Source organism: Kribbella sp. NPDC006257 (assembly GCF_040613535.1).
Lineage (GTDB): Bacteria > Actinomycetota > Actinomycetes > Propionibacteriales > Kribbellaceae > Kribbella.
Genome location: NZ_JBEXSJ010000050.1, coordinates 1 through 52,636, shown reverse-complemented (window position 1 = coordinate 52,636; position 52,636 = coordinate 1). Strand labels below are relative to the sequence as shown.

53 protein-coding genes and 1 pseudogene are annotated in these 52,636 nt (G+C 67.8%); 29 read left to right on the top strand and 25 right to left on the bottom strand.

Annotated elements, in window-relative coordinates:
* Positions 1-155 precede the first annotated feature (155 nt).
* A complete protein-coding gene (locus ABZ004_RS37400) occupies positions 156-515 on the bottom strand; it encodes a DUF6504 family protein (protein ID WP_355686571.1) in 360 nt (119 codons plus the stop codon).
* 331 nt (positions 516-846) lie between these two features.
* Between ABZ004_RS37400 and ABZ004_RS37395 the strand changes: the two genes are divergently transcribed.
* The 3 genes from ABZ004_RS37395 to ABZ004_RS37385 are packed head-to-tail and all read left to right on the top strand — an operon-like array spanning position 847 to position 3,006.
* A complete protein-coding gene (locus ABZ004_RS37395) occupies positions 847-1,443 on the top strand; it encodes a DM13 domain-containing protein (protein ID WP_355686569.1) in 597 nt (198 codons plus the stop codon).
* Positions 1,444-1,496: 53 nt separating this feature from the next.
* Positions 1,497-2,525, top strand: a complete 1,029-nt coding sequence (locus tag ABZ004_RS37390) for a DUF4037 domain-containing protein (RefSeq protein ID WP_355686567.1) — start codon at positions 1,497-1,499, stop codon at positions 2,523-2,525.
* A 10-nt stretch (positions 2,526-2,535) separates the two neighbouring features.
* Positions 2,536-3,006, top strand: coding sequence for a YbaK/EbsC family protein (locus ABZ004_RS37385; protein WP_355686565.1), 471 nt, complete (start codon positions 2,536-2,538; stop codon positions 3,004-3,006).
* A gap of 73 nt (positions 3,007-3,079) precedes the next feature.
* Here the strand turns inward: ABZ004_RS37385 and ABZ004_RS37380 are convergent, their stop codons facing one another.
* Complete coding sequence (locus ABZ004_RS37380; protein WP_355686564.1) at positions 3,080-3,616, bottom strand: dihydrofolate reductase family protein; 537 nt, start codon at positions 3,614-3,616, stop codon at positions 3,080-3,082.
* 126 nt (positions 3,617-3,742) lie between these two features.
* Positions 3,743-5,668, bottom strand: coding sequence for a peptidoglycan recognition family protein (locus ABZ004_RS37375; RefSeq protein ID WP_355686563.1), 1,926 nt, complete (start codon positions 5,666-5,668; stop codon positions 3,743-3,745).
* A 182-nt stretch (positions 5,669-5,850) separates the two neighbouring features.
* On the opposite strand from ABZ004_RS37375, the gene ABZ004_RS37370 reads away from it, so the two are divergent.
* The 3 genes from ABZ004_RS37370 to ABZ004_RS37360 all read left to right on the top strand — a co-directional run bounded on the left by ABZ004_RS37370 (position 5,851) and on the right by ABZ004_RS37360 (position 10,117).
* Positions 5,851-6,462, top strand: coding sequence for a DUF4126 domain-containing protein (locus tag ABZ004_RS37370; protein ID WP_355686561.1), 612 nt, complete (start codon positions 5,851-5,853; stop codon positions 6,460-6,462).
* The gene (locus ABZ004_RS37365; RefSeq protein ID WP_355686559.1) at positions 6,462-7,769 is read left to right on the top strand and encodes an NAD(P)/FAD-dependent oxidoreductase; all 1,308 of its coding nucleotides are present in this window, start codon (positions 6,462-6,464) and stop codon (positions 7,767-7,769) included. The genes ABZ004_RS37370 and ABZ004_RS37365 overlap by 1 nt, the downstream gene beginning before the upstream one ends.
* A gap of 140 nt (positions 7,770-7,909) precedes the next feature.
* Entirely contained in the window at positions 7,910-10,117 is a 2,208-nt protein-coding gene (locus ABZ004_RS37360) for a UvrD-helicase domain-containing protein (RefSeq protein WP_355686557.1), read from the top strand.
* Positions 10,118-10,122: 5 nt separating this feature from the next.
* Here the strand turns inward: ABZ004_RS37360 and ABZ004_RS37355 are convergent, their stop codons facing one another.
* Both ABZ004_RS37355 and metF read right to left on the bottom strand, forming a co-directional pair.
* The gene (locus ABZ004_RS37355) at positions 10,123-10,653 is read right to left on the bottom strand and encodes a histidine phosphatase family protein (protein ID WP_355686555.1); all 531 of its coding nucleotides are present in this window, start codon (positions 10,651-10,653) and stop codon (positions 10,123-10,125) included.
* A gap of 23 nt (positions 10,654-10,676) precedes the next feature.
* Positions 10,677-11,591 carry a methylenetetrahydrofolate reductase [NAD(P)H] gene (metF, locus tag ABZ004_RS37350; protein ID WP_355686553.1) on the bottom strand — a complete coding sequence of 305 codons (915 nt, stop codon included), beginning with the start codon at positions 11,589-11,591 and terminating at the stop codon, positions 10,677-10,679.
* Positions 11,592-11,646: 55 nt separating this feature from the next.
* Between metF and ABZ004_RS37345 the strand changes: the two genes are divergently transcribed.
* Together ABZ004_RS37345 and ABZ004_RS37340 are read left to right on the top strand one after the other, a co-directional pair.
* A complete protein-coding gene (locus ABZ004_RS37345) occupies positions 11,647-12,717 on the top strand; it encodes a polyprenyl synthetase family protein (RefSeq protein ID WP_355686552.1) in 1,071 nt (356 codons plus the stop codon).
* 32 nt (positions 12,718-12,749) lie between these two features.
* Entirely contained in the window at positions 12,750-13,505 is a 756-nt protein-coding gene (locus tag ABZ004_RS37340; protein WP_355686550.1) for a DUF2071 domain-containing protein, read from the top strand.
* Here the strand turns inward: ABZ004_RS37340 and ABZ004_RS37335 are convergent.
* From ABZ004_RS37335 to thiE, 3 genes are read right to left on the bottom strand one after another with little or no spacing between them, the layout of a single operon-like run.
* Positions 13,483-13,914, bottom strand: a complete 432-nt coding sequence (locus ABZ004_RS37335; RefSeq protein ID WP_355686548.1) for a barstar family protein — start codon at positions 13,912-13,914, stop codon at positions 13,483-13,485. The two genes, ABZ004_RS37340 and ABZ004_RS37335, sit on opposite strands and share 23 nt — an antisense overlap.
* Positions 13,911-14,336: a ribonuclease gene (locus tag ABZ004_RS37330; protein ID WP_355686546.1), complete on the bottom strand. Its 426-nt coding sequence runs from the start codon at positions 14,334-14,336 to the stop codon at positions 13,911-13,913. The genes ABZ004_RS37335 and ABZ004_RS37330 overlap by 4 nt, the downstream gene beginning before the upstream one ends.
* Positions 14,333-14,989, bottom strand: coding sequence for a thiamine phosphate synthase (gene thiE / locus ABZ004_RS37325; protein ID WP_355686544.1), 657 nt, complete (start codon positions 14,987-14,989; stop codon positions 14,333-14,335). Before thiE ends, ABZ004_RS37330 begins: the two co-directional genes overlap by 4 nt.
* Before the next feature lie 43 nt (positions 14,990-15,032).
* On the opposite strand from thiE, the gene thiO reads away from it, so the two are divergent.
* The 10 genes from thiO (at position 15,033) to ABZ004_RS37275 (ending at position 25,361) form a co-directional block, all read left to right on the top strand.
* Entirely contained in the window at positions 15,033-16,187 is a 1,155-nt protein-coding gene (thiO, locus tag ABZ004_RS37320) for a glycine oxidase ThiO (RefSeq protein ID WP_355686543.1), read from the top strand.
* The gene (gene thiS, locus ABZ004_RS37315) at positions 16,184-16,396 is read left to right on the top strand and encodes a sulfur carrier protein ThiS (RefSeq protein WP_355686541.1); all 213 of its coding nucleotides are present in this window, start codon (positions 16,184-16,186) and stop codon (positions 16,394-16,396) included. Before thiO ends, thiS begins: the two co-directional genes overlap by 4 nt.
* Positions 16,397-16,405: 9 nt before the next feature.
* Positions 16,406-17,182: a thiazole synthase gene (locus tag ABZ004_RS37310; RefSeq protein WP_355686539.1), complete on the top strand. Its 777-nt coding sequence runs from the start codon at positions 16,406-16,408 to the stop codon at positions 17,180-17,182.
* A gap of 197 nt (positions 17,183-17,379) precedes the next feature.
* The gene (locus ABZ004_RS37305; protein ID WP_355686537.1) at positions 17,380-18,333 is read left to right on the top strand and encodes a LysM peptidoglycan-binding domain-containing protein; all 954 of its coding nucleotides are present in this window, start codon (positions 17,380-17,382) and stop codon (positions 18,331-18,333) included.
* A 113-nt stretch (positions 18,334-18,446) separates the two neighbouring features.
* Positions 18,447-20,420: a Stk1 family PASTA domain-containing Ser/Thr kinase gene (gene pknB / locus ABZ004_RS37300; protein WP_355686535.1), complete on the top strand. Its 1,974-nt coding sequence runs from the start codon at positions 18,447-18,449 to the stop codon at positions 20,418-20,420.
* A gap of 48 nt (positions 20,421-20,468) precedes the next feature.
* Positions 20,469-21,350 carry a DMT family transporter gene (locus tag ABZ004_RS37295; protein ID WP_355686534.1) on the top strand — a complete coding sequence of 294 codons (882 nt, stop codon included), beginning with the start codon at positions 20,469-20,471 and terminating at the stop codon, positions 21,348-21,350.
* 11 nt (positions 21,351-21,361) lie between these two features.
* Positions 21,362-22,531, top strand: coding sequence for a glucoamylase (locus ABZ004_RS37290; RefSeq protein WP_355686532.1), 1,170 nt, complete (start codon positions 21,362-21,364; stop codon positions 22,529-22,531).
* 553 nt (positions 22,532-23,084) lie between these two features.
* Positions 23,085-24,497, top strand: a complete 1,413-nt coding sequence (locus ABZ004_RS37285) for an FAD-dependent monooxygenase (RefSeq protein ID WP_355686530.1) — start codon at positions 23,085-23,087, stop codon at positions 24,495-24,497.
* Between the two features lie 46 nt (positions 24,498-24,543).
* Positions 24,544-24,885 (top strand): transcriptional regulator, encoded by a 342-nt coding sequence (locus tag ABZ004_RS37280; protein ID WP_355686528.1) that lies wholly within the window; start codon positions 24,544-24,546, stop codon positions 24,883-24,885.
* Positions 24,882-25,361 (top strand): SRPBCC domain-containing protein, encoded by a 480-nt coding sequence (locus tag ABZ004_RS37275; protein WP_355686527.1) that lies wholly within the window; start codon positions 24,882-24,884, stop codon positions 25,359-25,361. The genes ABZ004_RS37280 and ABZ004_RS37275 overlap by 4 nt, the downstream gene beginning before the upstream one ends.
* A gap of 22 nt (positions 25,362-25,383) precedes the next feature.
* Here the strand turns inward: ABZ004_RS37275 and ABZ004_RS37270 are convergent, their stop codons facing one another.
* The gene (locus tag ABZ004_RS37270) at positions 25,384-26,457 is read right to left on the bottom strand and encodes a glycoside hydrolase family 172 protein (protein WP_355686525.1); all 1,074 of its coding nucleotides are present in this window, start codon (positions 26,455-26,457) and stop codon (positions 25,384-25,386) included.
* Positions 26,458-26,544: 87 nt separating this feature from the next.
* Positions 26,545-27,069: a hypothetical protein gene (locus ABZ004_RS37265; protein ID WP_355686523.1), complete on the bottom strand. Its 525-nt coding sequence runs from the start codon at positions 27,067-27,069 to the stop codon at positions 26,545-26,547.
* A gap of 137 nt (positions 27,070-27,206) precedes the next feature.
* Between ABZ004_RS37265 and ABZ004_RS37260 the strand changes: the two genes are divergently transcribed.
* Positions 27,207-30,344, top strand: a complete 3,138-nt coding sequence (locus ABZ004_RS37260; protein WP_355686522.1) for a DPP IV N-terminal domain-containing protein — start codon at positions 27,207-27,209, stop codon at positions 30,342-30,344.
* A 28-nt stretch (positions 30,345-30,372) separates the two neighbouring features.
* On the top strand, positions 30,373-31,203 hold the full coding sequence (locus tag ABZ004_RS37255) for a GNAT family N-acetyltransferase (RefSeq protein ID WP_355686520.1): 831 nt from the start codon (positions 30,373-30,375) through the stop codon (positions 31,201-31,203).
* On the opposite strand, the gene ABZ004_RS37250 is transcribed toward ABZ004_RS37255, so the two are convergent.
* The 5 genes from ABZ004_RS37250 to ABZ004_RS37230 all read right to left on the bottom strand — a co-directional run bounded on the left by ABZ004_RS37250 (position 31,204) and on the right by ABZ004_RS37230 (position 35,876).
* On the bottom strand, positions 31,204-32,181 hold the full coding sequence (locus ABZ004_RS37250) for a ribose-phosphate pyrophosphokinase (RefSeq protein WP_355686518.1): 978 nt from the start codon (positions 32,179-32,181) through the stop codon (positions 31,204-31,206).
* Between the two features lie 81 nt (positions 32,182-32,262).
* Positions 32,263-33,291 (bottom strand): GntG family PLP-dependent aldolase, encoded by a 1,029-nt coding sequence (locus ABZ004_RS37245; protein WP_355686516.1) that lies wholly within the window; start codon positions 33,289-33,291, stop codon positions 32,263-32,265.
* Positions 33,288-34,661 carry a class II 3-deoxy-7-phosphoheptulonate synthase gene (locus ABZ004_RS37240; RefSeq protein ID WP_355686514.1) on the bottom strand — a complete coding sequence of 458 codons (1,374 nt, stop codon included), beginning with the start codon at positions 34,659-34,661 and terminating at the stop codon, positions 33,288-33,290. Before ABZ004_RS37240 ends, ABZ004_RS37245 begins: the two co-directional genes overlap by 4 nt.
* Positions 34,662-34,704: 43 nt before the next feature.
* Complete coding sequence (locus tag ABZ004_RS37235; protein ID WP_355686512.1) at positions 34,705-35,097, bottom strand: DUF2237 domain-containing protein; 393 nt, start codon at positions 35,095-35,097, stop codon at positions 34,705-34,707.
* Positions 35,098-35,105: 8 nt separating this feature from the next.
* Positions 35,106-35,876 carry a lysophospholipid acyltransferase family protein gene (locus tag ABZ004_RS37230; protein ID WP_355686510.1) on the bottom strand — a complete coding sequence of 257 codons (771 nt, stop codon included), beginning with the start codon at positions 35,874-35,876 and terminating at the stop codon, positions 35,106-35,108.
* Between the two features lie 224 nt (positions 35,877-36,100).
* Here ABZ004_RS37230 and ABZ004_RS37225 point away from each other — a divergent pair, with 224 nt between their 5' ends.
* From ABZ004_RS37225 to ABZ004_RS37200, 6 genes are all read left to right on the top strand, one after another.
* Positions 36,101-36,865, top strand: a complete 765-nt coding sequence (locus ABZ004_RS37225) for an alpha/beta fold hydrolase (protein WP_355686508.1) — start codon at positions 36,101-36,103, stop codon at positions 36,863-36,865.
* Positions 36,858-37,655 (top strand): hypothetical protein, encoded by a 798-nt coding sequence (locus tag ABZ004_RS37220; RefSeq protein ID WP_355686506.1) that lies wholly within the window; start codon positions 36,858-36,860, stop codon positions 37,653-37,655. The genes ABZ004_RS37225 and ABZ004_RS37220 overlap by 8 nt, the downstream gene beginning before the upstream one ends.
* A 58-nt stretch (positions 37,656-37,713) precedes the next feature.
* Entirely contained in the window at positions 37,714-38,943 is a 1,230-nt protein-coding gene (locus ABZ004_RS37215) for a TIGR00300 family protein (RefSeq protein WP_355686504.1), read from the top strand.
* 55 nt (positions 38,944-38,998) lie between these two features.
* The gene (locus ABZ004_RS37210) at positions 38,999-39,394 is read left to right on the top strand and encodes a VOC family protein (protein ID WP_355686503.1); all 396 of its coding nucleotides are present in this window, start codon (positions 38,999-39,001) and stop codon (positions 39,392-39,394) included.
* Between the two features lie 50 nt (positions 39,395-39,444).
* Positions 39,445-40,194 (top strand): enoyl-CoA hydratase-related protein, encoded by a 750-nt coding sequence (locus ABZ004_RS37205; RefSeq protein WP_355686501.1) that lies wholly within the window; start codon positions 39,445-39,447, stop codon positions 40,192-40,194.
* Between the two features lie 65 nt (positions 40,195-40,259).
* Complete coding sequence (locus ABZ004_RS37200) at positions 40,260-41,003, top strand: phytanoyl-CoA dioxygenase family protein (protein ID WP_355686500.1); 744 nt, start codon at positions 40,260-40,262, stop codon at positions 41,001-41,003.
* Here ABZ004_RS37200 and ABZ004_RS37195 read toward each other — a convergent pair.
* Genes ABZ004_RS37195 through ABZ004_RS37170 form a run of 6 tightly spaced genes read right to left on the bottom strand, consistent with a single transcriptional unit; the run spans position 40,969 to position 46,470 of the window.
* Positions 40,969-41,691 carry an endonuclease/exonuclease/phosphatase family protein gene (locus ABZ004_RS37195; RefSeq protein ID WP_355686498.1) on the bottom strand — a complete coding sequence of 241 codons (723 nt, stop codon included), beginning with the start codon at positions 41,689-41,691 and terminating at the stop codon, positions 40,969-40,971. The genes ABZ004_RS37200 and ABZ004_RS37195 overlap by 35 nt on opposite strands.
* Complete coding sequence (locus tag ABZ004_RS37190; protein ID WP_355686497.1) at positions 41,688-42,830, bottom strand: ROK family glucokinase; 1,143 nt, start codon at positions 42,828-42,830, stop codon at positions 41,688-41,690. Before ABZ004_RS37190 ends, ABZ004_RS37195 begins: the two co-directional genes overlap by 4 nt.
* 58 nt (positions 42,831-42,888) lie before the next feature.
* Positions 42,889-43,860 carry an ROK family glucokinase gene (locus ABZ004_RS37185; RefSeq protein ID WP_355686495.1) on the bottom strand — a complete coding sequence of 324 codons (972 nt, stop codon included), beginning with the start codon at positions 43,858-43,860 and terminating at the stop codon, positions 42,889-42,891.
* Positions 43,851-44,285 carry a hypothetical protein gene (locus tag ABZ004_RS37180; protein WP_355686493.1) on the bottom strand — a complete coding sequence of 145 codons (435 nt, stop codon included), beginning with the start codon at positions 44,283-44,285 and terminating at the stop codon, positions 43,851-43,853. The genes ABZ004_RS37185 and ABZ004_RS37180 overlap by 10 nt, the downstream gene beginning before the upstream one ends.
* The gene (locus ABZ004_RS37175; RefSeq protein ID WP_355686492.1) at positions 44,282-45,559 is read right to left on the bottom strand and encodes an ArsA family ATPase; all 1,278 of its coding nucleotides are present in this window, start codon (positions 45,557-45,559) and stop codon (positions 44,282-44,284) included. Before ABZ004_RS37175 ends, ABZ004_RS37180 begins: the two co-directional genes overlap by 4 nt.
* A 5-nt stretch (positions 45,560-45,564) precedes the next feature.
* Complete coding sequence (locus ABZ004_RS37170; RefSeq protein WP_355686490.1) at positions 45,565-46,470, bottom strand: SRPBCC family protein; 906 nt, start codon at positions 46,468-46,470, stop codon at positions 45,565-45,567.
* A gap of 102 nt (positions 46,471-46,572) precedes the next feature.
* On the opposite strand from ABZ004_RS37170, the gene ABZ004_RS37165 reads away from it, so the two are divergent.
* Positions 46,573-48,351, top strand: coding sequence for an AMP-dependent synthetase/ligase (locus ABZ004_RS37165; RefSeq protein WP_355686489.1), 1,779 nt, complete (start codon positions 46,573-46,575; stop codon positions 48,349-48,351).
* 465 nt (positions 48,352-48,816) lie between these two features.
* Here ABZ004_RS37165 and ABZ004_RS37160 read toward each other — a convergent pair whose 3' ends face one another.
* The 3 genes from ABZ004_RS37160 to ABZ004_RS37150 all read right to left on the bottom strand — a co-directional run bounded on the left by ABZ004_RS37160 (position 48,817) and on the right by ABZ004_RS37150 (position 51,289).
* Positions 48,817-49,512, bottom strand: a complete 696-nt coding sequence (locus tag ABZ004_RS37160) for a hypothetical protein (protein ID WP_355686487.1) — start codon at positions 49,510-49,512, stop codon at positions 48,817-48,819.
* A 288-nt stretch (positions 49,513-49,800) separates the two neighbouring features.
* On the bottom strand, positions 49,801-50,382 hold the full coding sequence (locus tag ABZ004_RS37155; RefSeq protein ID WP_355686485.1) for a dihydrofolate reductase family protein: 582 nt from the start codon (positions 50,380-50,382) through the stop codon (positions 49,801-49,803).
* A gap of 67 nt (positions 50,383-50,449) precedes the next feature.
* Positions 50,450-51,289 (bottom strand): helix-turn-helix domain-containing protein, encoded by an 840-nt coding sequence (locus ABZ004_RS37150; RefSeq protein ID WP_355686483.1) that lies wholly within the window; start codon positions 51,287-51,289, stop codon positions 50,450-50,452.
* Positions 51,290-51,598: 309 nt separating this feature from the next.
* On the opposite strand from ABZ004_RS37150, the gene ABZ004_RS37145 reads away from it, so the two are divergent.
* Both ABZ004_RS37145 and ABZ004_RS37140 read left to right on the top strand, forming a co-directional pair.
* Entirely contained in the window at positions 51,599-51,970 is a 372-nt protein-coding gene (locus ABZ004_RS37145; protein ID WP_355686481.1) for a hypothetical protein, read from the top strand.
* Between the two features lie 49 nt (positions 51,971-52,019).
* Positions 52,020-52,202: a hypothetical protein gene (locus ABZ004_RS37140; RefSeq protein WP_355686479.1), complete on the top strand. Its 183-nt coding sequence runs from the start codon at positions 52,020-52,022 to the stop codon at positions 52,200-52,202.
* A gap of 180 nt (positions 52,203-52,382) precedes the next feature.
* On the opposite strand, the pseudogene ABZ004_RS37135 reads toward ABZ004_RS37140, so the two are convergent.
* Positions 52,383-52,636: pseudogene (locus ABZ004_RS37135) on the bottom strand (hypothetical protein); the annotation flags it as partial.

Sequence of the window (52,636 nt, the reverse complement as noted above, 5' to 3'; positions counted from 1 at the left end):
GAGGACCGCGGCGGCGACCCGGAGCGCTGCCACGTGAGCGCTCGAGTACTTCAGCAGGTGGTCGGCTGACTCGCGGGCCTCGGCCAGCGCGGTCCGTGCGCGGGCCAGGTCGCGGCTTGCCGAACCAGCGGCTGCCGGGGATACCGGTGAAACTGTCATCGGTCCGTCACCCTCTCCAGTTGCCAGCGGCCGGAATCCGGGTCGTGGGCGAGATCGAACATCTCCCGTCGCCCGTGCCGGCCACACCCCGCCTCTACTCGGTAGACCGCCCGTTGCGGTCCCCAATCTGCGTCCAACACCCCGACGGCCGCGGATGATCCCGCCACTGCCGTCGCGGTCGCCACACCGACCCCCGAGCCGATCACGCCGCGCTCCCACCAGGCGGCGGTCTCCACCCACTGGGCCTCGACGGCACAGACCCGCCAGAGCCGACCGCGCCACAGGAACTGCTCCGGAGTCTCGATGCCGTCCACGAACACCGAACGCACCTCAACGGCCTCGTCGAACTCCCACATGCTCCATCGCCTCCTGTGCGCGAACTTCCCCTGGGCAGCGGCCCGGTGGGTGGGCGCCAGGTGGGGGTCGAGGTCCACCACGGCGCCCGGCCCACCGGGACCACCGGTTACCGATGCGGCCGCAACTCCGCACCGGAGTCGTCCAGCTGATCCGATCGGCCCCCGCCGGTCTCCCGACGAGCCGGTGGGGCCAATCGAACATCTGTTCGAACACTGAAAGAGTAGCGGTGCCCGCCGACAATCGTCAACGGGCCGTAAGGCCGGCGTGGCGGCCGGGCGGGCCGTGGCGGGCCAGACTGGAACTCCAGCCCGCACCGAGCCGAGGATTCCGATGCCGACACCGAGCCGCCGCGTCGTCGCCGGCACCGCGCTCGCCGCGGCAGCCGTCGTCGCAGCGGTCGCGTTGCCGCTGTTCCAGCCCTGGCGGCTCTTCACCGACAAGGTTGTCGACGAAGCGCTCCCGGGCACCGGCCCGATCTCCATGACCACATCCTCACCGGCGCCACCGACAATTTCCGGCGGACCGGTTCCGGCACCGTCGAAGACACCGCCGGAACCCACGTCCGAGCCGGCACCGGTAGTAGAGAGGTCCGGCACCTTCATCTCGCACGAACACCACACGGAAGGAAATGTCGCGATCGTCCGGCTGCCTGACGGCACGAAGATCCTGAGGCTGACCGGACTCGACACCTCCGACGGCCCCGATCTGGAGGTCTGGCTGAGTGACGCCGAGGTGATCGAGGGCAAAGCCGGCTGGCACGTCTTCGACGACGGCCACTACCGGAGCCTCGGCCAGCTCAAGGGCAACAAAGGCAATCAGAACTACGCGATCCCCGCGAACGTCGAACCGGCCGACTTCACAAGCGTTTCCATCTGGTGCAACCGCTTCAACGTCTCGTTCGGAGCCGCCGAGCTCGGCCGAGGCTGACCCCTGTGGAAAACCGCGGGCAGGCGATTGCCTGGTCGGGTTAAAGTCGCTGCATGGCAAGGGGATTTGTTTCGGCGAGGACGCTGAGCGCTGGGTTCCACGACGACGTGGTCCGGCGGGTGCTTGGCGGAATCCCTTATGCAGCAGGGCTTCTGGGCTGGGGCTCGGACGTGCTCGGGTACGACACCGAGCGCTCGACCGACCACGGCTGGGGTCCGCGGCTGCACGTGCTCGTCGATGAGGACCAGGTCAGCGACGTCACCAAGCTGATCGAGGCGCACCTGCCCACGCAGTACGAGGGGTACGACGTCAGGTTCGGTTGGGACACTCAGGAGCCGGTGCACCACATCACCGTGAAGACGGTCGGCGGCTGGCTCGAGGATCAGGTCGGGCGCGATGTGAGCGACGGGATGTCGACCGAGGACTGGCTCATCACGCCGCAGCAGCAACTGCTCGGGGTCGTGGCCGGTCCGGTGTACGCCGACGACGGGCGGCTCGCGAAGATCCGCGACGCCCTCGCCTGGTATCCGGACGACGTGTGGCACTGGTTGCTCGCCTGCCAGTGGAAACGGATCGCCGAGGAAGAATCGTTCGTGCAGCGCACCTCGGAGGTCGGCGACGAGCTCGGCTCGAGAATCGTGGCGGCCCGGCTCGCTCGCGACCTGATCCGGTTGGCCTTGTTGATGGCGCGCACCTATGCGCCGTACACGAAATGGCTCGGTACGGCGTTCGCCCGGCTCCCCCATCACGACGGGCTCCACAATGACCTGAGCGACGCGACAAGCGCGCAGACGCACGAGCAACGGGAGAAGGCGTTGACCGCGGCGTACGAGAAGGTGGCGCGGCGGCACAACGAGCTCGGGATCACGGAGTACGTCGATCCGGCGCCGAGGCAGTATCACGATCGACCGGCGATGGTGCTGCAGGCCGGTCGGTTCGCCGAGGCCTGCCTGACGAAGGTCGGCGATCCCTGGCTGCGTGGGCTCGAGCTGGTCGGCAGCATCGACCAGTTCGCCGACAACACCGACCTGCTCGGAGACGGCACTGTCTACCGGCGACTCACCGCTATCTATGAGAAGTAGGTTCTGAACTGTGAGCACTCATCCCAATGTCCAGTTGGTTGCCGACGCCTTGGAGGCGGCCGGCGCGACCGGTGTGATCCGGATCCTCGACGACGCGGTCCCGACCGCGGCCGCGGCGGCCGCCGAGCTCGGCTGCGACGTCGGCGCGATCGCGAACAGCCTGATCTTCGACGGCGACGGGTCGCCGGTGCTGATCCTCACCTCGGGCGCGCACCGGGTCGACACCGCGAAGATCGCCGCCGAACTCGGGATCGCGAAGCTGCGCCGGGCCACGCCGGAGTTCGTCAAGGAGCACACCGGCCAGGCGATCGGTGGCGTCGCGCCGGTCGGGCACCCGGCGCCGATCCGGACGCTGGTCGACACCAGCCTCGAGGACTACTCCGAGGTCTGGGCCGCGGCCGGCATCCCGCACTCGGTCTTCCCCACCTCGTACGCCGAACTCCTCAACCTCACCAACGGCACCCCGGTCACCGTCAACTGAGACGCCGTACGCCGGGAGCCTCAGCCGAACCCGGTCACGGTCAACCAGGGTGGGGCGGCGTACGTCGGGAGGCTCAGGGGGCGGGGGTGTAGGTGAGGGTGATGGCGCCGGTGGGGTGGGGGGTCGTGGTGGTGAGGGACCAAGCGGAGGGTGGCGCTGTGTCGAAGAGGCGGGTGCCTTCGGCAACGATGATGGGGTCGACGATCAGACGGAGTTCGTCGAGCAGGCCGGCGGTGAGCAGGGACTTGACCAGGGCCACGCTGCCGGTGATCAGGATGTCGCCGCCGGGCTGCTCCTTGAGGTCGCGGATCGAGGTCTCCACGTCGCCGGAGAGCTGACTGGAGTTCGACCACTCCAGCGGCTCGGTGCGGCTCGTCACGACCAGCTTGGCGATGCCGTTCATCAGGTCCGCCATCCGGCCCTCGGCCGTCGGCCAGTAGCCCGCGTGTTCGTCGTAGGTGTTCCCGCCGAGCAGCATCAGGTCCGACGTCGCGAGCGATTCCTCGGTCTGCCGGGCGGCTTCTTCGGTGAAGTACGGCCCGTGCCAATGCTGCGGTCCGGACACGATCCCGTCGAGCGTCGAGAAGAGTTCGGCAGTGAGCTTCCTCATGGTGTGTCTCCTTCGATCTGGTTGCTGTCACCCCTGCGTCGGGCGGCAACTCCACAGATCGACATTCGGCTGAAAACAAAGCGAGGCCGCCCAGCAGGTGCTGGACGGCCTCGCCTCTGACACAACCTAGAAGGCCGGCTTCAGGTCGACGTCGGCTGCGCGGACGTAGACCATCCGGTGGCCGAACCAGATCTGGTAGTAGCGGTCCTTGCCGAGCACCTGCACGTGGTCCGTCGGCGGCTGACCCGCGAACGTGACGGCCCGGTAGTAGTCGGTCTCGATGTTCGCGTCACCGACCGGATAGGCCTGACCGGCGCCGATCGTGTACTGCAGCGGCGTGACCGTCTGGTACGGAATCCCGGCCGGGTACGCCGCCTGCTCCGGATACGCCCGCCCGTACACCGGCACGGTCGCCTTGCCGGCCTTCGGCTTCACCACGAGCCCCGGCTTCGCAAAGGCATCAGGCGCCGACGCGGGACTCTTGAACCAAGCCTTGGCACCGAGGTACCAGATGGCTACCCAGTCCCCCGACCGCTCAGCAACCACGTACTGCGAACCCGCCGCAGCCCGTGCACCGATGTCGGAGACCTGCGTGGTGCTGTCAGCGCCGTTCGGCCGGTTGCCCAAGTCCTTGACCAGCGGAGCCGCGTCGTCCGGCGCCTGCCGGAGGTAGACGAAGTTGGTGCCCTGCGGCGCGCAGGTCCCGTCGGCGTTGCAACCGGTGACGACCTGCTGGTTGTCGGCGAAGCCAGGCTTCACGGTGACGATCGTGCCGGCCTTGACCGGGAAGATGCTGTGCCCGTAGATCGGTGCGCCGAGCAGGTCGAAGTAGTGCTCCCAGTCCCAGTACGGTCCCGGATCCCAGTGCATGCCGGCCACGTTCGCCGGGACCGTGCCGGGCACCTGGTCGTGGCCGATGATGTGCGCGCGGTCCAGCGGGATGTTGTTCTTCTGGGCCAGGTAGCGCACCAGCTTGGCCGAGTTGCGGTAGAGCACATCGGTGTACCAGGTGGCGCCCTGAGCGGCGAAGCCTTCGTGCTCGATGCCGATGGCATGCATGTTCACGTACCAGTTGCCGGCGTGCCACGCGACGTCCTTGGCATCCACGTGCTGCCAGACGTGCCCGTCGGAGGACCGCATCGTGTACTGCCAGCTCACGTACGTCGGGTCCTGGATCAGGTTGAGCGTGCCCTGCCAGCTGCCCTCGGTGTCGTGGATGACGATGTAGTCGATCTTGCCGGTCTTCGGCCGATCGGCCAGGTCATGGTTGCCGTAGTCACCGGCACCCGGCCCGTACTGCGAGTAGGGCGCCGGTAGCGACTCGCAACCCAGCTGAGCCGGGCACTCGGTCGCAGCAGCAGCAGCCTTAGGAGCCGCACGCAGACCGACACGCGCCAGCTGCGACTTGGCCGGCGTGACCTTCACAGCCGGCATGACGATCTGCTGCCCGGTGTTGGTCGTACGGGCGGCACCGCGAGCCAGGATGGAGTAGACGTCGTCTGCATAGGCAGAGGCAGTCGCCTGGTCGGCAGCACCGGAGTACGAGCTGATGGCGCCGTACCAGTCGGCAGCGGAAGTCTGTGCTCCGACCGGAAGCTTCAGAGAACGCTGGTAGTCAGCAAGGAGTGCAGCACCACCAGCGATGTTTGCGGCAGCGTCGTTGCGCAGTGCAACCGGGTCCAGGCCAGTCAGCGTGGACGCCTTGTAGAGCGTGCGCAGCGAGGGAGCCTGCGCGATCTCAGCACCGCCGGACCGCTCCTCGCGCTCACCGGGGTCGACGGCGGTGAGGTGCATCGGGCCGTAGCCACCGGACGTCGACGGCTTGCCCGCGTGGTCGTCCCACCGCGTCTCGGCGTACGACACAGCCAGCAACACCGACTCCGGTACGCCGTACTTCTGCGAGGCAGCCTGGAACGCTGACGCAGCAGCCTGGGCGGACGGCCCGGGCGAAGCGGCCGAGGCCGTCGGTGGACCCCCTGACGACACGCCGATCACGGATATGGGCAGCGCTACGACTGCCAGTGCGGCGAGAATCTTCGGACGACGAAGCATGATTGATCTCCCTGACCCATCTGGGGTGGCCGGGCTGATGGTGACACAGACCGGCGGCGTGTTCACTTTGGGTCGCAAACAGGCCGATGTCAACGGTTAACCAAAATCCGGATCGATAGGTTCGATACTGACCACGAGTAGCGTTCCGACGGGTTGCAACTGAGGGTTACGGAGTACCGATCATGGAAGCGTTGCCGCTGGCGTTCACGACGGGCTGGGCGAGCGGGATCAACGCCTACGCGTGCGTCCTCATCCTCGGCCTGCTCGGCCGGTTCGCCGAGGTCGACAGCGTCCCGAAGGGCCTGACCGGCAACGGTGTGCTCATCGCTGCCGCCGCGCTGTTCCTGTTCGAGTTCGTCGCCGACAAGATCCCGTACATCGACTCGGCCTGGGACGCCATCTCGACGGTGATCCGGCCGACCATCGGCGCGATCGTCGCCGCCCTGGTGGCCGGCCAGGCCAGCGACCTGCACCAGGCGATCATCGCGACCACCGGCGGGGTCACCGCGCTGCTGTCGCACTTCGTGAAGTCGAGCCTTCGGCTGGCGATCAACACCTCCCCCGAGCCGGTCACCAACATCGCGGCCTCGTCGGGCGAGGACGTCGCGGTCGCCGGTGTGGTCTCGCTGGCCGCATTCCATCCGACCGCTGCCCTGATCATCGCCGGCATCCTGCTGCTGATCGGGCTCGTCTCGGTGTACTTCGCGTTCCGGGCGATCCGCCGGGGCCTGGCCAGATTCCGGGCCTGGCGAGAGAAACGCAGCAATCCAGCAACGGGGAGCAGTGCAGTCTGATGGCTCGTGTGATCGTCATCGGGGCCGGCCTCGCCGGTCTCGCCGCTGCCGTACGGCTGGCCAAGCTCGGCCACCAGGTCACCATCTGTGAGCAGGACGAACGTCTCGGTGGCGCACTCGGTCGCGTCGACGCGGACGGCTTCAGCTGGGACGCCGGAGCAGCCAGTACTACGTTGCCCGCTGCCCTGCGTGACCTGTTCCGCAAGTCGGGCCGGCCGATCGAGAGCCTCGTCCAGCTGGATCCGATCACCGAGCCACGTCGCCACCTCTTCGGCGACGGCTCGGTGCTCGACCTGCCTGTCGGTGACCGGGCCGGTCAGCTCGAAGCATGGACCAACCTGGCCGGAGAGAAGACTGCGCAGCGCTGGACGGACCTGGTCGACAGCTACGGCGAGACCTGGCAGGTACTGCGGAAGACCTCGCTCGAACCGCCCTTGATGAACCGCCTTCCCTGGAACGCGATCCGCACCTTGAAGCCCTGGCAGTCACTTAACCGGGTAGCAGACCGACGACTCGACGACGACCGAGCCCGTGCAGTACTGCGGTACTACGCAACCCAGCACGGCTCTGACCCGAAGCAAACGCCCGGCTACGTCGGCGTCTGGTCCTACCTCGAGCGCACCTTCGGCCGCTGGACTGTCGAAGGCGGCTTCGGCGCAGTAGCCGACGCACTGGCCCAGCGGACCACAGAGCGCAAGGTCGACGTCCGGACCCACGCTGAGGTGGTCGCCGTCATCACCAAGAACGGTGTAGTCACTGGAGTCCGGCTAGCTGATGGCACTGAGTTACCAGCCGACATCGTGGTCAGTGATGTCGACCCACGCGAGCTCTACAGCCGGCTGGTCGACGACAAGGCCGCCAAGAAGGTCAAGCGCCAGGTGATGTCTACGCACCAGGCGCAGGCGGCGTACGTCGTACACCTCGGTCTGCGTGAGCCTGTGCCGGACCTGCCGTTCGAAACGGTCCTGCATGGCAGCCCGACGGTAGTAGTCCGCACTGGTGGAGTAGCACCCGCTGGGCACCAGGCCTGGTCCGTGTTGGTCCACGGCTACCCGACAGACGACGTACTGGACCTCCTGGTCGCCCGCGGCCTGCATATCCGGGACAAGGTCGTTTCCCGCCAGGCCTCTTCCTCCTGGCTCGCCGGAGTCGCCTGGGAGGGCTTCCGGACAGCCCGCAAACGCGCCGCGAACGTCTCGCCCGTCAAGGGCCTGTACTGCGTGGGCGCAGGCGCTCACCCCGGGACCGGAGTCCCGGCGACGACCCTCGGCGCCGCGATCGTGGCAGACGCGATCGGCAAAGCCTGACACTGCCTGATCGGCGAGGCCGGACACCGCCTGATGGGCAAAGCCTGATACCGGCCTGGGGACGCCGGGAAGGTCGCACTAAGATTGATCGTTCATGTGTTCCGTGTCGGGTAAAGCGCCCGGCAATAGAGAGGACCCCGGTGGATCAATCCCCCACATCGACCGATCTGGACAACGTCGAACGGGCTGAGCTGGACGCAGAGCAGGCACACGTCGACCGGGTGTACACCCGGGTCGACGAGGCCGCCAAGTCCGCTTCCCGGATTGCGGTCGAAGGGCACGAACGCGGTCAGGCGCAGAACGTCGGGCGGGTCCGCGACGAGGAGCAGACCGGCCTCTACGAGCGGGACGTGCTGGTGTTCGCGGCCGCCCGCCGGATCGCCGAGCTGGACGCGGAGCACGAGGGGCTGGTGTTCGGCCGGCTCGACTCCGACACCGGCGACGGCACCGAGCCCGTCGCGACCGCAGCCGAGCTGGAGAAGCTGTACGTCGGCCGGATCGGCGTCCGCGACGCGGAGTACGAGCCGCTGGTGATCGACTGGCGCGCGCCCGCGGCCGAGCCGTTCTACCGGGCGACGTCGACCGACCGGCTGCGGGTGGTACGGCGTCGTGTACTGCGGAACAAGGGTCCGCGGATCGTCGGGCTCGAGGACGACCTGCTGGCACCCGACCGGTCGCCGGAGGACCTGCCGGTACTTGGAGAAGGCGCGCTGATGGCGTCGTTGTCGCGTGCTCGCGGGCACACGATGCGGGACATCGTCGCGACCATCCAGGCCGAGCAGGACGAGGCGATCCGGGCACCTGCTCGCGGTGTCACCGTGATCGGCGGCGGACCTGGTACCGGCAAGACCGTGGTGGCCCTGCACCGTGCTGCTTACCTGCTGTACTCCGACCGTCGCCGGTTCGAGCGTGGCGGCGTACTGGTCGTCGGGCCGTCTTCTGCATTCATGGCATACATCGAGCGAGTACTGCCCAGCCTCGGCGAGAACACCGTGTCGCTGCGAGCAGTCGGTGAGCTAGTGGACGGCGTACGGGCTACTGCTGTCGACGAGGCGGCCGCTGCTGCGGTCAAGGGATCACTGCGGATGCGTGGGCTGCTCTCCCGAGCTGCGCGCGACCGGGTGCCCGATGCACCGACGTCTCTGCGCGTGTTCATCGGCGGAGCCACTGTCGAGCTGGACGCCAACCAGTTGGACAACGTACGCCGTAACGCCCTCCGGCGTACGCCGCGTAACCGTGCCGCCTCCGAAGCCCGCAAGGGTCTGGTGGCAGCGCTGTGGAACAGGTTCCCCGAGGACCTGCGCACGGGGGTGTACGCAGACCGTGAGGCCTTCGGCGACCGGGTGACCGACACACCGGCGTACAAGGCGTTCTTCTCCGCCTGGTGGCCAGTGCTGACGCCTGGTGCCGTACTGCGGTGGCTCGGCGACTCGCGTCGGGTGTCCCGGTGGGCACGTGGTGAGTTCAGTGCGGACGAGATCGAGGCGCTGGCGACGGCGATCCGTAGTACGGACGAATTCACCATCGCCGACGTGGCGTTGCTCGACGAGCTCGGGACGCTGCTCGGCAAGCCGCCGATCCAGGAAGCCGGGCGGGACGAGGAGTTCGACTGGCTCGAGGGGCTCTCGGACGGCGTGAACGAGGTGCTCACCACGTCGGAGCGGCGGGCGCGGAGCATCGCGGCCGCCGAGGCCGACGAGCCGGAGGAGTACGCGCATGTGCTGGTCGACGAGGCGCAGGACCTTTCGCCGATGCAGTGGCGGATGGTGACGCGCCGTGGTCCACAGGCCAGCTGGACGGTTGTCGGCGACACGGCTCAGAGCTCGTGGCCGGATCCGGCCGAGGCGCGGGCGGCGATGGACTCGATGCTGTCGCACTTGCAGCGGCACACGTTCCGGTTGTCGACCAACTACCGGAACTCGGCGGAGATCTACTCGTTCGCCGGCGAGGTCATCCGGCAGCAGATCCCGGACGCCGACCTGCCGGACGCGGTACGCCGTACCGGGGTGGAACCGGAACACCGGATCTTCGACGCCAGCAAGGTCGCCGAAGCAGCCGGGGACGCCGCGGTCGAGCTGCTTCAGCTCGTCGAGGGCACGGTCGGGGTCATCGTGCCGCCCGTACTCCGGCCCGCCATCGACGCCGTGGTCGCCGAGGTCGGCGACCCGCGCGTGGTGGCGCTGAGTCCGCTGGACTCCAAGGGCCTCGAGTACGACGCGGTCATCGTGGTCGAACCGGACCGGATCATCACCGACACCCTCGGCGGCATCCGGGCCCTGTACGTCGTACTCACCCGAGCCACCCAGCGGATGATCACCATCAACAGCACCACCCGCTGGTTGCCGTAAAGCCTCTAGCCGCGTGGAATGACGTAGTCGACCAGGTCGGCGTCGTCGGCGGCCAGGTCGGACCAGCGGGTGGTCAGGTGGAGGACCGTCAGGCCGCTGGTGGGGTACTTCTGGGTGAGTTCGAGGCGGGACGGACTGGTGCCATCGAGGGCCAGTTCGTCCGCCAGCCAAGGGATTCCCGGGGCATGGCCGACCAGGATGACCGTCCGGGTGTCGGCAGGGACGTCGTGCAGGACGTCCAGGAGTTCTTCGGTGCCGGCGCTGTAGACGCGGCGGTCGTACCAGACGTCGGTCGCGGTCGCGCCGGCCTCGGCGGCGTACTGCCAGGTCTCCCGGGTGCGGATCGACGGTGAGCAGACGACCAGGTCCGCATCGATGCCTTGGGCAACGAGATAGCGGCCGGCCGCGGCCGCGTCGGCCCGGCCCCGGTCGGCGAGCGGGCGCTCCAGGTCGGGCATCGACTCGGGCGGCACCGCCTTGGCATGCCGGAGCAGCACGAGGGTGCGGTCGATCAACAGGTCGGACGGGTCAGCCATCGAGCCAGGATAAGGCGCACGGCTCAGACCGGGGTGGACTGGAGGTTCTGGAACACCTGCCGCGTGGCGGTGGAGCGGTTGAGGGTGATGAAGTGGATCCCGGGCGCGCCGCCGGCGAGCAGCGCGTCGCACAGCTCGCTGGCGATCTCGATGCCCACCGCCCGCACCGCCGCCGGGTCGTCCTCGACCGCGTGCAGCCGGTCGGTGACCGCGACCGGCAGCGCCATCCCGGTCAGCTCGGCCATCCGGTGGATCTGTTTGATGTTCGTCACCGGCATGATGCCGGGCAGGATCGGGATGTCGCAGCCGTACGCCGCCGCCCGGTCGACCAGCCGGAAGTAGTCGTCCGCGCCGAAGAACATCTGGGTGATCGCGTAGTCCGCCCCCGCCGCCGCCTTCGCCGCGAGCACCCGGGCATCGTCCTCCAGCGAAGCCGCCTCGGGATGCTTGTCCGGGAAAGCAGCGACCCCCACGCAGAAATCACCCAGCTCGCGCACCAGTTCGACCAGCTCGATCGCGTGGTTCATCCCCTCGGGATGCGCGACCCACGGCTGCGAAGGCCCACCCGGCGGGTCGCCACGCAGCGCGAGAACGTTGCGGACCCCCGATCCGGCGTACGCGCCGATCACCGAGCGCAGCTCGTCCTTGGAGTGCGCGACGCAGGTCAGGTGCCCGAGCGGCGTCAGCGAGGTGTCCTGGGCGACCCGCTCGGTGACCCGGATCGTGCCGTCGCGGGTCGTCCCGCCGGCGCCGTACGTGATCGAGACGAAGGTCGGCCGGAGTTGCTCGATCTCGCGGATGGACCGCCAGAGCACCTCCTCGGCCTCCGGCGTCTTCGGTGGGAAGAACTCGAACGAGAAGGACCGTTCGCCGGTCGCCAGCAGCTCGCGGATCGTCGGCGTGTTGCCGGGAAGCTTCGAGGGGAGACCGTTTGCCATTGTCCAAGGCTACCGGGCGTGGGCTCGCGCGCGCGGACGGACTACCCTCCGAGAGGTGTATGCCGATGCAGACATCCCGACCGAGATCCAGCAGACCCTGACCAGCTTCCTGGACATCCAGCACGAACGCCTCGCCGCGATCGGGCCGGAACTCACCGAGGTGGTCCAGGCAGCACGGGACGCGACCAGTGGTGGCAAGCGGCTCCGGCCCTCCTTCTGCTACTGGGGTTTCCGTGCCGCCGGGGGCGATCCGAAGCAGCCGATCCTGAAGGCCGCGGCGAGCCTCGAGATGCTGCACGTCAGCGCGCTCGTGCACGACGACGTGATGGATTCCTCCGACGTACGCCGGGGCGCGCCGGCCGCGCATCGCCGGTTCGAGGCGCTCCAGCGGGCTCGTTCCGAGACCTCGGGTCGCGGCGGTGACCCGGTCGGCTTCGGGATCGGCGCGGCCATCCTGCTCGGCGATCTCTGCCTGATCTGGGCCGACGAGATGCTGCACACCTCCGGCTTCGACGCGGCCGCGCTGGCCCGGGCCTCCAAGTTCTTCGACGCGGTCCGGGTGGAGGTCACCGCCGGTCAGTACCTCGACCTCGTCGCCCAGGCCAGCGGCGAAGCGGACATGGACCGAGCTCTGCGCGTACTGCGGTACAAGGCCGCCACCTACACGGTCGAGCGTCCCCTGCACATCGGCGCGGCACTGGGTGGAGCCGACCAGTCTCTGATCGACGCGCTCTCGACGTACGGGCTGCCGCTCGGCGAGGCGTTCCAGTTGCGCGACGACCTGCTCGGCGTCTTCGGCGACCCGACGGTGACCGGGAAGCCGGCCGGCGACGACCTGCGCGAGGGCAAGCGAACCGTCCTCACCGCGTACGCCGTCGAGCACGCCTCCGAGGTCCAGCTGGCCGAATTCGACCGGCTCTTCGGGCGGCCGGATCTGGACGACGACGAGATCCAGCTGCTGCGCGAGATCCTCCAGGACAGCCGCGCGGTCCAGGCGTGTGAGGAACTGATCACCGACAAGACCGAGGACGCCCTCGACGCGCTGGACCGGTCCCCCATCGACGACGAGACCGCCCGCAAGGCCCTCGCCGACCTGGCCGTCGCTGCCACTTCACGTCATCTCTAGATTTCCCTAGAACCCACTAGAACTCCCAATAGATGATCGAGCCAGTGCAGCCGGAGGCGCCACCGCTCCCCCGCCCGCGGATCCTCCGGCAGAACTGGCTCGACCTGACCTTCCTCCACTGGGCAGTGGAGCCCGAGAGTCTGCAGCGCTTCTACCCGAAGGGCACTGAACCGGACACGTTCGACGGCAAGAGCTATGTCGGCCTGGTCCCGTTCCGGATGACAGCGACCGGCCTGCCACATGGGCCTGCCGTGCCCTGGTTCGGCAGCTTCCTGGAGACCAACATCAGGCTGTACTCCGTGGATGCCACCGGACGACGCGGCGTCGTCTTCCTCAGCCTCGACGCGGACCGTGCGGCAGTAGTCGCCACCGCACGCACAGTCTTCGGTATCCCCTACCGCTGGGCACGGATGCGTCACCAGGTCGAAGGCGACACCCACACCTACACGTCACGCCTGCGTTGGCCGGGCACCAAGGCCAGCAGCCTTGTCCAGGTCCAAGTAGGTGAGCAGCGGACTTCCACAGCGCTGGACGAGTTCCTGACCGCGCGCTGGGGACTACACGTCGCCAGAGCAGGCCGCACATTTCACCTGCCCAACGAGCACCCGACCTGGGTACTACGGAACGCCGAGCTCACCGCCTTCGAAGAACACGGCCTACTCGCGTCTGTAGGGCTCCAGGACCTCGCGGGTCGTCAGCCCGACCACGTCGCCTTCAGCTACGGCGTACCGGCGCAGTTCGCGCTACCGACGCTGGCGACTACCCCTAGAGCTCGGGCAGGTCGTTGACGAGATCCGGTACGTCGTGAGCTTCGCGCAGGAGCACCCGGAGCTGACCGGACTCCTTCGCGTCCTCACCGAAGATCTGCAGCGCCACATCGACCGTGTCGTGGTCATGGTCGAGCAGCTCGCGCCAGCCCTCCCAGAGCACCACCTCGGGCTCACCGGTCGACCTGTCACTCAGCGAGTCGGCCAGTGCGTCCCAGTTCCGCCCGAACCAGCGCGGTAGGTCGAACGCGGTCGCGCAGACGTCCAGGAAGCCGGCCTTGTCGGGCACTTGGGTCGTGTCCAGCAGGACGAAGTTCCAGCCGGCCGCGCCGACAGTACGGCGTACGGCGTCGGTTGAGGTCTTGTGCGCGTGCCAGCGGTACACGCCCGGCCGCAGCCCGTTGGCCAGCAGCGTGTGCAGGTCGGTCATCCGTCGGTCCCCCCGTCCGCCTTGATCCGGCGGAACGACTGGTAGTGATCGTCGGTGTAATAACGCTCGCTGTTCTTCCCGGTCACGATCCGGCGGGCACCACGGTCCTTCTCGCCCGGCGTCTTCACCGTGTACTCGTGGTAGTACCCGCTCGCTTCCTTCGGGAGGATCTTCTCGAAGTTGCTGTAGACCACACCGTCGCGGCTGTACGGATACGGGCCGCCCTGGTGGATCAGCTTCAGCGTCTGCTGCGCCTCCTTGGGCAGGTCCGCGACAGCGACGAAGGTCAGACCGCTGTCGGGGTCCTTCTGCGCGGTGTTCTTGTCCGAGCTGCACCCGATCAGCGACGCCGCCAGCGTGATCACCAGCATGGCGATCACCACTGCCGCGATGATCCGCGCCGTCTTCGGGTTGTTGATCACCTGAGCCGCCTACTGAACTCGGCAGCCGCGGCAGCCGGGTCGTCGGCCTCAGTGATCGCCCGTACGACGACCACTCGCTCGGCGCCGGCCTCGACGACCTCGTCCAGCCGGGCGAGGTCGATGCCGCCGATGGCGAACCAGGGCTTCGTGGGCTGCCTACTGGCGGCGTACGAGACCAGCTCGAGTCCCGCGGCGCTCCGGCCGGGCTTGGTCGGAGTTGCCCAGACAGGGCCGACGCAGAAGTAGTCCGAGCCCTGCTCGGTAACCGCTGCATTCACCTGGCTGAAGGTATGAGTGGAGCGGCCTATCACCGGCTCGTGTCCAGTGATGGCGCGCGCTGCGTGCACAGGCAGGTCTCGCTGCCCCAGGTGGAGCACGTCGGCCCCTGCGGCGAAGGCGATGTCTGCCCGGTCGTTAACCGCCAACAGCTTGCCGTGGCGCTTGCAGGCATCAGCAAACACCTCTAGAGCAACCAGCTCGTCGGCAGCTTCAAGGTCCTTCTGACGCAGCTGCACGATGTCGACGCCACCGGAGAGTGCGGCGCCCAGGAACTGCGGCAGGTCACCCTGCTTCTCTCGCGCATCCGTGCAGAGATAGAGGCGGGCGTCCGCAAGTCGTTCGCGCAATCCATCGGTACCGGTGGGCTCAGTCACAAGCCCAAGCCTGCCATGCATCCGCCGCCGTACTCTTAGCCGCATGGCTGAACGAAGCTCGGAAGTCGTCGTGATCGGCGGCGGACTGATCGGCCTGGCGACCGCTTGGCGGCTCGCGGCAGACGGTATCCAGGTGACGGTATGTGATCCGACACCCGGCAGCCGGACCTCTGCCGTGGCGGCCGGCATGCTCGCCCCGGTGACCGAGGTCGAGTACGGCGAGGACGAACTGCTCGCGCTCAACCTGGCCAGCGTCGCCGCCTGGCCGGACTTCGCCGAAGAACTCGAGACCCTCACCGGACTCTCGGCCGGCCTCAACCGCACTGGAACTCTCTCCGTCGCGTACGACGTGGACGACGCCGCCGCCCTCCGTCGCCTGGCCGACTATCAGCGCCGCCTCGGACTCGACGTCGAGGAACTCACCGGCCGCGAGGCACGCAAGCGCGAACCACTCCTCGCAGCAGGCGTCTCCGGCGGCGTCTGGGTGCCCGGCGACCACTCGGTCGACAACCGTCAAGCAGTAGCAGCCTTGCTCCGCGCGACGGAACTCACCGGCGTACAGCTCGAACGACAGCAAGTAGCGCGAGTCCTCACCACCGGTACTACGGCCGTCGGTGTGGAGCTGGAAGACCGCAGCACCATCCGGTCCACCCAGATCGTCGCAGCGACCGGCCCGTGGTCAGCACAGCTCCAGGGGATCCCTGCTGAACTGGTGCCGCCGGTCCGGCCAGTCAAGGGCGAGATCCTGCGACTGCGAGTCCCAGAGGCTTACCGACCGGCGCTGCACCACACAGTGCGGGCTACTGCGCGAGGCTTCTCGGTCTACCTGGTCCCCCGGCCTGGTGGCGAACTCGTAGTGGGCGCCACGACGACAGAGCTCGGATACGACATTCGCGTGCTCGCAGGCGGTGTCTTCTCCCTGCTGCGCGACGCACGGATGGTCCTGCCGATCACCGATGAGCTGGAGCTCGTCGAGACGATCGCCGGACTCAGGCCTGCTACCCCGGACAACGCGCCGATCCTGGGGCCGTCCGGGCTCGAGGGATTGCTCTGGGCCACCGGGCACTACCGCAACGGCGTACTGCTGACTCCGATCACCGCACAGCTCATTGCGGACACCGTCCGGACCGGCCAGATTCCGGACCTGGCAGCACCTTTCACCATCGGGAGATTCGCCATGCCTAAGGTAGCCAGGTGAGTGAGGCAATGAAGGTGCTCGTGAACGGCAGCACCGAGGAGATCGCAGCAGGAACCACTGTCGCCGAGGTGGTCGACCGATGGGCGCGCAGCCCGATCGGGGTGGCCGTCGCGGTGAACGAGGCCGTGGTGACCCGGGCCGAGTGGGCCGGAACGACACTGGCCGAGGGCGACCGGGTGGAGATCCTCACCGCGGTCCAGGGCGGTTGAGGAGGAACCATGAGTGATGACAGCCTGACGATCGCCGGGCAGGAACTGACCTCGCGACTGATCATGGGGACCGGCGGCGCGCCGAGCCTCGAAGTACTGGAAGAGGCGCTGGTCGCGTCCGGAACAGAGCTCACGACGGTGGCGCTGCGGCGACTCGACCCGAGTCAGCAGGGCTCAGTGCTCGACGTACTGCGTAAGCACGGCATCGCCGTCCTCCCGAACACCGCCGGCTGCTTCACCGCCGGTGAGGCCGTGCTGACGGCCCGGCTGGCCCGGGAGGCGCTGGAGACCAACCTGGTCAAGCTGGAGGTCGTTGCCGACGACCACACCCTGCTGCCCGATCCGGTGGAACTGCTCGACGCCGCTGAAACGCTGGCCGCGGACGGGTTCTCGGTATTCGCCTACACGAACGACGATCCGATCCTGGCTCGGCGGCTCGAGCAGGCCGGCTGCGTCGCGATCATGCCGCTGGGTTCGCCGATCGGCTCGGGGCTGGGCATCCGGAACCCGCACAACATCAGCATGATCGTCGAGGCCGCCAAGGTTCCCGTCGTACTGGATGCCGGGATCGGTACGGCGAGTGATGCCGCGCTGGCGATGGAGCTGGGTTGTGATGCGGTGCTGCTCGCTACTGCTGTCACCCGGGCGGAGCGGCCCGCGCTGATGGCAGCCGCGATGCGTGACGCCGTGACTGCGGGGCGCAACGCCCTGCTGGCCGGACGCATCCCCCGGCGGTGGCACTCCGCGCAAGCCAGCTCCCCAACAGATGGACGCCTGTCCTTTTAAGGCCCCACCCGTCTTTTCCTTCTTCCCTTGCCTTGGGCACCTGTTGCCGACAGCAAACGCTTGTGAACCACATTGATGTAGTTCAGGCATAAACTGTAAACATTGCGTAACAGCCGTAACAAGTGACCCATTCGTACCTGTTGTCACATCCGTACCACCACTTACCGTCAAGGAACGTTGACACGGGGAGACGGATGATGCGGCACAAGATCGTGCGGATACTGACCGGGATCGCGGTCCCGGTGCTGGCCGCCGGAGTGATCACTGCGGGTTCACCTGGTTTCGGGCAGTACAAGGTGAAGAACGGCGACACCCTCAGCCGGATCGCGAGCCGGTACGGGACCACGGTCCGGACATTGGTTGCCCTCAACAACCTTCCCGGCAACGGCAACACGATCTACGCCGGCGACGTCCTCAACCTCCCCGGCAAGAAGCCGGCCCCACCGCGCCAGGCGCAACCGAAGGCCGGCCAGATCATCTACGTCGTCAAGCCGGGCGACACGATCGGCAAGATCGCCAAGCGGTACGGCGTATCCCAGGGCTACCTGTTGTCGGTGAACGGCCTGAAGCGGACCTCCCGGATCTACAGCGGCAAGCCGCTCCGTGTGCCCGTCCCGATCCCCAAGGCCAAGGCGAAGCCGGTCGTCAAGAAGAAGAACAACACCTTCGCCGGCCGCACCTACGCCGACCACATCGTCGCCGCGGCGGACAGGAACCGCGCCACCCTGGCCACCCGCAAGCTGCCGAACCGCGCCCAGATGCGGTCGCTGATCAGCTCCACCGCTCGCAAGTACGGCGTCGATCCCGAACTCGCGCTCGCCGTCGCCTGGCAGGAGTCCGGCTGGAAGCAGCGGGTCGTCTCCCCCGCCAACGCGATCGGCGCGATGCAGGTGATCCCGTCGACCGGGCGGTTCGCCTCCAGCATCGTCGGCCGCGACCTGGACCTGCTCAAGCCGCTCGACAACGTCATCGCAGGGGTCGTCCTGCTGGACCGGCTGACCGGCGCGGCCAGGCTCGACCTCGCGGTGGCCGGCTACTACCAGGGCCTCGGCGGCGTCCGGAAGAACGGGATGTACCCGGACACGAAGCTCTACGTGAAGAACGTGCTGCGGATCAAGGCGCAGCTGGAACGCGGCTGGAATCCACGCTGAAACGTCCGGTGAGCGGCCCCCGGTAAGCGCAGTCCGGCGCGGCGGGGAAGCCGCTACAGAGGCGCCTATTTACACTCTCAGGGCAGACAGCTTCGAGAGGCGGCTCACCGCACGTGACGGACGACGTACACACCCAGGTCAGTGATCCCCTCGTCGGGCGTGTGCTCGACGGGCGGTACCGGGTGGGTGCGCGGGTCGCCAAGGGCGGGATGGCGACCGTCTACGAGGCCCTCGACATGCGGCTGGACCGGATCGTCGCGCTCAAGGTGATGCACCTCGGGCTGGGCGACGACGCCGAGTTCGGCCGCCGGTTCGTGGCCGAGGCGCGGGCCGCCGCGAAGCTCTCCCACCCGAACGTGGTGGCGGTCTTCGACCAGGGTGACGACGACGGCACGCTGTTCCTGGCGATGGAGTACGTGCCGGGCCGGACGCTGCGCGACGTCGTACGGATGCAGGCTCCGTTGCCGCCGGCCCGGGCCCTGGATCTGCTGGCTCCGATCTTGTCGGCGTTGTCGGCCGCGCACGACGCGGGCATCGTGCATCGCGACATCAAGCCGGAGAACGTGCTGATCGCCGACGACGGCACCGTCAAGGTCGCCGACTTCGGGCTCGCCCGCGCCGTCACCGCGACCGGGCAGACCGCGACCCAGGGCATGCTGATGGGCACGGTCTCCTATCTCGCGCCCGAGCTCGTCACCGACGGCCGCGCCGATGCCCGGTCGGACGTCTACTCGGCCGGCATCCTGCTCTACGAACTCCTCACCGGAATGAAGCCGCACAGCGGCGACACCCCGATCCAGGTCGCCTACGCCCACGTCCACGCCGACGTGCCGCCACCGTCGGAGATCCAGCAGGGCATCCCGCCGTACGTCGATGCGCTGGTGCAGCGGGCGACCGCGCGCGACCGCGACATCCGGCCGGCCGACGCCCGGGTGCTGAGCCGCCAGGTCCGCCGGGTGCGCAGCGCGCTGGAGGAGGGGCTGCCGGACGACCCGGAGCTGACCGGCGACCTGACCATCCCGATCCAGCAGATGCGCCAGGACAGCGGCTACGACGACGGCTACAGCCGTGACTACGGCGACGGGGTGCCGCGCAACGACACCATCGTCGTACCGTTCGACGGTCCTCCCCTGCCGCCGGAGAACCGGCCGCGCCTTACCAACGGCACGACCCGGCCGGTACTGCGTGCCGCGCCACCCCGGTCGCGCGGCCACGGCGTGATCGCGGTCCTCGTCGTACTGGCCCTGGCGTTGGGCGTGGGCAGTGCTGCCTGGTTCTACGGCATCCATCGCTACACCTCGACGCCGGTCTTGCTCAACATGTCTGCAGCCGCCGCGGCGACCGAAGCAGGCAAGTTCGGGCTGACGACCAAGCTGCTCGCTCCGGACTTCTCGGAGGAGGTACCGGCCGGCCAGATCATGGCGACCGATCCGAAACCGGGCGACCGGATCCGCAAGGAGGGCGCGGTCGGTCTGGTCGTCTCCAAGGGGCCGGAGCGCTACAACGTGCCGCAGCTCAACGGGCTCGACGTCGACGCGGCCACCCGGGCGCTCGAGGCGGTCCAGTTGATCGTCGGCAAGCAGACCAACGTCTACAGCGAGATCGTGCCGGCCGGCCGGGTGATCGTCTTCGTGCCGAAGTTCGACACGTCGCTGAAGCCCGGCACCGCGGTCAACCTATGGGTCAGCCTGGGCAAGAAGCCGATCGCGGTCCCGAATATGACCGGCAAACCGGTGCAGGACGCCACCAAGGCGCTGCGGAAGGCCGGCTTCGGGATCGACCGGACCGACCAGTTCGACGCCACCGTGCCGGCGGGGAACGTGATCAGCCAGACCCCGAACACCGGCACGCTGTTCGCCAAGGACAAGGTGAAGCTGGTCGTCTCGAAGGGCCCACCGCTGGTCGCCGTACCGAATGTCCGCAGCAAGAAGCTCGCGGACGCGCAGAAGATCCTCACCGACCTGGGCTTCAAGGTGAAGGTCGAGCTGGCGCCGTTCCACCTCGGGCTCAATCTGGTGGCCGGTCAGAACCCGGCGGCGAACAAGATGGCGCAGCCCGGCAGCACCGTGATCGTCACCATCGTCTGAGTCCGGGACGTTTTGGTTGGCCTGTCAGGTGTCTGACAAGCTTTGCTCGTGAATCGCTCCCGGATCGCCGTGTTCGCCCTGCTCGCGGTGGCCGCGGCGTGGGGGTCGACGTTCTTCCTGACCAAGGACCTGCTCACCAGGATGGACGTCGCCGACTACCTGGCGTTGCGGTTCGCGATCGCCGCGGTCGCGTTGATCGCAGTGCATCCGCCCGCGATCGGCCGGCTGAGCAGGTTGGATCGCGGCCGGGGTGTTGCCCTCGGCATCACTTACGGAGTCGCGCAGCTGGTGCAGACCGAGGGCCTGCGGCACACCTCCGCGAGCGTCTCCGGGTTCGTGACCGGCATGTACGTCGTGTTCACGCCGCTGCTGGCCGCGGTCATCCTGCGGCACAAGATCGGCCGCTGGGCCTGGGTCGCCGTGGTGCTGGCGACCGTCGGCCTCGGCGTACTGTCCCTGCGCGGATTCACCTTGGGGACCGGCGAGTTGCTGACGCTGGCCTCGGCGGGTCTCTACGCGCTGCACATCGTCGGCCTCGGCGCCTGGTCGACACCCGCCAATGCCTTCGGGCTGTCCGCGTTGCAGATGGTCGTGATCACCGCGGTCTGTGCGGTCGGCGCGATCCCCGGTGGTTTCACGTTGCCGAGTGGCGGGGGCGACTGGGCTGCCGTGATCTACATGGCGCTGGTGGCCGGCGCGTTCGCCCTGATCGTGCAGACCTGGGCCCAGGCGCACCTGGCGCCGACCAGGGCCGCGATCGCGATGACGATGGAGCCGGTGTTCGCGGCGGGGTTCGCCGTACTCTTCGGGACAGAGAGTGTGACCGGCCGGATGCTGATCGGTGGCGCTCTGGTGATGTCGGCGATGTACCTGGTCGAGCTGGCACCACGACAGAAGATCGAGGCCGAGGTTCAGCACCTAGCGCAGTGAGGGGGCGGCGAGTGCGGGACGACAGCGCGCGACGGATCCGGTTCTATCCGGTCGTGGTGATCGTGCTGCTCCTGGCGTTTCTTGCTGCCGGGACGGCCTCGAATCTGGAGCGGAATCCGCAACCCGGGCTGGTCGCCGAAGGGATCCCCGGGCAGAAGGTGCCGTCGGCAACCAGTGCGCACCTGCCCTCGCAGTACCAGGGGATGGTTCGGCAGGCACTCGCCGATCTGGATGCACTGACGCTGCCGGGTGGCGCGACGCTGGCCGGGTGGGACGGGCCGTGGCGGTTCGTCTGGCCGCGGGACGCTTCGTTCGTCGCGGCGGCTCGGTGTTCGGTCGGCCAGTACGCCGAGGCCTCGTCGGTGTTCTCGTTCCTGAACCGGGTGCGACCGGCGTCGGGGCGATGGGCAGCCCGGTACGCCGTTGACGGAAGCGTGCCTGTTGATGGAAGAGAGCCGCAGCTGGACGGGTCGGGATGGGTGCTCTGGGCAAGCTGGTTCTGCTCGTCCGGTCTCGACCTGTCGGTCTATTGGCCGATGCTCCAGGAGTCGGGTGATCAGATCGTCGCCTCGTTGGGGCGGGATGGGCTGCCCGCTGTCTCGCCCGACTACTGGGAGCGGCCGGAGTCTTCGGTGACGCTCGGAACTGTCGCACCACTGCTGACGGGGTTGCGTGCCGGCTTGGCGATCGCAGCGCAACTGGGGCACGAAGTTCCTTCCTGGCAAGGCGCTCTGGATCGGTTGTCGGCGGCAACGGATCGCGTCTTCGGACCGGACTATCCCCGTACGCCGGGTGGCGGGCTCGACGCGATCGTGACCGTCCTCGGTCCCCCGTTCGGCCCGCCCCGCGTCGAGGTGGCGGACGCGATCGACCACACCCGGAACGTCCTCACCCAGCCGAACGGTGGCGTCACTCCTGGCGAGAGCTGGCGTGCCGACGGTGTCGCCTGGACCCCGCAGACCACCTTGTTCGCCCTCAGCTCGGCCGCCCGAGGAGACCGCGCAACGGCCGAATCCCTGCTGAGTTGGCTGGACTCCCATCGCACCCGGACCGGCGCGATCCCGGAAAAGGTCAATCGCGACCTCCAACCAGCCGGCGAGGCCCCCCTCGGCTGGACCTCAGCCCTGGTCATCCTCACCGCCGCCGCCCTCGACAAACCCCTCCCGATCCCCGCCGCCTAGCCCACCACCCCCGACTAGGTGACCCCGCCCCCCACTCCCCGCTCCGGCCATCTAGAACCTGGGGGTTCGGACACCTTCCCGGGCCCCCGGACAAGGTGTGCCGTGAACTCACCCCCGACTAGGTGTCCCCACCCCCACCTCCCCACCCCCACTCCCCGCTCTGGCCGTCTAGAGCCCGGGGGTCCGGACACCTTCCCGGGCCCCGGACAAGGTGAGCCCTGACTCCACCCCGAACAGGTATCCCTACCCCAACCCGGGGCCCGCTCGCCAGCGCCCCGCGCCGGTCCGGCGTCTTTGTGCTCCAGCTCGTCAAACCTCCCGCGTGGAAATGGAGGAACGGGGCACAAAGATGGGCCTCGGACCGGTGCAGGTGGGAGGTGGAAAGGGGTGGACGGGGGTTGGGGTGAGGTTGTAGGTTGCGGGCGACTGTGACGCTGGCTGAGGAGGTGGGGCCCATGAACGCTCTGGTGCTTCCCCCTGCCGTCACGGTCGGGCGACTGTAGGTGTCGCCGGGAGTGCCTCGATCAATTGGCACTCCTGAAAGGCAACACCTATGTATGACGTGATCATTGCCGGGTCTGGACCGGCTGGTGCGATGCTCGCCGCGGAACTGCGGCTGCACGAGGTACGGGTTCTCGTGCTGGAGAAGGAAACCGAGCCGCTGTCGTTCGCGCGACTCGTGGGCCTGCATATCCGCAGTCTCGAGTTGATGGCGATGCGCGGGTTGCTGGATCGGATGCGCGAACACGGCCGACCCCGTCCGGCCGGCGGGTTCTTCGCCGCGATCGCCAAACCCGCGCCCGAGGGTCTGGATTCGGCACATGCCTATCTGCTGGGCATTCCGCAGCCGGTGATCGTCCAGCTGCTCGAAGAACATGCGATCGCGCTCGGTGCGCAGGTCCGGCACGGTTGCGCAGTCACCGCTTTCGAGCAGGACGACGACGGGGTGACGGTCGAGCTGGCCGATGGCGAGCAGCTACGGACGCGTTACCTCGTCGGCTGTGACGGCGCCCGCAGTACGGTGCGGAAGTTGCTCGGCGTCGGCTTCCCCGGCGAGCCTTCGCGGAAGTACACGCTGATGGGTGAGATGGAGGTAGGCACCCCGGCCGAGGAGCTCGCGGCCAAGGTGAGCGAGATCCACGAGGTCAACAAGGTCTTCAGCATGAGGACCTTCGGCGATGGGCTCTATCGCGTCGTGGTCCCAGACGCTGGTGGCAGCGAGGAGCCGCCCGTGCTCGACGATTTCCGGCAGCAGCTGCGGATCGTTGCCGGGACCGATTTCGGCGTGCATTCGCCGCGCTGGCTGTCTCGCTTCGGGGACGCGACCCGGCTGGCCGAGCGGTACCGGGTCGGGCGCGTGCTGCTGGCCGGCGACGCAGCCCACATCCACCCGCCCACCGGCGGACAAGGCCTGAACCTGGGCATCCAGGATTCCTTCAACCTCGGCTGGAAGCTGGCCGCACAGATCCGCGGCTGGGCGCCGGAGACGCTGCTAGACACCTACCAAGCCGAGCGCCGCCCGGTCGCCGCAGACGTGCTGGACAACACCCGCGCCCAGATGGAACTGCTCTCCACCGAGCCAGGCCCGCAGTCCGTACGCCGGTTGCTCACCGAGCTGATGGACTTCGACGAGGTGAACCGCCACCTGATCGCGAAGATCACCGCGATCGACATCCGCTACGACTTCGGTGACGGCCCCGGCCTACTCGGCCGCCGCCTCCGGGACCTCGAGCTGAAGCAAGGCACCCTCTACGAGCACCTCCATCACGGCCGCGCCCTGCTGCTCGACCGCACCGAACGTCTGACGGTCGGCGGCTGGTCCGACCGCGTCGACTACCTCGCCGATCCCACCGCAGCCGTGGACGTCCCCTGCCTCCTTCTCCGCCCCGACGGCCACATCGCCTGGATCGGCGACGACCAACAGGACCTCAACACCCACCTCACCCGCTGGTTCGGCATCAGCTGATCGAGGGGGTTGCCAAAGTCCTTGCCGATCCGTAACGTACAACCACATGGTTGTACTTCAGGAAGAGAGCGAGGAATCGCTCAATCAGCTGTTTCGTGCGCTGGCCGACGGCACCCGGCGCGACATCCTGGCGCGGTCGCTCACCGAGACGCCGTCGGTGTCCACCCTGGCCGCGCGGTACGCGATGAGCTTCGCGGCGGTGCAGAAGCACGTCGCCGTGCTCGAACGCGCCGGGCTCATCCAGAAGCGCGCCAGCGGCCGCGAGCAGCTGATCTCGACGAATCACGAGCGGCTGCAGCGGGCGAGCGCCGTACTGGATGCCTATGAATCCATCTGGCGCCAACGAGTGGCGCAACTCGACGACCTGTTCCAAGAAGAAGGGGAATGACGATGCCAGTCACCGATATCACCAAGGATCCCGAGAACCTCACGCTGACCGTCATCGCCGACTTTCCGGTGCCGCAGCAACGGCTCTGGGAAGCCTGGACCGATCCGCGCCAGCTCGAGCGGTTCTGGGGTCCGCCGTTCGCGCCGGCGACCTTCACGCACCACGACTTCACGGTCGGCGGGCGCGCGGAGTACTACCTGACCGGGACCGATGGGGAGAAGTGGAACGGCACCTGGCGGTTCACCGCGATCGATCCCATCGATTCCTTCGAGGCCTACGACGGCGAGGACAACGCCGAGGACGACAACCTGCCGGCCGCGATGAGATTCGCCTTCGAAACCACGGCGGCGGGATCACGACTGGTCGGCATCACCCGATTCGGGAGCCTCGAAGCGATGGAGGAAACCCTTCCTGGCATGGAGGTCGGCATCCGCGCGGCACTCCCCCAGCTCGACGCACTGCTCGCAGAGGACTGATCCTCGCCACCTACAAGCCGGTCTAGCAGATTTCCATCGCGTCGTGGGTGGGGACGGGTGGGCGGGTGGTGCTGGTGGTTGTCGAGTAGAAGAAGGCGGTCGAGGCGATGTCGTCCTGCAGGGGGAGGTAGCGGCCGCCGGAGCGCCAGCCGAGGGCTTGGACATCGACCCGGAGCTTGGTGCGGAAGCGGATCGGGTCGGGGAGGTGGAAGCGGTACATGCCGAAGCGTTGCTGGCTTTGGTACTGGCCGTCGGGCCGGATCACCTGCGGGAGCCCGAGGTACGGCGTACTGAACTCCGTGTAGCCGCCACGGTCCGGGCCGAGGTCGAAGTTCCAGGCGCCGCCGAAGTAGTCCTCGGTGCCGGTGCCGCAGATGGTCGGGAACTCCTCGTCGTCGTCGAGGTAGAACTTGACCTCGCCCTCGCCCCACCACCCGCTGCTGTTCACGCCCCAGGCGAGATAGGTCCCGACGTAGTGGCCAGGCCCCTCGACCCCGTCGAGCAACGTGTGCACGGTTTCGGACGGCAGCGGGTTGCTCCGCCGCCACTGCGCATGCAGGTACGCCGAGCTGTCGGCTACCGTGCCTAGCCAGTAGTCCACCTGGAAGTAGACGATCACGGACTCGTCGTGCGTGTTCTCGATCGTCAGCTGAGCCCGGCAGCGGAACGGCATCTCCCAGTAGCTGTTGAAGCCGCCATTCGGGTTCACCGACACCGGCAGCGAGTTCACCTGCGCGAACCGTCCCCAGCCCGAGCAGAAGAAGTCCCCGACCGGCGCTTCGATCGCAGGTTGGGAGTCGCCGTCCCAGTGGGCGCGCAGAACTAGTCGGCGCCAGTTGTCGCTGTGAGTCGTCAGCCAGATGTGGGTGATCGTCCCCGAGCCGGTGATGTCGGCGAGCGTGACGGTCTCCCTCGCCGCGATCTCGATCGACGGCGAGACCTTCCAGCCGACGCCGAGGTCACGGGCCGCGTGCGCCCCGGTTCCCTCCGTACGACGGCCGCCCTGGCCGCGCTCGCCGGTCGGGTTCTCCGCGCTGATGGAGCGGGTCTCGACGTCGACGACCGCGCTGATTCCGGACAGGTTCCCAAGAGTCATACCCGCGACCCTAGGCGCCACAACCGTCCCCGCGACCGATTGGAAATCGATTTCTCACACTCTGAACACTTCCCCGCACAGCTAGAGCTAGCAGGGGCGGATCTTTGCGTTGAGGCCGGTGAAGGTGAGGCAGGCTCGGGGGCGGGCCTGGGCGGGCTTGGCGCGGAGGATGAGGGGGTAGGCGTCGGCGCCGCGGATCTCGGGTGACTTGTCGGTCTTGGGGGTGCCGACAGCGCCGCCGCGGGCGGTGGCCGCAGTACGGACATCGTCGACGGAGACCGTACTGCGGGCCGCCTTGGTCGCGGCAGCCTTGGCGTCGTCCGCGACCTTGAGGGCGAAGTCGATCTCGGGCGGCTTCGACCAGGTGGTCGCGGTGACCGGGAAGACCAGACCGAACATCAGGGCACCGACCAGGCCGATGATCTGCCGGTTGCGCCGGCCCGCCGAACCCGCCACCACCGCGGCACACCCGAGCGCGAGCAGCAGGGTGATCCCTCGCATCACCCATTGCCGATCCAGCCGGCTGTCGACGGCGAACGCGGCCACGAGCGCGATCACCAGGCAGGCAAGGGCGGCACCGGCGCCCAGCGCGCGGGGAGAGACGGATTTCATGGCGCTGACGATAGAACGCCGCCGTTCGTCGCAGCGAACCGGCCGTTCACCGACAAACCCTCTGGACAGGTTCATCTGCCTTTCACACTGCTGGCAGATTCGGAACCGTCCCACCGCCCCGAGGGATTGGACCACCGATGAGCCACGACGACCTCCCCATTGAAGCCCCCGGATCGTGGAGTCTCTCCCGCCGCCGGGCCCTGCAACTGAGCGGCGGAATCGCCGCCGCCGGCACCATCGCGCCAGCCTCAGCCACCGCCCAGCGCAGTACGGAATCGTCAGCGGGGCAAGCGGTGCTGACGGAAGGCACCAACCTGATGGTGTCGGTGTCGCCGGATGGGCACTGGCTCGCGTTCGACCTGGTGACGGCGATCTGGGTGACACCTTCCGAGGGTGGTACGTCGCGGCGGCTCACCGACGATCTGCAGGACGCCACCCGGCCGCGCTGGTCGCCGGATGGGCAGCGGATCGTCTTCCAGTCCTACCGCGACGGCAACTTCCATCTCTGGTCGATCCATCCGGACGGGACCGGATTGCAACAGCTCACCACCGGTCGCTTCGACCACCGTGAGCCGCACTTCACCCCGGACGGCCGCGCGATCGTGTTCTCGTCAGACCTCGGCGGCAGCGGCAGCTACGGCATCTACCGGCTGACCCTGGACACCGGCGCGATCGTCGCTCTCACCGACGACGCGTCGGAGGAGGCGGAGCCGGCGGTCTCCCCCGACGGCCGGAAGGTGGCTTTCACCGTCGACGCCACCTCGATCGTGGAACTCGATCTCACGACAGGGCAACGCCGGGTCGCGGTCCCTGCCAAGACGGGCAGCACGGTCTACGGGCCGGCGTACTCCGCGACTGGACAACTCGCCTACGTCCGGCTGACTGGACCGGCGTGTGACCTGGTGATCGGCGATCAGGCGGTGACGAGCGGGAAGGACGTCTTCGCGGTGCCGCCGTCGTGGTCATCGACCGGGGACATCTTCTACACTGCCGATGGCCTGGTGATGCGGCATCGCGTCGACGGTACGCAGACCGCAGTACCGTTCAGCGCTGTCGTTCCTGTGACATCCCGGCGACCGCGACCTAAGACGCCCGACCTCGAGTCGGTCAAGCGCCGGCCGGTGCTTGGGATCGCGAGTCCGACCGCGTCGCGCGACGGGCGGTGGCTGGCATTCCGGGCCCTGAACGCCTTGTGGGTGGCGCCTTCCGACGGTCGCAGTACGCCCCGCAAGGTCGTTGCCGACGGCTACTTCAACTCGGATCCGGACTTCTCGCCGGATGGAAAGAAGTTGCTCTACGCAAGCGATCGGAACGGTACGGCGGACCTGTGGCTGCACGATCTGGCCAGCGGCACGGACCAGCTGCTGACTTCGTTGCCTGGGGCACAGACCGCACCACGCTTCTCGCCGGACGGCCGGCAGATCGCCTACCAGGACCAGGACGGGATCGCATGGGTGCTGGACATCGCGGCCGGCCAGGTCCGCCAGGTGTCGCCGACGTTGTTCCAGCCCGGCCGGGTCAGCTGGTCCGCCGACGGCAAGACCCTCGTGCTGTCTGCCGTGAAGCCCTTCTCGAAGCGCTTCCGCGAAGGCACCAGCCAGCTCCTGTACGTCGACGTCGCGACCGCCGCCTTCGAGTACGCCGAACCGATGCCCTTCAGGTCACTCGCCACAAGGGGTGACGACGGCCCGGTGTTCTCCCCCGACGGCAAATGGCTCACCTTCGTCGTCGAGAGCCTGCTGTACGTCGTACCGGTGGACCGGCGCGGAAGGTACACCGGTACGCCGCGTGCCGTGACGTCGGAGGCGACCGATTCGCCTGTGTGGCTTGACGAACGGACCCTGCTCTATCTGCACAACGGCCAGTTGCGGCGGACGGATCTGCACGGCACGCGGCCGCGGACGGTGAAGCTCGAGCTGCACTGGCAGCGGGCTGTCGTGAATCAACACGTCGTCATCCGCGCAGGTGCTCTGTGGGACGGTCGTGCGGAGGAGTTGCGGCGGGACGTCGACATCGTGGTGGACGGATCCAAGATCGCGGCGGTCCGGTCGCCGTGGGGGAACGCGGACATCGACGCGTCCGAGCTGACGGTGATGCCGGGACTGATCGATGCGCACAACCACTGGCATCTGCGCGGCCGGGCCTGGGGTGCGCGGCAGGGGAATCTCTGGTTGTCCTACGGGATCACGAGTACGCGCTCTCCGGGCGATCCCGTCTATCAGATGCAGGAGACGCGGGAAGCGCTCTCGCACGGCTCGCTGGTCGGTCCGCGCTACTTCGCCACCGGTGAGGCGATCGACGGATCCCGGGTCTTCTACAACTTCATGCGGCCGACCCTGTCCTTGCGGCAACTCGGACTCGAACTGGATCGGGTCGAGGGGCTCGCATACGACCTGGTGAAGACGTATGTGCGGTTGCCGATCGAGTACCAGCGCAGGGCGATCGCGGCGGTCCATCGGCTCGGGTTGCAGCTCTCGTCGCATTACCTGTACCCCGCGGAGCATCTCGGGATGGACGGGATGGAGCACACGGGTGCGACGAATCGCCTCGGTTACTCGCACACGGTCAGTCGGCTCGGGCGCGCCTATGCCGATGTCATCACGCTGTTCACCAAGGCTGGTTTGTCCGTGACGCCGACGTTGTTCAACTCGACGATGGCGCATGTGGATGATCCGTCGCTGTTGACGGATCGGCGTACTACGACGCTTTATCCGGCTTGGGAGTACGCCGCTTTGCGGGCGGAGGTCGACACCGCTGCGGGGCCGGCTGGGGTGACGACTCGTGCCTTGCTGCACGGCAATGTGGACATGGTGCTGCGGATTCATCGCGGTGGTGGGTTGGTGATTTCGGGGACCGATTCGCCGCTGGACAACATCGCGGTGTCGCTGCACGCGAACCTGCGATCGATGGTCGCGGGCGGCTTCACGCCGTACGAGGCGTTGACGACGGCAACCCGCAACCCGGCGAGGTGGCTGCATCTGGAGGACAAGCTCGGCGTGGTCCGGGCTGGGGGGCAGGCGGATCTCTCGTTCGTCCGCGGGAACCCACTCGCAGACATCCGCGCCGCGGCTGCCGTCGAACAGGTGATGATCGCCGGAAGGCTGCACACGATCGACCAACTCCTCGAGCCTTACCTGCCCGCTGTGGAGGCGGCGCCGCATGTCGCAGTGGCGAAGGCACCAGCTCCACTGAGCCGGGAGGCGGCGCATGCGCGCGACCCGCAGTACTGGTGGCATGAGCCGGAGTGGCTGCATCGGCTTTGCTGCGAGGGGTAGCCCCCGCCGGATGGCAGAGTTCTGCTCCATGGCTCTCGAGATCGGCACAGCAAGCGCGGCAGAACTGGTGATGCTCGGCGACTGGGCGGCCGCGGAAGGCTGGAACCCGGGGCAGTCGGACACACTCGCCTTCGCCGCAGCGGACCCTTCAGGTTTCCTCGTCGGCAGGCTCGACGGCGAAGCGATCGCGTCGATCTCAGCGGTGCGCTACGGAACGGCGTACGGCTTCATCGGCTTCTACATCGTCCGGCCGGAGTTTCGCGGCCAGGGCTATGGCATGCAGCTCTGGCGGGCGGGGATGGATCGGCTCGCCGGCCGCAACGTCGCTCTGGACGGGGTCTTCGATCAGCAGGCGAACTACCGCAAGTCGGGATTCCGGCACGCGTACAACCACGTTCGTTTTGAAGGCATCCCGGCCGTCTCCCCTGCCGATGTGAAGCTGGTGGACGGTCGTTCGATCCCGTTCGACCAGCTCGCTGCCTACGACCGCCGGTTCTTCCCCGCGGACCGCTCGCCCTTCCTGGCCCTCTGGGTCGGCCTCCCCGAACGCCGCTCCGTCGCCGCCCTCCGCAACGGTCAGCTGGAGGGTTTCGCCGTACGCCGGGAAGCCCGCTCAGGCACCCGGATCGGCCCACTCTTCGCCGCCACGCCCGAGATCGCCCAGGCGCTCATAGCCCACTTGGTCGAACCCAACGAGCGGGTAGCCATCGACCTCCCCGACGCCAACCCCGCAGCCGTCAACCTGGTCGAGCAACTCGGCCTCAAGCCCACCTTCGAATGTGCCCGCATGTACACCGGCCCGACCCCAGAGATCGACCTGGCCGGCATCTACGGCACCGCCAGCCTCGAACTCGGTTGATCAGAACGGGAGCTTGGGCTGGGGCGGGGCGTGGGTAGGGTCGACGCCGTCGAACAGGCTGCTGACGGACTCGCCGTCGTGGATGCGCTGGATGGCGGCGGCGAACAGTTTGGAGACCGAGCTGACCTGGAGTTCGGGGAACCCATCGGGCCGCGGGACGGTGTCGGTGCTGATGACCTCGGTGATCGACGGGTGGGAGCGAAGTCGCTCGACCGCCTTGCCGGCGAACAGCCCGTGAGTGGTCGCCACCGCGGCCTCGGTGCAGCCGAGGTCCTTCAGCCGGTCGAGGAGCTCGATGATCGAACCGCCAGTCGCGATCTCGTCGTCGAGGATGATCGCCCGCTTGCCGGCCACGTCACCGACGATCGCGTCGATCATCACCCGGTCGTCGGCCAGCCGCTGCTTGCTCCCCGCGGCGACCGGCAGCCCGAGCAGCCGCGCGAACTGGGTCGCGGTCTTCGCGTTGCCGAGATCCGGGCTTACCACGACGGTGTTGGTGAGATCGGCCGAGCGGAAGTGATCAGCCAGTACGCCGATCGCGGTCAGGTGGTCGACCGGCACCGAGAAGAACCCGTGCACCTGCGGAGCGTGCAGCGCCATCGTCAGCACCCGGTCGACCCCGGCGGCGACCAGCAGGTCCGCCACGAGCCGCCCGCCGATCGAGATCCGCGAGGCATCCTTCTTGTCGGAACGCGCATAGGCGTAGTGCGGCATCACCGCGGTGATCTGCTCCGCCGAGGCACCCCTCGCCGCATCGATCATCAGCAGCAGCTCCATCAGGTGCTCCTGCGTCGGCGGCACCAGCGGTTGCACGATGTACACATCACGTTGCCGACAGTTCACCTGCAACTGCACCTGGAGACAGTCGTTGCTGAAACGGTGGATCTCCACCGGAGACAGGTCCACACCGAGATCGGCACAGATCCGATCGGCAAGACCGGTATGGGCACTCCCGCTGAACACGACGATCTCTCGCACGGCTCTCCCCGAACGCTCCGACCCGACACCCCGAGCGTACGCGAGCCCACCCCACTACAACGCATCCACCGTCTCAAACCCTCAACCGAGCAGGCGGGCGAGGGACTCTGCGGCGGTTCGGCAGTTGGTGGTGGAGGCGTCCAGGTGGGTTACCAGGCGGAGTTGGGTTCGGCCTACTCCGCTGAGGAGGATGCCTTGGGTTCGGGCGGCTTCGATGATTTCGGGGACGGTTTTGCCGGTGGCGGCGATGTCGGCGACGACGATGTTCGTTTCTACCTGGTCGGGTTTGACGGAGCCGGGGGCGGCGTCGGCGAGGATTTCTGCGATCAGGCGGGCGTTGGCGTGGTCTTCGGCGAGGCGGTGCACATTGTTGCGTACGGCGTACAGGCCTGCGCCGGCCAGTACGCCGGCCTGGCGCCAGCCGGCACCGAGGCGTTTGCGCCAGACGCGGGCCTCTTTGATCAGCTCGGTCGAGCCGACCAGTACCGAGCCGACCGGGGCGCCGAGGCCCTTCGAGAGGCAGACGCTCGCGGCCGCCGCTCTCGATCCGTAGGCGGCGAGAGGTACGCCGGACGCCACCGACGCGTTCCACAGGCGAGCCCCGTCGAGGTGCAGCGGGAGGCCCACCGAGTCGAGCAGATCCGCCAACGCGTCGTACGACGTCTGGATCGTGCCGCCGCCGAAGTTGTGGGTGTTCTCGACCGACACGGCTGCCGTCTGCACGAAGTACGGGCCGAGATCCGGCGCGATCAGCTCGCGGATCTGCTCCAGATCGATCAGTCCGCTGGGCGTGCTCCAGGTCCGCGTGGTGATCCCGCTGACCGCCGCATGCGCACCGAGTTCGGCCCGCGCGATATGCGCCCGCGCCTCACACAGCACCTCGCTACCCGGCGGAACAAGCGCCCGTACGCCGAGGATGTTCGCCAGCGAGCCGGTGACGGTGAACAGACCAGCCTCGTGCCCGAGCAGCCCCGCGACCTCGTCCTCGAGCTCGTGGACGGTCGGATCCTCGTCGTACACGTCATCCCCGACGGGAGCGGTAGTCATCGCGGCGAGCATCCCGGCAGACGGCCGGGTCACCGTATCGGACCGCAGATCGATCAAGCTCACGCCTTTGCGCCCCGCAGTCGTTCGGCGACCAGGAAGGCGAGTTCCAGCGACTGGTGCCGGTTCAGCCGCGGGTCGCAGGCTGTTTCGTAGCGATTGACGAGGTCCTCGGCGACGAGCTCCTCGCCGCCGCCCAGGCACTCGGTGACGTCGTCGCCGGTGAGCTCGATGTGCATTCCGCCGGGCCACGTGCCGACCTGCTCATGGGCGTCGAAGAAGCCCTGCACCTCGTTGATCACGTCGTCGAAGTTGCGCGTCTTGTACCCGTTCGGCGTCTCGTAGGTGTTGCCGTGCATCGGGTCGCAGACCCAGGCGATCGGCGAGCCGTGGTCGCGGACCGCCTCCAGCAGCGGCGGCAGCCCGTCGCGGATCTTGCCCGCGCCCATCCGGGTGATGAACGTCAGCCGGCCCTCGATCCCCTTCGGGTTCAGCTTGTCGATCAGCGCGCGGATGTACTCCGGGGTCGTGGTCGGCCCGATCTTCACGCCGAGCGGATTCGACAACGAGGCCAGGAACTCGACATGTGCCCCGTCCAGCTGCCGGGTCCGCTCCCCCACCCACAGCAGGTGGCCGGATACGTCGTACGGCTGCTCGGTCCGCGAGTCGATCCGGGTCAGCGCGTGTTCGTACTCCAGGATCAGCGCCTCGTGCGAGGCGTAGAAGTCGACCGTCTTGAACTCGTCCGCGGTCGCCCCGCAGGCCCGCATGAAGGCCAGTGCCCGCTCGATCTCCGAGGCCAGCTGCTCGTAGCGGCGCCCGACCGGCGAGGACTTCACGAAGTCGGTGTTCCAGGCGTGCACCTGGTGCAGGTCGGCGTACCCACCGGTGGTGAACGCGCGCGTCAGGTTCAGCGTCGCGGCCGCCGCGTTGTAGACGCCACGCAGCCGTTCCGGGTCCGGGATCCGCGACTTCTCGGTGAACTCGAGCCCGTTGACCGCGTCACCCCGGTACGACGGCAGCGTGACGCCGTCCCGAGTCTCGTCGCCGCTGCTCCGCGGCTTCGCGTACTGCCCAGCGATCCGCCCGACCTTCACGACCGGCACGCTCGCCGCGTACTGCAGCACGACCGACATCTGCAGCAGCACCCGGAGCTTGGCCCGGATGTTCTCCGCGGTCACCCCGTCGAAGGTCTCGGCGCAATCGCCACCCTGGAGCAGGAACGCCTCGCCCCGTGCGACGGCGCCGATCTTGGTGGTCAGGTCGTCGCACTCACCGGCGAACACCAGCGGCGGCAACCGCCGGAGCTGGGAGATCACATCCTCGAGCACGGCCGCGTCCGGCCACTCCGGCTGCTGCAGCGGCTTGAGCGCCCGCAGCTCCTCCAGACTCGGAACTCCAGGCACCAGACCAGAACTCAACGTCGCGAATTGCATACCCGAACCATATTCCAGCCCCCCGAACGGCCGCCCAGCCGTCTCACCCGAGCGAGCTGGGGTCTGCGGGGACGTCCACAGCGTGCTCACGGAGTACGGAGAGAGGGATCGTCTCGAGGGCGCGCGCGTGGGTGGACGCCAGTACTACGGGCGCCGGGGCACCCGCGTGGTACGACTGGAGCCAGCGGACCGCGACGACGCACCAGCGGTCGCCGGGGTTCAGACCGGGGAAACTCAGCTCGGGGCGAGGCGTGGAGAGGTCGTTGCCGACGGACTTCTGGTGGGCCAGGAACTCGGTCGTCACCACCGCGCAGACCGTGTGGCTGCCGATGTCCTCCGGCCCGGTGCTGCAACAGCCGTCGCGGAAGAACCCGGTGAGCGGATCGGTCCCGCATTCCTCGAGTGCCCCGCCGAGCACGTTCAGCTCGCTCTCCATCGGAGGATTCAGGAGGCCTTCGTGTCGTCGATCCGCGGCTTCACATGGTTCTCCACGATCTCGCCGGCCTTGAGCAGCTCCTTGGCCTTCTCGGCGTACATGTCGACGTACTCCTGGCCGGACAGCTCCATCAGCGCGTACATGATCTCGTCGGTGACGGACCGCAGGACGAACCGGTCTCTTTCCATCCCCTCGTACCGGGAGAAGTCCAGCGGTTTGCCGATCGCGACGCCAGGGCGGATCAGACGCGGCAGCCGGCGACCCGGCTCGCGGACCAGCCACTGCGGCCAGACGGTGCCGGGTGGGTTCATCTTCTCGGTGTCGATCATCGCGACCGGGATCACTGGCACGCCGGCCACGATCGCCATCCGGGCGACGCCGGTCTTGCCCTTGTACAGCCGGCCGTCGGGCGACCGGGTGCCTTCGGGATAGATGCCGAACAGCTCACCTTTGGCCAGGATCTCCAGGCCGGTGTTCAGCGCCGCGAGCGAGGCGCGGCCGCCGGAACGGTCGATCGGGATCTGGCCGACGGACCGGAAGAAGGTCGCCATCAGGCGGCCCTTGAGGCCGGGCGCGGTGAAGTACTCCGACTTGGCCGGGAACACGATCTGCCGTGGTACCGCCACCGGCAGGAACACCGAATCCATGAAGGCCAGGTGATTGCTGACCAGCAGCGCCGGACCGGTCGCCGGCACGTTCTCCAGCCCCGAAACCCTGGGACGGAAGAGCAGCTTCGCAATCGGTGCGACGAAGAATCGTCGCAGGAACATGTACAGCATCGCCTTCACCTCCGTCCGTCGGCGGATACCTTACGTTCCACCTTCCTCCTCTAGCAACGTAACCGCCAGGAATAGCCGTGTTGCGGTCTGTGTTGTCACCGAGTTGCAGACTGGGTGCGAGATCGGTCACGAGACCCGAACGACACCCGAGCCGGACTGGGCGAGGCGCCTCCTGGCTGCGACCATAGCGTCTCGGGTATTACGCATTTCGTCGAGGAGCAGCCGTGCCAGTGCAAGCCCATGCGGAGGAGTTCCGCAGCCCCGGATCGGGCGTCAACGCCGCGTCCGGGGTTCTGCTGAGCCACGGTTTCACCGGCTCGCCCCGCTCGATGCGCCCGTTCGCGGAGCACCTGGCCACCGAGGGCTTCGGCGTCGCCGTACCCCGGCTGCCCGGCCACGGCACCGACTGGCGGGAGATGAACACCACCCGCTGGCAGGACTGGTACGCCGTACTCGACAACGAACTCGAACGCCTCCGCAAGGAGCACGACCGCGTCTTCGTGGCCGGCCTGTCGATGGGCGGCTGTCTCGTACTACGGCTCGCCGAGCAGCACGGCGCCGACATCTCCGGCGTGATCCTGGTGAACCCGTCGGTCCGCACCGATGACAAGCGTCTCGTGCTGCTCCCCGTGCTGCAGGCGCTCGTCCCGTCCTTCCCGGGGATCTCGAACGACATCAAGAAGCCCGGGGTCGACGAGGGCGCGTACGACCGGATGCCGCTGAAGGCACTGCACTCCCTGTCGAAGCTGTGGCAGGTCACCCGGGAAGATCTGGCCAAAGTCACTCAGCCGGTGCTGCTGTTCCGCAGTACTGTCGATCATGTGGTGGAGCCGAGTTCGGGCCTGGCGATCCTCGGGGCGATCTCGTCCCGCGACGTCACCGAGGTCCTGCTCGAGGACAGCTACCACGTGGCCACCCTGGACAACGACGCACCAAGGATCTTCGCGGATTCGACCACCTTCATCGAACGGCTGAGCATTGATGCGTGACAACGGCCTGACCGCCTCGGCGTACACGTCGATGGGCGGCATCGACCCCCTCGTCGCCGAACCGGTACTCGCCGCCCTCGCCGAGGCCGGCATCGCCGCGTACGCCGTTGCGCCTGGCGAGGGCAACGCCTCCCCGAGCGCGGCAACCAGCGAGCCCACTACCGAGTCCGACGGCGAGACGGCTTCGGCCGAAGCCGACGTACCGAAGAAGGCCGACGTGGACGCGCCGGAGAAGAAGGCCGAGCCCGCCGAGAAGGTCGCTGCCGGGTTCGACGAGATCTTCGTGGCTGCCGACTCCACCGAGCAGGCGCGCGGGGTGATCGACCGGAGTGCCGAGGACGCCGAGTGGAAGTCGCTGGTCGAGCAGTTCAACGCTCCCTCGGCGCCGGGACACTCGACGACGCCGGTGCCGCGCTGGCCGGTCAGCGAAGACGTGGACGAGAACTCGTACGAACCGCTGATCGACGTACCGGCCGGCTTGATCGTCGGGGACACCGACGAGGATCCGCCGGAAGAACCGCCGGCCCGGCGTACGGACGACCCGCACGACCACTTCGTGCCGCCGGAGCCGCCGCGCGGACCGCGGCTGGACTGGATCAGCCGGGCCGCCTGGCTCGGGCTGTTCGGCGGACCGGCGCTGCTGATCCTGGCCGCGCTGTTCGACTTCGGCACCGGCCGGATCACCACGATCGCGGTGGTCGGCTTCATCGCCGGCTTCCTCACCCTGGTGATCAGGATGAAGGATCGCCTGCCTCCGGAGGACACCCCGGACGACGGCGCGGTCGTTTAGCCACTAGAGTGCCGATCGTCGGACAATCCGACGACCGCTCTGCAGAGGAGGCAGCCCCGTGCAGGTCACCGAGACCGTCGAGATCACCGGCCACCTGATGGACACCGGTTTGCTGTCCCGCGTCCTGGACGACATCCGCGGGTACGGCGGTGAGTACACGCTGGACAAGTTCGACCTGGGCTACGACAAGGACGACCCGTCGACGGTCCGGATGACGGTCGGCGCCGAGGACGACGAGGCGCTGCAGCGGCTGCTGATGCGGATCCAGACCAAGGGCGCGAACCTGGTCAACCCGGGTACGCCGGAGATCTCCGAGGTGGTCCAGGACGGCGTCTTCCCGGACGGGTTCTACTCGACCACCAACCTGCCGACGAGTGTCCGGCTGAACGGGTACTGGGTGCAGGTGCGGAACCCGGAGATGGACTGCGGGCTGCTGATCGAGGGTGACGCGGTCCGGACCATCCCGATGTCCGAGGTGAAGGCCGGGATGCGGATCATCTCCAGCGCCCAGGGCGTGCGGGTGACCCCGCCGATCGTCGCGCACGACGAGGAGTCGTTCGGCTTCATGGAGTCGGACGTGTCCAGCGAGAAGCCGCAGCGGGTGCTGGTGAAGCAGGTCGCCGACGGGATGCGCGAGGCGAAGGCGAACGGGCAGAAGGTGCTCTGGGTCGGCGGCCCGGGCATCGTGCACACCGGCGCCGCTCCGGCCATGGTCGCGATCGTCGAGGCCGGATTCGTCGATGTCCTGTTCGCCGGGAACGCGCTGGCGACGCACGACATCGAGTCCTCGCTGTACGGCACGTCGCTGGGCGTCGATCTCGCCCGCGGCCGCGGTGTCGAGCACGGTCACGAGCACCACATCCGGGCGATCAACACGATCCGCAAGGCAGGCTCGATCGCCGACGCGGTCAAGCAGGGCGTGCTGACCTCCGGCGTGATGCACGCGATGGTGAAGAACGGCAAGAGCTTCGTCCTGGTCGGCTCGGTCCGCGACGACGGGCCGCTGCCGGACGTCTACACCGACGTGCTCGAAGGCCAGCGGGCGATGCGCGCCGAACTCACCGACGTCGGCTACTGCCTGATGGCGGCCACCATGCTCCACTCGGTTGCCACCGGCAACATCCTGCCGGCCTCCATCCCGCTCACCTGCGTCGACATCAACCCGGCCACGGTGACCAAACTCGCCGACCGCGGCTCGTCCCAGGCCCGCGGCATCGTCACCGACGTCGGCCTCTTCGTCGAGCACCTCGCCCGCGAACTCGACCCGACGTACACGGGCCAGGAGTAGCCGGTACGCCGTACGCCGGGGTGAACTTGTCGGTGGCTTGGTCCATGGTGGATGTATGGCACTGAGAACGAAGGCAGACTGGTTCGGCGTTGCGCTCAACTCGCCGGATCCGCAGAAGCTGGGCCGGTTCTACCAGCGGCTCCTCGGCTGGCAGCTGTACGCCGACGAGCCCAACTGGGTGACCTTGGCTCCTTCCAAGAAGGCTGGGTACAACCTGGCCTTCCAGAAGGAGGAGCTCTACGAGAGACCGGTGTGGCCGGCCGTCGAGGGCAAGCAGCAGATGCAGATCCATCTCGACATCGCGGTGGACGATCTGACCGAGTCGGTGGCGCATGCGCTCGAGGCCGGCGCCGAGCTGCCCGATTTCCAGCCGCAGGACGACGTCCGGGTGATGCTCGATCCGGACGGGCATCCCTTCTGTCTGTACCTGGACAGCGACGACGACGATTAGGTGGCCTGGGTTACGGCGGGGGTGCTGCCGGGCAGGGCAGGATGTCGGGCATGACCGAACTGGTGCACCTGGCCGTGGCCGACGGCGTCGCGACGATCACGCTCGACTCGCCGCACAACAAGAACGCGCTCTCCCAGCAGCTGACGAGTGAGTTGCTGGCGCACCTGGAGACGGCCGGCGCCGACGAGGCGGTCCGGGTCGTTGTGCTGCGGTCTGCCCTGGACGTGTTCTGCTCGGGCGCCGACATGTCGGAGGCGACGTCGGTCGGGATGGGCGTCGGTGCGCAGCGAATGGTCGACGTCCAGCGGGCGATCGTCGCGTTGCCGAAGCCGGTGGTGGCGCGGGTCGCCGGCCCGGTCCGCGCCGGTGGGATCGGGATCGTGGCCGCCGCCGATATCAGTCTGGCCGCCGACAGTACGACGTACGCGCTGACCGAGGTGCGCCTCGGACTCGCCGCCGCCACCATCTCGCTGACGGTCCTCCCCCGCCTCACCGACCGCGCCGCCGCCCTCACCTTCCTGACCGGCACCACCTTCGACGGAACCGAAGCAGCTCGCCTCGGTCTGGTCACCCAGGCAGTCCCCGCCGAAGAACTCGACGCCACCTTGGACGAGGTCCTGAAGTCACTCCTCAAGGGCGCCCCCCAGGGCCTCCGCGAAACCAAGAAGCTCCTCAACCGGGAGCTCCTCGCCGACATCGACGCCCGAGGCACCGACCTCGCCGAACTCTCAGCCTCCCTCTTCGGCTCCCCCGCCGCCCAGGAAGCCATGCTCGCCTTCCTCAACCGCAAGAAGAAGTAGTTTTCCCAGCACACACAGGGTTTATTCAGTTGCGGACCGCAGCCACGCATAGTGGAGTGTGCGGCATGACGATCACCGCAGCGATGCGTACGACGTTCCGTGAGCAAGGGTTTCTGGTCGTTCCTGGGGTGCTCGACGCGGGGCAGATCGCGCGCGGGCGGGAGTTGGTTGCGGCTGAGTTGGACAAGGAGCCGCCGGCGCCGGGGCATGTCGGGTTTCATTTCGCCTGGCCTCGGTTCGAGGGCGGCGTCGAGCATCCGTTGCTCGACTTCTACCGGGAGACTGTGGCGGGGCTGGCGGCCGAGTTGGTCAAGCCTGAGTTGGGTGTCGACGAGCCCGACTTCGCGCAGATCGCGACGACCATTCCCTCGTGGTCGCATCGACCGGGTGGTCCGCATGTGGATGGTCTGAACCCGCTCGGCCCGGACGGTACGCCGTACACGTTCTCCGTGCTCGCCGGTGTCTGGCTGACCGATCAGCTGGAGGAGTATCAGGGCAACCTGCACGTCTGGCCGGGCACGCATCGCCGGTTCGGGGAGTATCTCGCGGAACACGGCTCCGACGCCCTGGCCGCACTGGCGGAGAACCCGGACGCGCCGTACCCGAAGATCGAGCTCGGTGAGCAGATCCAGACCTTCGGATCGGCCGGGAGCGTGCTGTTCGCGCACTACCTGCTGGGCCACAACATCGGCGGGAACACCGGGCCGGAGCGGCGCGAGACGATCTACTACCGGCTCCAGGCCCACGGACACCGCGATCGGTGGCGCGAGGTGGTCAGCGATCCGTTGAGTGAGTTCCGGGCAGACTGAGCTCGATCAGCATCGGCAGGTGGTCCGAGCCCGCGGCCAGGTCGGCGCGGGTGACGCCGTCGATCGAGTCGAGCGGGACGATGCGGCCGGACAGCTCCGGGGAGAGCAGGGCACCGTCGATGCGTTTGACCGGGTTGTCGGAGTGGAAGGTCGGGCCGGCGTCGACACCGAGGTCGGTCAGGCCTTCCGCTGCGAGCCGGTCCCAGACCGGTCCACCCGGTTCTTCGTTGAGGTCGCCGACGAGCAAATAGGGCAGGCCGAACGACTTGCACCCACGCAGTACCTGCTCCAACTCGCGCTGCCGACCGCGGATGTTCAAGCCGAGATGGCAGACGATCAGCGCAACTTCCACGTCGCCGAGCTTGATCCGCCCGCCGACCGCGCCGCCCGGCAACTGCGTCGCGATGAACCGCAGCCGCCTGCGCCAGAACGGCCGCCAGACCCGCCAGCGGGACGAGCCGGAAAAGTCGATGCCATCAGCAACCAGTACGGCGTTGCGCACCGAGGCCGCGACATACTGCAGGCCGAAGCTCGCCGCCATCGCCTTGCGCTTGCGGCGCGTCCCCCACCACGTCGGCGCTTCCTGGATCAACGCCACATCAGGCTTGCACGCGTGCACCACCCGGGCCAGCGCCTCGCGATCATCCCCCCACCGGTGCACGTTGTACGACAGCACCCGCAGACTCATGCCTCGGGCTCACCGTGTAGCTCGGCGGGCTGCTTCGTGACCTCGGATTCCGCCGTACGCATGCCCGTACGCCGGCCGACCGACTTCCGCGCCGCCCGTTCGAGCCGGGCAGAACGTCCGCTGCGGGCAGCCGTCTTGGCCGTCACCGCGGTCGTCTTCACCCGCACCCGGCGCAACCAGGTCGCCTCTTCGCGTGCCAGGTCCGCCGCGCCGACCATGCCGGCCTCCGGACCGAGCACCGCCCGAACGATCCGCGCCTCCGGCCGGAACCCACGACCGGTCAGCGTCCGCTTGAACGCCTCCCGCGCCGGCGCCAGCAACAGCTCGCCCGCATCCGAAACGCCACCGCCGATCACGAACGTGCCCGGGTCCAGCGCAGCGGCGAGGTTCGCCAGCCCGATGCCCAGCCAGCGGCCGACGTCCTCAAGCAGCTCGACCGCGACCGGATCGCCGTCCTTGGCCAGCTCGGTCACCATCGGACCGTTGATCTTGCGCGGATCACCCTCGGCCGCACGCAACAGGTTGTGCGCGACCGGAGAACCGGAGAGCGCGAGCTCACGAGCCTCACGGGTCAACGCGTTCCCGGAGGCGTACTGCTCCCAGCAGCCACGGTTGCCGCACTCACACCGATGACCGCCCGGCACCACCTGCATGTGCCCGAACTCGCCCGCGATCCCGAACTTCCCGCGCTGCAGCGCACCGTCGTTGAGAATCGCGCCACCGATCCCGGTGCCCAGCGTCACGCAGACCAGGTGGCTCTCACCCTGACCGCCACCGAACCGCCACTCCGACCAGGCGGCCGCGTTCGCGTCGTTCTCCACGACCACCGGCAACCCGAGCCGGCGCTCGACGGCATCCCGCAGCGGCTCGTGCCGCCAGGCGAGGTGCGGAGCGAAGAGCACCGACGAACGGGTCCCGTCGACGAACCCGGCCGCGCCGATCCCGACCGCGATCACGTCGTGCCGCGACTCGAGGTCGTGCACGATCTCCGCGATCGCGTCCTCGGTCTCCCGCGGATCCTTCGTCGGGGTGTCCCGGCGCAGCCGGTCCAGGATGTTGCCCTCCGGATCGACCACCCCGGCGGCCACCTTGGTGCCACCGATGTCGATCCCGATCGTCAACGCCTGCGTCAGAGCCATCGCACGACCCTCCTGATGAAACCCCCTACTTCCAGCGAACCACCCCTGAACAAGTCCTTCACCGCTTGTCCTCCAGCGCCGGAGCCGGCCGGCGGGCCAGGTCGGCGGCACCGATGATGCCCGCGTCGTTGCCCAGTTCGGCCAGTCCGAAGACCGGATGCGGCCGGTTCGCCTTCGCCGGCAGGTTCTTCTCGAACGCCACCGTCGCCGACTTCAGCAACAGATCTCCAGCGGCACTCACCCCACCACCGACGACGATCATCGACGGGTCGAACAGCGTCGCGATACTCGCCAGCGCCTCCCCCAGCCAGCGCCCGAGATCGTCGAACAGCTCCACCGCGCAGGGATCCCCACCGGCAGCGGCCTTCGTGATCATCGGTCCGGTCAGCTGTGCCGGGTCGGTGATCCCGCAAACGCTCAGCATCTGCGCCGCAGCCAGCGAACCAGACTCGGCCTGCGCCCGCCCCTCGCGGACCAGCGCACTCCCCGACGCGTACTGCTCGATGCATCCGCGAGCTCCACAGCCACACCGATGCCCACCCGGTACGACGCGCATGTGCCCGAGCTCCGCCGCCACACCGTTCGCCCCGCGCAGCAGCTCGCCACCGATCACGACGCCGCCACCGATCCCGGTCCCGACCGTGATGCAGACCATGTGCTCCACGTGCCGCGCCGCACCGAAGGCGAACTCACCCCAGGCCGCCGCGTTCGCGTCGTTCTCCACGACCACCGGAACCTTGAGTACGTCGGACACCCGCGTCCCGAGCGGCTCGTCGCGCCAGGCGAGGTTCGGCGCGAACAGCACCGTCGACCGGTCCGAGGAGACGAACCCGGCGGCGCCGATGCCGACCGCCTCCACCTCGTGGTCGGCGATCAGTTCCGCGGCCGCGTCGCAGATCGCCGCGGCGGTGGCGTCCACCGAGTTCGCCGGGGTGTCGCGATGGGTCCGGGTGCCGATCTTGCCGTCGGTGCCGACCACTCCCGCCGCGATCTTCGTGCCGCCGACGTCAATGCCGATCGTCAGTCCCATGGTTCGGGGTCCTCACTCACATCGATCCGGTCCACGCGGGACCGAGCTGGTTCCGGTTCCTGCGACCCCGCAGTACGCGACTCTGCGTCCGCCCGGGCTTGCCGCGCAGCCTCCGCGGCGGCTTCCAGCAACGACCGCAGCGAGCCGAGCACTCCGGCGGCCGCGGTCGAGAGCTGCTCGATCGTCTCCGGGCTGGTGGTGCGCACCTTGGAAATCAACTGGCACACGGGACACCACTGGCACTCCGGCCCACCACGCTGCGCAGAACTGTGCTCGTGCGGTTCTTCATCAGCCGGTACGCCGTACGCGGGCTCCTCGTCGCTCGCCGCACTGTGCTGGTGTTTCGCCTCCGATGTCGCCTGCTGCAGCACCGCGAACAGCTTCGCGGCCTCCTCGGCCACCGATCCGACCGGCTCCTTGCTCACCTGGTGCCCTCCGTGATCGCGGCCGGCTCGGGCTCAGCGTCGTACTGCTCGCGAATCCCCTGGGCCAGCTCTTGCGCCGTAGTACCGGCGAGTGGTTCGCGTGGTGCGAAGCGCACCTGCAGGCGTCCGTTGTCGAGGCGCGCTCCGGCGACCACCGCGCGCGCCAGCGCGGCCGGCAGCGGCAGCACGCGGCGGTACGAACCGACCGTGATGATCAGGTCGTCGGCGTGCCGGGCCAGCTCCAGGTCACTGGCCGATGCCAACGGCAACGGCATGGTCAGCGTGTAGGTGCGCCCGTCGGTGTCGATGTGGCGATCGACCCAGAGGGAAGTCTCGTCGGTGGCCCGCGTGAACGGGTCGTCGCCGCCGTACATCTCGACAGCGAACGCCGCGAGCTCCTCGACACCGACCGGCTCACACGCGCGGTACGGCGATTCCCAGATCGGCAGCGGCCGGAAGGAGTCGGCGACGTCTTCGAGGATTCCGCGCTGGGCGGCGACCCACTGGCGACGCCAGTTGTCGGCACCGGCGGCCGGGAAGACGCGGTTCGCGATCACACCGTCGACGCGGTAGCCGTACAGCGAAAGGGTGGTGAGCGAGCGGCGGGCCTCGGCGACGACGACGGCCTCGGGCGTCAGCACGAGCCGCACCGAAGCATCAGGACCGGCGAGCAACGCACGGATGTCGGCGAGGTCGCGGTGCAGCCTGCGCAGCGCGTCGAAGACGGTGTCGTCCGGCATCGGGATCCCGGCCGCCTTGCCGAGCAGCGGCCGCAGGGTACGGGTCACCTTGCGCTCGACGTTGAGGATGCGGTCCATGTACCAGTTGAGGGCTTCCGGCAGCGCGAGCAGGCGCAGCGTCTCGGCGGTCGGCGCGCAGTCGACCACGATGACGTCCCAGCGGCCGGAGCGGACGTGGTCGCGCACCTCGAGCAGCGCGAGCACCTCCTCGGCGCCGGACAGCACAGTCAGCTCCTCGGCCTCGATCGGGTCGACGCCGACGGTGTGCAGGACCGAGCGCAGGTACGACTGGATGTCACCCCAGGCCCGCTCGAACCGGCGCTGTGCATCGATCTGCTGGACGAACAGCAGGTCGTCGATCTCGGTCGGCTCCGGGCCCACTTCGCTGTCGAACGCGTCGCTCAGCGAGTGCGCGGCATCGGTCGACAAGACCAGCGTGCGGAGTCCGCGCAGTGCGGCGAGTGTGGCCGTGCCGGCCGCGGACGTGGTCTTGCCCACGCCGCCTTTCCCTGTGTACAGCAGTACCCGAGTCACCGGTATCAGGACTCGACGCGCTTCTTGAGCCCCTTCAGGGCCGTGTCGATGATGACCTTCTCCGCCTTACGTTTGAGCATTCCGATCATCGGGATCGCCACGTCGACCGCGAGCCGGTACGTCACCTCGGTCCCGTCGGCGCCGAGATCCCGTAGTACGTAGGCGCCGTCCATCCCCTTGACCATCTTGGCCTGCACCAGCGTCCAGGTCACCTCGTTGCGGGACCAGACGTAGTCCAGCGTGTACTCGTCGGAGATCGCCCCGGCGTCCACCTTGAACCTGACCTGCTTGGGCCGTCCCGCCTCGTCGGTGGAGAGCACCTGCGTCTCGCGCATCGAGTCCGCCCACTCCGGGTACGCCTCGAAGTCCGCGATCACCGCCATGATCGCCTTCGGAGTCGCGTTCACGACGATGGTCGAGGTGGTCTGCTCTGCCATCGATTCACCTCTTCGCTGCCGGGACGTGTTCTGCCAGGACGGTTGGGGGTCCGCTTCCGGCGCCCCGATGCCCACACCGGAGACTATCGCGGGTTCCGAGCCCGTACGGCGTTCGCCTGCGGCGCGGCCCGACTCGACCTCGTCCTTGAACCGCCAGATCCGGTTCCGGTACCGCGCGACGTACTGCTCCTTGAGCGTGTTGAGCTTTCGGGTGCTCGTGTGTCTCACGGGGTCGACCCGGAGGTACCAGTGCACGACGACTCCGTCCCGAACCGGCTCCAGCCACCACTCCGCAGTACCGATGGCCGCGCCTGTCACCGCCCAGCGCACGCCCTCCAGGCCGCGCCGCTCCGCCGGGGTCAAGGTGAGCTCCGGCCACCACTCGCGCCAGAGGGTGTCCGCACCCAGCCGCTCCGCGACGTAGGCTGGATCAGCAACGACCAAGTCGTCGCAACTGATGTCGAGCGATGGCATACGTTTCCTAGTTCCCTGGGTCACATCTGTCTGGCTACTACCGGGTAGGTGACTGTAGCGTGCGCCGGAGTCGACAAATCGTGACCGACTGAGGAGACGCGGATGCGTGAGTACACCGTTCCAGCAGTGATCGAGCCCCCGACGACCGGTGGCCTGAGCGATCCCGTCTGGGCGAACGCCTCCTCCCATCCTGACACCGCCGTCTTCAGCCGCCGGGTCGGGGACGGGTGGCTGGACATCTCGGCCGCCGAGTTCGCCCGGCAGGTGAGCGCGGTGGCCAAGGGCCTGATCGCAGCCGGCGTCAAGCACGGCGACCGGGTCGCACTGCTGTCGGCCACCCGCTACGAGTGGACTCTGATCGACTACGCGATCTGGAGCGTCGGCGCGGCGACCGTGCCGATCTACGAGACCTCCTCGGCGTCCCAGATCCAGTGGATCCTGACCGACTCCGAGGCTGTTGTCGCAGTGGTCGAGAACGCGGCCCACGGCGCGGTGGTGGAATCGGCTCGTGCGGAGGCCCCTTCGCTGCAGGAGGTCTGGCAGATCGAGTCGGGCGCTGTTGACGAACTCACGGTGCTCGGACAGGACATTTCCGACGCGGAGCTCGACAAGCGGCGTACGGCGGTCGTGCCCTCGGACCTGGCGACGTTGATCTACACGTCGGGGACCACCGGGCGGCCGAAGGGCTGCATGATCACCCACTCGAACTTCATGGACGAGCTGGGTACTGCGGTGAAGATCCTCGATGGGTTGTTCGCCGAGGGTGCTTCGACGTTGCTGTTCCTGCCTCTGGCGCATGTGTTCGCGCGGATCATCCAGGTCGGCTGCGTGATGATGCGGGTCAAGCTCGGGCACACGGCTGACGTGAAGAACCTGGTGCCGGATCTCGGGTCGTTCAAGCCGACGTTCATCCTGAGCGTGCCGCGGGTGTTCGAGAAGGTCTACAACACGGCCAGCCAGTCGGCTCACGCTTCGGGCAAGGGCAAGATCTTCGACGCTGCTGCTGAGACCGCTATCGCCTACTCCTCTTCTAGTAGCCCGGGCTTCGGTCTGCGCGCCAAGCACGCTCTCTTCGACCGGCTGGTGTACTCCAAGCTTCGCGCTGTGCTGGGCGGCAACGTGGCTTACGCGGTCTCCGGTGGCGCCCCGCTCGGGGATCGCCTCGGGCACTTCTTCCGCGGCGTCGGCGTACCGGTCCTCGAAGGCTACGGTCTGACTGAAACCACCGCCGCACTCGCAGTGAACCTCCCGGACGACATCCGCATCGGCACCGTCGGCCGCCCACTGCCCGGCGTCTCCGTCGGCGTCGACACGGACGGCGAACTCTGTTTCAAGGGCGGCCAGGTGATGCTCGGCTACTGGAAGAACGACGAGGCCACCGCGGCCGCGATCGACGCCGACGGCTGGTTCCACACCGGCGACCTCGGCGAATTCGACGCCGACGGCTTCATCCGCATCACCGGCCGCAAAAAGGAAATCCTCGTCACCGCCGGCGGCAAGAACGTCGCCCCCGCCGTTCTCGAGGACCGCATCCGCCTGCACCCGCTGGTCTCCCAGTGCATGGTGGTCGGCGACGGCAAACCCTTCATCGCCGCCCTCGTCACCATCGACCCGGAAACCATCGTCGCCTGGGCCAAGAGCCACGACAAGCCCACCGACGTCCCCTCCCTGGTCGACGACAAGGACCTGATCGCCGAGATCCAGAAAGCCGTCGACGACGCCAACAACGCCGTCTCCAAGGCCGAAGGCATCAAAAAGTTCACCATCCTCCCCACCGACTGGACCCAAGAGTCCGGCGAGCTCTCGCTGAAACTCTCCCTACGCCGCCACATAGTCATGGAAAAACACCAAACGGACGTTGAAGCCCTCTACACCAAGTAAGGGCCATCCAAGCGGGACTCCAAGACCTCAAAGGCAACACTAAAAAGATCTTCAAAGACAAACAGCGAAAAATAAAGAAAAGAGAATATAGAGGGCCGAGTGCCTGGTTAAGTCCGGCGCGTAGGTGCCAGTCGCCGATAGGTTGCTGACCGGACGATCGAAGTCCTTCATCAGTACATGGAGTGCGCGTTGCCGCCGACAGCTGGGGCGAGCATGGCGTATCGCTCGGATCAATTGCTCAGCGACTGGTCCATCAGAGACCTGCCTTAGCCGCGGCAGCGGAGCCTTCGTGTACGTCCAGCTCAGTCACTGTGAACTTGCTGTTGTCAACCACCACCCGTCCTCTAGAAGTCGGGTGTATTGCTTCAGTGGCGACTGACAGGTCAATCGTACTTGTCTAGGCCCTGGTCGGTGGAGTGGAAGCCATGGCTCGAGGTCGGATAACACCGGTCGAGGTGTTCAGCGTCAGCATTTACCGTTGTCGCGAGCGTTCTTGAAGATGGTTCCCCACTCGCCGTCGAGGACCGCGCCCCTATTGACGTCAGTAGTCGATATGTAGCCGGCACGGAGTAGCCCGCCGTTGAGGCGGCCGCGGACGCAGGCAGGGACGTTCTCGTAGGAGAGGGCGTCGGCATGCTTGCCGGTGCGGGCCTCGTCGGCCCGCCGCGATTCGATCAGGTACTCAATGTAGACCCAGGTCCACATAGATTGATCTGGGTTCGCCTGCCCGTTCTCCTGCACGTAGGCCCAGACGGCTTTGGGTCCGTAGAGGATGACCAGCTTGCTGCCTTTGTGTCCATCTTCGGGACAGGCGCCGATCGCTGGGACAGGCATACCCCCGTAAGACAGAGCCTTGTCGCCGATCATCGTGCCGCCGGTAATGCAGTCCCGGGTTTCGGTGACCGCGATGGTCTTCGGTTCCTTCTCGTACGATCGAGGGCTCTTGAGCGACTTGGCCATGATCTTGACCATGGTCTCGAGGTAGTTCCCGGCATCTCCCTCGCTCTTGATTGCCGGGAAGTGGTCGGGAAGGCTGCGGGCTACCGGGCTAGCCGGCGGTTTGGTCGAATTGTCAGCGGACGGTAGGGAGGGTGCGGAGTTGCCGCAGGCGGCAAGCCCAGCCGACACAACGGCTGCAAGGACCAGACGACGGATGCGCATGTAATTTCTCCCCCGATGAGCACGATGAGCACCCAACCAACAGGCCCTCGCGCCTCTGTGACTCTCCCCTACGAAGGCGCTCAGCTTTGAGGCTCGTGTCTGCTACATCGGATGGCGACCTCAACCGTTACGGGATCGAAAGCCGATCGCTTGAGGAGCAGGCCGAGATCAAGCGGGAAGGCGGAGGAGGGGCGAGTTGTGTCCGTTGACCGAGCTGCAAACGGTTTTCGCCTTCGCATTACGACAAGGGCTGATCGGTTGAGGGCAACGCTGGGTGGGTGGCAGCGGTTAGCGGCGTACGGGATAGCGCAGGTGGAGGACGCGGTTGCCTGGGATAATCACTTCAGGATCTTCCAGTAGGTGCTGCGCTTGGACTGAGCCGAAGTAGCGTTTGCCGGTGCCGAGGATGCAGGGGACTACGTCCATGCGGACCTCGTCGATCAGGCCGGCGGCGAGGAGCTGGCCGCCTACGTTGCCGGCGGCAACTTCGACGATGCGGTCGCCGGCGAGTTCCTGTGCCTTGGTTACGGCTGCTTCGATGCCGTTGACGAAGTGGAAGGGTGCCTCGGGGTTCCAGCCTTCGGGGGCGGGTCTGTGTGTCACGACGACTACGTGGTCGATCCCGGCCGGAGGCTTGCCGTCCCAGCCGTCGGTCAGGTCGAAGACATGCCGGCCGGCGATCGTCACCCCGATCTGGTCCCAATACGCCCGGATGTAGTCGTAGGACACCTGCGACACCTTCAGTACGCCGCCGTCGTCCAAGGGGACGTCGCCGCTGGTCAACCAGTCGAACAGCGGTCCGGGCTGGTCGTTCTCGTCGGCGATGAAGCCGTCCACCGACACCGAGCTGTACATGACCACCTTGCCCACAGGGCTCTCCTCTGCTGCTGGGATGCCCTCAAATTAGCGGGTTGTGCCTAGGTAATCTTGTAAGAAATCAATCGGCCGGCACCGGCCAGCCGTCCAACGCGTGGCCGGGATGTTCGCGCTGGAACCGTCGCCGGACTTCGACGTACCGGGTAGGCGTGAGCCCGGTGAATTCCCGGAACTCGTGGCCGAAGTGGGCCTGGTCGAAGTAGCCGGCGCGTACGGCGATGTCGCCCCAGTCGACCGGTCCGGCGGGGTCGATTGCGAACACGGCGGCGGCGAAGCGTTGGGTGCGGGCTAACCGCTTCGGCGTGACGCCGATGAGCTCCTTGAACCGCTGTGCCAGGTGAGTGTTGCTGACCCCTGCTGCCGCGCTCAGCTCGCCGATCGCCACCGCTCCGCTGGCTGCCGCGATGAGATTGCTCGTATGGCGGACCAACCCGAGGCCGGCGGTCTCGCACAGGCGTCGCATCAGCTCGTCTTCAAGCAGCGTCAGCATCTCGTGCGGTCCGTTCGCCGTGGCCAGCCGGTCTCGCAGCTCAGCAACGGCGGGCCGCCCCCACACCTGCTCTATCGTCACCGGCCGGTCGCACAGCTCGGCGGCGGGCATCGGCAGGAACGGCGCCAGCCCCCACGGCTTGACGTGCACACCGACCGACCGGGTCCGGAGTGGGTAGCTGAACTCGAACGCGCGGGTGGGCATGGTGACCACGCACCCGTCGGCGTACTCGGCCATTTCGAGATCGGCGCCGGCACGAATGCGGAACGGCGCGCCGAGGTTGACGATGAGCAACGCCGACGGGCTCGGCGGCAGCATCAGCCGGGCGTACGGCGACGCACCTTCCAGGTAATAGAGGTCGTCGATCAGCCCGTCCAGCGGCGCCCGCGGCACTCTGGACACATACTCCATCCGCACAGCATCGCCGACATCGCACCCCGGGTTCCAGCGGTGGGGTTGGGCGGGTCGGGGTTGGGCTGGAATCGGGCGGCCGGCGTACGGCGTACAGGGAAGTGGCTCTGACCGGTTGAGGACAGGTCGGGGGGTGGGTCGTTGGGGCGGCATAGGTTCGGGGATGTGGCTGGGTCGCTGGCCGGGTAGGGGTTGAGGATGCGCGGGCTTCGGAGTGCGGGCTTGGTGGTGGCGGTTCTTGGGGTTGGGGTTTCGGGATGTACGGGTGAGCCGGGCGCCGCGCCTAGTCCAACGCCGACGCGTACGCCGATGCCGACGCCGACGCCGTACGTCTCGGAGCCGACCGAGTTGTGGCCGACCGTCATCGAACCGGTTGAGCCGGAGCCGGCGGGGTATCCGAGTGACGGGAGCGACATCTCGGCTTGCCTCGATGGGACTTGCGAGGTGCGGGCGAAGGCTGGTGACACGTTGGGCCCGATCGGCAAGAACCAGACCGTCTTCAGCATCATGTCGATCAAAGGCGGGGCGGTGAACATCACCATCGACTTCACCAAGACCGGTGGCTCGGCCACCGTCACCTTGAAGGACAACGAGTTCGCACCGTTCCCCGAGTTCTCCATCTCCGCCGACGACGTCGAGGAGGACCAGGCCGTCATCACCATCGGGCCTGACGAACCCTGATCCTGGCGCGCGCGGGCGTACGGCGTACGGCGGGAGCACCCTTTGACCGGTGGAGGACAAGTTCCGGATCAAGCCGGGCCGTGGGCATCATTCAGGTGCGGCTTCAGTCGATCAGTGGCGGGATCGCGGTGGTGAGCTACCGCGGGTCCGACGGGCGAGCTATGAGCTCAACACCGCGCAAGGGCAGCAGATGCGCATCAAGCGGCTCGCAAAGCAGCGCTGCCCGGCGTAGTGCCCGCTTCACCACCCACGAACCCGACATCGCCCGGTCCTGGACGGCGTCATGCGCTACACGGCCGAGCCAAAGCGGCGCCCCTCCGTTGCGTACTCGGCCGCGGCTGCGGAAGGCCCTGCCAAGCCAGCATTCCCCGCATCAGCCGGGCCTGACGTATTCCGAGAGCTAGAGGGTGTGTCAGGCGGCTTCGGTGTGGGGGTGTGCCTCCGCGTTGGGTGTGTTGGGGGGTGACTCCGCGTTGGGTGTGCAGGGTTCGGTGTTGGGGATGGTGGGTGGTTCGAGGTAGGCGCGTCCGGTGGGGCTGATGAACACGAGTGTGGCGGTGTCGGTGGTGAGGACTTGCCAGTCGCCGTGGTGCTTGAGTCGGTGGTGGTGGCGGCAGAAGGGTCCGAGGTTTTCGTCGTCGGTGGGGCCTTGCGGGAAGGGGATGC

What these genes read in the sequence shown, in the direction of transcription:
- ABZ004_RS37205 (WP_355686501.1), top strand. Translation starts at nt 39,445, where the DNA reads ATGACCGAACTGGTGCACCTGGCCGTGGCCGACGGCGTCGCGACGATC.
- ABZ004_RS37265 (WP_355686523.1), bottom strand. Translation starts at nt 27,069, where the DNA reads ATGAAATCCGTCTCTCCCCGCGCGCTGGGCGCCGGTGCCGCCCTTGCC.
- ABZ004_RS37355 (WP_355686555.1), bottom strand. Translation starts at nt 10,653, where the DNA reads ATGGCTGACCCGTCCGACCTGTTGATCGACCGCACCCTCGTGCTGCTC.
- ABZ004_RS37285 (WP_355686530.1), top strand. Translation starts at nt 23,085, where the DNA reads ATGTATGACGTGATCATTGCCGGGTCTGGACCGGCTGGTGCGATGCTC.
- ABZ004_RS37365 (WP_355686559.1), top strand. Translation starts at nt 6,462, where the DNA reads ATGGCTCGTGTGATCGTCATCGGGGCCGGCCTCGCCGGTCTCGCCGCT.
- ABZ004_RS37235 (WP_355686512.1), bottom strand. Translation starts at nt 35,097, where the DNA reads ATGGAGAGCGAGCTGAACGTGCTCGGCGGGGCACTCGAGGAATGCGGG.
- ABZ004_RS37165 (WP_355686489.1), top strand. Translation starts at nt 46,573, where the DNA reads ATGCGTGAGTACACCGTTCCAGCAGTGATCGAGCCCCCGACGACCGGT.
- ABZ004_RS37185 (WP_355686495.1), bottom strand. Translation starts at nt 43,860, where the DNA reads ATGGGACTGACGATCGGCATTGACGTCGGCGGCACGAAGATCGCGGCG.
- ABZ004_RS37240 (WP_355686514.1), bottom strand. Translation starts at nt 34,661, where the DNA reads ATGCAATTCGCGACGTTGAGTTCTGGTCTGGTGCCTGGAGTTCCGAGT.
- ABZ004_RS37280 (WP_355686528.1), top strand. Translation starts at nt 24,544, where the DNA reads ATGGTTGTACTTCAGGAAGAGAGCGAGGAATCGCTCAATCAGCTGTTT.
- ABZ004_RS37310 (WP_355686539.1), top strand. Translation starts at nt 16,406, where the DNA reads ATGAGTGATGACAGCCTGACGATCGCCGGGCAGGAACTGACCTCGCGA.
- ABZ004_RS37335 (WP_355686548.1), bottom strand. Translation starts at nt 13,914, where the DNA reads ATGACCGACCTGCACACGCTGCTGGCCAACGGGCTGCGGCCGGGCGTG.
- ABZ004_RS37400 (WP_355686571.1), bottom strand. Translation starts at nt 515, where the DNA reads ATGTGGGAGTTCGACGAGGCCGTTGAGGTGCGTTCGGTGTTCGTGGAC.
- ABZ004_RS37145 (WP_355686481.1), top strand. Translation starts at nt 51,599, where the DNA reads ATGCCGACGCCGACGCCGTACGTCTCGGAGCCGACCGAGTTGTGGCCG.
- ABZ004_RS37270 (WP_355686525.1), bottom strand. Translation starts at nt 26,457, where the DNA reads ATGACTCTTGGGAACCTGTCCGGAATCAGCGCGGTCGTCGACGTCGAG.
- ABZ004_RS37275 (WP_355686527.1), top strand. Translation starts at nt 24,882, where the DNA reads ATGACGATGCCAGTCACCGATATCACCAAGGATCCCGAGAACCTCACG.
- ABZ004_RS37150 (WP_355686483.1), bottom strand. Translation starts at nt 51,289, where the DNA reads ATGGAGTATGTGTCCAGAGTGCCGCGGGCGCCGCTGGACGGGCTGATC.
- ABZ004_RS37170 (WP_355686490.1), bottom strand. Translation starts at nt 46,470, where the DNA reads ATGCCATCGCTCGACATCAGTTGCGACGACTTGGTCGTTGCTGATCCA.
- ABZ004_RS37370 (WP_355686561.1), top strand. Translation starts at nt 5,851, where the DNA reads ATGGAAGCGTTGCCGCTGGCGTTCACGACGGGCTGGGCGAGCGGGATC.
- ABZ004_RS37395 (WP_355686569.1), top strand. Translation starts at nt 847, where the DNA reads ATGCCGACACCGAGCCGCCGCGTCGTCGCCGGCACCGCGCTCGCCGCG.
- ABZ004_RS37190 (WP_355686497.1), bottom strand. Translation starts at nt 42,830, where the DNA reads ATGGCTCTGACGCAGGCGTTGACGATCGGGATCGACATCGGTGGCACC.
- ABZ004_RS37195 (WP_355686498.1), bottom strand. Translation starts at nt 41,691, where the DNA reads ATGAGTCTGCGGGTGCTGTCGTACAACGTGCACCGGTGGGGGGATGAT.
- ABZ004_RS37305 (WP_355686537.1), top strand. Translation starts at nt 17,380, where the DNA reads ATGCGGCACAAGATCGTGCGGATACTGACCGGGATCGCGGTCCCGGTG.
- ABZ004_RS37230 (WP_355686510.1), bottom strand. Translation starts at nt 35,876, where the DNA reads ATGCTGTACATGTTCCTGCGACGATTCTTCGTCGCACCGATTGCGAAG.
- ABZ004_RS37160 (WP_355686487.1), bottom strand. Translation starts at nt 49,512, where the DNA reads ATGCGCATCCGTCGTCTGGTCCTTGCAGCCGTTGTGTCGGCTGGGCTT.
- ABZ004_RS37375 (WP_355686563.1), bottom strand. Translation starts at nt 5,668, where the DNA reads ATGCTTCGTCGTCCGAAGATTCTCGCCGCACTGGCAGTCGTAGCGCTG.
- ABZ004_RS37390 (WP_355686567.1), top strand. Translation starts at nt 1,497, where the DNA reads ATGGCAAGGGGATTTGTTTCGGCGAGGACGCTGAGCGCTGGGTTCCAC.
- ABZ004_RS37210 (WP_355686503.1), top strand. Translation starts at nt 38,999, where the DNA reads ATGGCACTGAGAACGAAGGCAGACTGGTTCGGCGTTGCGCTCAACTCG.
- metF (WP_355686553.1), bottom strand. Translation starts at nt 11,591, where the DNA reads ATGGCAAACGGTCTCCCCTCGAAGCTTCCCGGCAACACGCCGACGATC.
- ABZ004_RS37220 (WP_355686506.1), top strand. Translation starts at nt 36,858, where the DNA reads ATGCGTGACAACGGCCTGACCGCCTCGGCGTACACGTCGATGGGCGGC.
- ABZ004_RS37255 (WP_355686520.1), top strand. Translation starts at nt 30,373, where the DNA reads ATGGCTCTCGAGATCGGCACAGCAAGCGCGGCAGAACTGGTGATGCTC.
- ABZ004_RS37260 (WP_355686522.1), top strand. Translation starts at nt 27,207, where the DNA reads ATGAGCCACGACGACCTCCCCATTGAAGCCCCCGGATCGTGGAGTCTC.
- ABZ004_RS37200 (WP_355686500.1), top strand. Translation starts at nt 40,260, where the DNA reads ATGACGATCACCGCAGCGATGCGTACGACGTTCCGTGAGCAAGGGTTT.
- thiO (WP_355686543.1), top strand. Translation starts at nt 15,033, where the DNA reads ATGGCTGAACGAAGCTCGGAAGTCGTCGTGATCGGCGGCGGACTGATC.
- ABZ004_RS37380 (WP_355686564.1), bottom strand. Translation starts at nt 3,616, where the DNA reads ATGAGGAAGCTCACTGCCGAACTCTTCTCGACGCTCGACGGGATCGTG.
- ABZ004_RS37340 (WP_355686550.1), top strand. Translation starts at nt 12,750, where the DNA reads ATGATCGAGCCAGTGCAGCCGGAGGCGCCACCGCTCCCCCGCCCGCGG.